Here is a 57,671-nt window from a genome sequence, read left to right on the forward strand (position 1 = left end):
TCCTCCCGGATCTGGCGGATGAATTGCCGGAACTGCTCCAGATCCCGCTTCATCAGCCACTCCAGGGAATGGGCCGGGGTCACCACGGAAGCAATGATCGGGTGCTCTCCTTCCAGGCTGAACGATAGCGAAGGACCGACCGTCTGATAGATTTCCCGCATCCAGTTCTTCACCGTGGCCTTCAGTTCCTCGAAATCCTCCGGCGTATAGGACCCGGTAATCTCTTGCTTTTGAAACCTTGCCAGCATCACGAACCCCCCGTTTGAAGCGGGGAAGAGAGTGCGGATTTCCTGAAGCTCCTTCTCACTTGCAGCAGAACGCATCCACCGGCTGAGCAGGTGCTGCTCATAGACCGGAGCTGCCGAGTGGAGCCTCTGCTGAAGAACTGCCCCCGTCTGAAGACTCAGCCGTTCCTTCTCCAGTGCCGTGTCGAGCTTGTCAAGGATCTCGGAGAGTTCTCCCAGTGCCAGCGGCTTCAGCAGGTAATCGAAGGCGCCAAGCTTCACCGCCTGTCTTGCATACTCGAAATTTCCGTACACGCTGAGAATTACAATTTTGACCCGTTCTCTGCGGCTCTCCATATGTTCAATCAGAGTCAGTCCATCCATATTGGGCATCCTAATATCTGTGAGGATAATATCGACCCGGTTCTCCTCGATAATCCGCAGAGCCTCCAGTCCATCCTTCACCATGAAAATCCGGTATTCCGGACGGAGCTGCTTAACCATATCAGATACGCCGCGGCGGTGACGCGGTTCATCGTCGGCGACAAGCACGTTATACATTGCCCTCTCTCCTCTCGCAGAATAGCCTATTTAGAAAAAGGCTGCCGAAAAGTTCTCGACAGCCCGTACCTTCTCTATCCTTCACGCATTCTTCCTTGTCTTGCTCAGCTGGTATGCCTTGCCATCAGTTCAATGGGGAACATTCTGTCGACAGGCTCGGCAGGCTCCCCTTTGGATTCAACGGATTGAATCATAAGCTCTGAGGCATTCATGGCCAGCTCGTTAATCGGATGCCGGATGGTGGAGAGACTTAGCAGTTCCGATACGGTCGGCATGTCATCCACACCGAGTACCGCGAGATCCTCCGGCACGGATAATTTCAGATCCTTGCAAGCCTTCAGCACACCAATGGCTGAAATGTCGTTCAGGCAGAATAACGCCTGCGGCAGCTGTCCATTCCCGGCCAACTGCGCGACGGTCTCGTAGCCGAAGCTCTCCGTCATATCTCCCGTAATGACCGTTGTAAGATTCCCCTTCTCCTGCAAAGACTGGGAGGCACCATTCAACCGGTCGTCAAATCCGGGGACCTGTCCGTGCGGATAGGTCAGAATAATGATTTTGTGATGCCCCCGCGACATTAAATGGTCTACGCCTGTCTGGCCGCATTGATAGTCGTTCACCCGTACGATATGAGCACCATACGGTAAATTATGCCGCCCGATGGTGATGACCGGAACATTGAGATCCATGAGCCTCGGCATGAACTTCTCTGTCTCCAGGGTCGCCTTTACAATAATCCCATCTACCATCTGGATATTCATGAAGATTTCATCGAAGTCCAGGAGAATCAGCTTGTACCCCATGGTCTTCAGATGCTGCTTCAGCACCTTGGCGAAGTGCAGGAAATATAAATCTTCGAAATAACCGTCATAAGTGCTGTTTGACAGAACGAGTCCGATGGTATGCATTTTGCCGGTAATCAGGCTTTTGGCTACAGGGTTCACCTGGTACCCTAGTCTGGTGATCGAGTCGCTTATTTTCTCCCGGGTCTCGGAGCCCATCCGGTGAAAGTTACCGTTCATGAAATGGGAGACCGTTGCCGGCGACACGCCTGCATCCTTGGCGACCTGTACTAGTGTAACTCTTTGTTTTGCCATTTGCTGCACCTCTGCGGATTTACTTGCACAACTATACGTCCATGCTTAACGGGGACGTCTTTCCATTACGTCCGGAAATTCCGGGAACGCCTGATGCGGCTCTGTCTGATACCAGTAACTGATCGAGCTGATATCGTCACTGCGTTCAAATAAGGCTTGGCCGTCATGCCCTATTTGCTGCACAGTCACCTTCAGTTCCTCTTCGAACAGAATCGGATCGAGGATGTGCCAGCGGTAGAAGCCCCGCATCGGACAAGCCGCCCCGTCATAAATATGGGAGCGGGTGTCATCCTTCGTCGCAAAATAAGGGAAACCCATGAACGGGGTGGAGTAAGTCTGCTCCTGTACCGGGTTACCGTTATCATATTTCACAAATCCCCAGGCGCCTCCGAAATAATCCTCTGCTCCGGTGCCGCAGATTGTCGGCCAATCCCGGTCACCGTCGATATAGAATTTCACTTCTCCTTCACCATACCAATAACGGGATAGGGAAGTCCAGGACATATATGTGCCGATGAATTTGCCTCTCCCTTTAATTCCATCAATTAAAGTGTAATCCTGCCTCAGCACAGTAGGATTCTCTCTGCGGTACTGGGCATGAAAATACTCTGTATCCTCATCCAGCTCATCAACCAGCCTGTAGTCGAATTGATAGAAGAATGCCTCAATGTCCTGCGGATGCTCATTCGTAATGGTTATTCTGGCAGCTTGGCGGAACGGCATGGCGAAGTAGCTGTTCATGCCGCCGACCGGATTCACCACTACCGGCAGTGAATTGACAATGGCCCGTGCACCGAAGCCGTTGCAGAAGAAATCCCCTAGCGGAACTTCAACGGAAGGCTGTTCTTCATGATCCCAATACATGCGGAGTACCAGATCACGTAGGACAAACCAGCCGGATTCGGTCTTATCCGTTACGGTTATCCAAATATGCTGAATGATCCCGGGACCTTCAATATCAACAAGCGTTGCGGTTTCTCCCTGAGCGAGTGAGATGAACGCCTTGCCTTTGCGGGCAATGCCCAGAGGCCCTTCCGCCTGGCCCCCTTGTCCCTTAAGGCCCTGCGGATTCTCTGCTGTAATCGCTCTGCTCCTGCCCTTCATTCTGCCAAATAGCTGGTCCATGGATTGCATCGTTTATCGTCTCCTTATCCTTTATCCTTTGACTGCGCCGTCTGACGCCCCGGCCATCACATATTTGTTCAGGAACAAGTACGTAATAATAATGGGAATAATGCTGATACTGATTGCTGCAAAAGTCTGGCCCCAATCCGTTGCCCCAAAAGCTCCGATAAATTCCTGAAGCCCGACCGCAATCGTCTTGTATGCCTTGTCATTCGTGAACGTATTGGAGAATACGAAATCATTCCAGATGAAAATAAAGTTAATAGATGCCACTGTAATGGTTGTATTGACCGTAAGCGGTGAAATAATGCGGATAAACACCTGATAGATGTTACAGCCGTCGATCACTGCAGCCTCGATAAGCTCATTGGGAACATACCTGTAGAAGCTGGTAAAGATCAGAATGGACAGAGGCAGAGCGAAACCGACCTGCGGCAGGATTAGTGCCGGATACGAATTCAGCAGCCCGTAATCCTTGTACATAATAAACAGAGGAATCAGTGTAACCTGAATCGGAATCATGATGCCGACTGTAAAGAACAGCAGCAGCTTCGAATTCAGCCGGTTAATCATTTTGACAAGGGCAAATCCTGCCGTCGCGCTGAGTACAATAATTAGAGCCAGACAGGTAAAGGTTACAATGGCGGTATTCTTGATATACAGGAGCAGACTGCTCTCCCGGAATACACTGGCATAGTTCTCGAACGACCAGGACGACGGCATGGCAAACGGCCGTGTCGTCAGCTCGATGCTCGACTTGAAGCTGGACAGCATCAGCCACACTACCGGGTAGATTTGAATCAAAAGAATCACAATCACCAGAAGATACAAAAGTGAAGAGGAGAGCTTTTTTCTCGCAGGCATATCAGGCATCTCCTTTCTTCGAATTAAAAATAGCCCGGATGATCAATACTGCAAGCAGACTTTCGATAACGATGAACACGGCAATTGAGCTTCCATATCCATACTGGATGGTGGAGAATGCCTGCTTGTACATATAGGTGGTGACAAGCTCGGTAGCAGATCCGGGCACACCAATAATGTAAGGTATATCGAAACCACGCAGCGCCCCGGTTGTACACATAATCAAAGCCAGGCTCAGCACATGCATGATACTCGGAAGCTTAATATAACGAATCAGTTGCCAGCCGTTTACACCGTCAATTCTGGCTGCTTCTTCGATTTCTTTGGGGATCGCAATCAGAGCGGCATAGAAGATCACCATATACATCCCGATAAACCGCCATCCCTCGGGAATGGACACAGCAATTAACGCCGTATGGGGATTGGAGAGCCAGGCCGATTGCAGATGCCCCATTCCCACCCAGTCCAGGAACATATTCATGAGACCCAGGGGTTGAAGCGAGTAGAAATTACGGAACATCTGCGCAATAGCCACAGTTACAACAACCGCCGGCAAATAATACAGGGTTCTGAAGATCCCTGCACCTTTCGTGACATAGGACAGGAGCAGGGCAAAGAACAAGCCGATGAACACCTGCATAAATACCACAATCACTACGTACACCAGATTGTTTTGCACTGAATTCCAGAAGTAAGAATCGCTAAACATCGCAATATAATTATCAAAGCCGGTGTAGCGCGGCTCCTGAATGCCATTCCATTGCTGAAAGCTGTAGTTCAGTGACTGGATAATGGGAACAAAGACCGTACCCAGATAAAATATCAAAGCAGGCAAGATGAAGACCAGCCATGCTTTTTTGTCCTTAAGTACATTCATTTAGGGTCACCCCGTTTGTGGAATTCCATCATTTTTGATAAAAGGCTCCACCCGGTTCTGCAAGCCCGGGCGGAAAAATATCAAGGTTACTTATTTACTGCCTGTATTCTTGGCAATGGCTTCATCAATCTGTTTGGCAAAATCCTCAGGTGTCATAAAGCCCATAGTCATTTTGGTAATCAGATCACTCATCACCGAGTTGGTATTCGGATCAAGCAGAGTATCCCAAGGTTTGGCGAACTCTGAGCCATAGTTGTCCATATCCTTTTTGATCCGCAGGAACAGTTCGGAGAATTTGGACTCGTCGTCAATCGTGAATTTCAGCGGTGACATTTGTTGTTTGGCAACATAGACATCACTATAGTTTTTCAGCACATAGCTCAGGAATTCCTTCGGCAGCCCATCGAATGTTTTGGCAGAAGCGCCTAGTCCGATACCGCTGTTGCCGAAGAATTCATTCTCCGGTGTAACCGCATTGCTGGTGGTTGGCAGATAGAAATAATCGACATTGCCTTTAAGTCCTTCCGGCAGGCTTTCTTCCACGAAGGATGGGATTTCCCAAGTGCCCATGTTGTACATGGCAGCTTCTCCGTTCAGGAACATGTTTTTGGCTGTCGTATAATCCGTGGTTGCGAATCCCTCCTGAAAGTATTTACCGATTTGAGCAGCGAAGGTGGCCGCCTGCATGCCTGCCTTATCGGACATTTTGGCTTTGCCCTGGCTCAAATCACGGATGAACTGATTACCTGTGGTCCGGAAAGGATACATGGCCGCATAACGCAATACCGGCCATACATCAACGCCGTCCACTGCGATTGGCGTAATTCCCTTGTCTTTGAGCGCTTGGCTGACTGTAAGCAGGTCGTCAAGGGTTTTGGGCACCGTAAGGTTGTTGTCTGCAAATATTTTTTTGTTATACCAGGTCATTTCCATGTGATATTCCATCGGCAGAAGATACAGGCTTCCATCCGGCAGCTCCTGGTATTTCAGCGCGGGTTCATAGAATTTATCGTACAGCCCCTCGTCCTTCAGGAATTTCCCCATATCCACCAGTAAGTCTGCATTTACAAGCTCCTGGGCAAAAGGGTCGGCATCGCTGTCAATGAAATCAGGCATCTGTCCTGAAGCAACCAGTGTTCTGAGCTTAGTCAGATATGAGGGTCTGTCCGCTGTCACCTGAAGGTCCAGCTTAAAGCCCGGGTGGTCGGCGGCGAAGCGGTCGGCAAGCTCACGGATCGTCTGGACAATCGCTCCATTCTCCGGTCTGGCGGAGAGCCAGGTTACCGTCTGCTCCTTAGGTGCGTCCTTTGAACCAGCGGTGTTTGTATTTTTGTTGTCCGCAGAGCTGCCGCAGCCCGCCAGAGCTGTTGCTGCCAAGGATAAAATGGCAAGTCCGGCGAACATTTTAGAAGTTGTTTTTGTCATTGTAATAACCCCTCCAATAGATTAATCGGTATAAGTTCTATGAAGCTCATCCTTGCCAGTTAACGGTCAGTGGCCGTCTTCATGCGGATGTCCTCCACATTCACAGCACCCTCATTGGCAAAAAAACCCAAATGTCCATCTTTGAAATTATAAATTCGTGTGGTCATGGCGACTTCATCGTTGACATACAGACAGAGGATATCTTCTTCCAGAATCAGCTGAATACGAATTCGGCTGTAAGCGGCGAAATTAAGTGGACGCTCCAGCTCAATCATCTGCGGTTTGTCCCCGGCAATTTGCCATTGGAAAAATCCCGGTTCCCTTCTCGGCCACATATCAAAGGTGATCCGGTTGTGAAAAGGATCAAACTTGATGAAATAACCATTGTCCAGCTTCTGGTCCGTGCGAACTGCGATCCCAAAGTCCTTAACATGCTGCCAATCCGTAAAGGAAGCCTCAAGCATGACCTGAGAAGGCAAGGGGTTAAGCACGCTATACGCCAGCCCATCCGGCGAAGACAGCTGCAGCCTGTCCCCCTGCTTCAGGCAATTGTCCGCCTCTTGGAGAATAATCGGTTCGTTCCTATTAAAATGTCCATAGATGGAAGAAGGCATTCTCACCAGTAGCTCTCCCCGTTCGTTCTGGTACACTTCATGGACAACCAGCGTGCCTGCCCACTCCCAATCTCCATAATCATTGCTGCCCTTCTTCGAAGGGACCCAGCCGAAGGCGTACCGCTTCTCGCCGTCTGAGGCTGTCTTGGCTGCGTAGAATCCTCTGCCGTCAAAGGTGTCCAATACCGGTGAGGTATATAAGCCGTCAATCGTTTTGCTCTTTTTATAATGGGTGACAAACTTCTCACTGAACGTGGAGTAGACGAGGTAATGCCATTCTCCCATCTGGAAATAATCGGGACATTCCATCGTAATGTATTTGTCCGGGCTGTAGAAGGGCTCGCGGAATTCCCAGCTCAGCAGGTCGTCCGATGTCAGAAGTGCGATGCACCCGCCTCTTTTCTCAGAGGAGTTCATTTCCCTGGTAGTGACCAGCATCCAGTACTCCTGCTTCTCTTGGTTGAAGAATACAAAAGGGTCCCGCCAATCAAATGCCTCATAGATCACTTCATCCCCGTAAAGCTGGAATTCACGATCCTTCGTCCAATGAATACCGTCGGTGCCAGTGGCGCGCAGTACAACTTGTAAGGGCTTACCATCCTTGCAGAACGCAGAGTTGGGATTATGTCCCGTGTAGAATAGATGATACAGGCCTTCCTTGTCCCGGATCACAGATCCGGTATACGCGTTCCGGTCTGACTCTGTCTCACTGCCATTCGGCACAACCTCTCCGTAATCCTCAAAATCAAGCCCGTTTCCAGTGGCCACCAAATTCCATGAGGTATGGTTGCCATACTCCCCCCCCACTCTCTCATCGTGAAGATAATACAGCTTGTACTCCCCCTGATCATAAAACGGAATTACGTCTCCTACCCAGCCATTCGCAGGTTTGTAGAATACTTTTTTCATTGTCATCATCTCCATTGGTAAAACGTTTTACAAACATATATTATCATATTATTTTTTGTTGTCAACGGTTACATTAGCTTATATAGTGAGTTTATTAGGAATTGATAAGGTTGGTTAATTATTATTATGTAAAACGTTTACTGGTATATGTTCACATGAAATGTTCATTGGGGAAAATAAAAAGAAAAACGCTGCCAGCCTATTGCCAGCAACGTTTCTCTTTTTGGTTATAGTGGTCATATACGGCAAAGCCCCCTTTTCAGGAAACTTCACGGTCATGACTGAACTGGTCAGCGAGCTGACTCCAAACTGTCTTCTTCGCGACTGATATCATCTTCCCAAGAACGGTAGTAATCAATTTTATTCCGCAGAATGTCCAAAGTTTGATGAATCGTTTGAACCTGCTCGATTAATTTCCGCTCATGCTCTTCCAGAAGTTTTCTGCGCTGCGGAATGCCCTCATTGCCAAGTCGCATCATATCAGCGAACTGTTGCATAAGTGCGATCGGCATTCCTGTAGTCTTAAGTTTTGCGAGTAATATGATCCATTCAAAATCATGCTCCCGGTATACCCGATGACCATTCTCGGCACGAGGTATGGGGTCCATCAGACCGATCCTTTCGTAATAACGAAGGGTATGAACGCTTAACCCCGTCATCTCAGCAGCCTGCTGAATGGTCAGTTCTTTACCGATCATAACGAGTACGCTCCTTTTACATCAGTTTATAATCTGTTTCAATTGATCAAGCTGTTCTGAGCTAATCTGGAGCTTAAGCGCCCCCAAATTTTCTTCCAATTGCGTTAGACCACTTGCAGCAACAATGGGAAGAGCTCTCGGATGATTGTGCAGCATCCAAGCAAGGATAAGCTGATTCGGTGTCGCTCCCAGCTCTCCAGAAACCTTCCTTAGAGTATGCAATCGGGTCATCTGCTCCTCTCTCCGATATGCATCGGGTAAGACAGCATCCTCTCTGTTGTATAGGCCTCCAAGAAGGGGGGAATAAGCCATGAGCGTAAAATCATCGTGTTGACTGCAGTAAGCAAGTAAATCCTCATCCGCACTGACCTGCACTCCGAAATTCGCATCCACTCTAGGCTGCAAATACGTATATCGCTGCTGGATGCAGCAATAGGATTCCCATCCTTTTGACTGACTGACCGCCTTGGCCTCAAGGAGCCTGGAAAGCCGATAATTACTGCAGCCAATAGCCCTGACTTTACCGGCTTTGACCAAGGAATCAAAAGTCTCCAGGGTTTCCTCGAGTTCAGTTTCGTTGTCGTCTACATGAGCATAATATAAATCTACATAATCTGTTCCAAGCCTTAGCAGACTTTCGTCAATTCCCTTCTCAATCGCTTGGCGGCTTAAGCCTTCCCATTTTTCAGTTTTCGGCAATGCCGGTTTCGCTCCCACTTTGGTGGCCAAAATGATCTGATGTCTGTTTTTTCTTTCTTTCATCCATTCGCCAAGCAAAGACTCGCTTTCTCCGCCAACACAGCCTTCGTTCCAAATCGCATAATTATTGGCCGTATCCAGAAAGTTTCCCCCTGCTTCAAAAAAATGATCAAGCAACTGGAATGAGGTTTTTTTGTCGGTTCGCGATCCAAAATTCAGACAGCCTAAAGAATAAGCACTTACTAGCAATCCGGTATTCCCCAACGGAAAATGCTTCACACTATTTCCTCCCTTTAACTGCTGAATTAACTTCCGCTTACTTGCAACGTACGTGACCAGTATACGAGTTTAAGCGCACTCTAAGTCAATACTACTAATCTAATATCCATCTCTATTTTTAACAATGCAAAAACACCTTTATTTATTCGGAAAATCAGCTAAACAAAAGCGCCGCAACCCTATCATTCGGATTGCAGCGCTTTTGTTTACATTGAATCACTCTACTACTAATCTTTGGCAAGCCGCGCTTCCAACTTGGAAATGAGCTGCTGCACATGTGCCCGCCATTCGTCCCAGCTTGACGATTCCCGCCACAGTTCCGCTAAATCGCCCTCGCACTCCCCCTCAATGTCAGTCCAAATCACGTTCAAATGCTCGAGCAAAGCCTTCAGCGCGGAATGATCGGCCGTGAACGCCCGTACTTGCGTCAAGGCGCGTTCTTCCTCCTCATGATCGTAATCCAAACTGCCATTCTCTTGAAACTCGATATACAGCTCCGCGAGGGCGAGCACTGTTCCGTCATAAAGGAAGTCATCCTCACCAAACTTCGCCATCAACTCACCCAAATCCAATGTGTCACGAGGAAGCAAGTCCTCGATCGCTGCCACCAGATCCAGCCCTTCATCACTTTCCAATGCTTTGATTCCCCATGCTCCCATTCGATGCCCCCCTGTCACTCTCGTCTCTTCATTATATGGAGCGTTTCCAATGCACGTCAAATAGTAGTTCATTGCGGCATTATCTCAATGATGGACAATGGGGCCGGTTGAGCCGGCAACATCAGACTGCTCTGGTCAAAGTGATCATCCGCCAGAACACATACCGCCCTGCGATAGGTGCCGCCTGCCATCAGCCATTCCAGCAGTGAAAGCGCATGAGGAAACGCAAGGCTTCCGGAATGACCGAGTGCCAGAGGCAGCACGTCCATTAGATTAAGCTCTCTTCTTATTTTTGCACAAACATGCTCAGCATGGGAGGTATTCACATGATGGCAAAGGACCAGCACATCCATGTCCATGAGCCAATGCCTGTTCGCTTCCATTTGAGCTATGGCTATGTCTGCCAATGATTGATTTTGATCCTCCGTCCTACTGCCCGAATAAAGAATTTTAACCTTTAGTTCTGTCTTTATCGTGCTCACCGCCTTACCCGTGTTACTCGTATTTGTGCAAGGAACAGCCGTAGTAGCCCCCGAAGCCTATGGTTACCGCCAAATAGAAGTCTCCCCTATTCAAAGAGCCGGTCCTGACCGCCTCATTTACGTTAAGCAGAATGTCCGTATTATGGAGATGCCCCGCATCTTCAAGCGTAGAGGCGTAAAATTTGTCTAATGGGCAGCCGAGCGCCCGGGCAAGAGTACTCCAGGTGTGCAGCCCCAGATTGGAGCAGAAAATAAGGCTTATCTCGTTCATAACCATTCCCGATTCGCGTAAAACCTGATTCACAACCTGCCGGACAGCTAAATAAAAGGTTGAAAAGTACATTTTGACTCGTTCAGGACTACGATCGTAAACGAACCCATCCACTTTAAGCCTGGCAATTAGAGTCTGCTGCCCTCGGGCTGCAGGTTTACGATATAGAGCAGCACTTGCCGCATCCCCGTAAAGCATATAGGAATCGCTGCGGTGATGCGAAATGTTCGCTTGATCTGCCGCAACAAACAATACCGCATCGTCGCTTTGGCCTTCACCGGCGAAATAAGCCTTCGTTAAATAAAGCGACAAGTGAATGGTGGAGCAGCCGTATTCCTCCAGCTGAATAACCGGCGTTGTACCATAGTCAAACTCGCGGAGCAGCCTGGAGAACAAGCTCTGTGCTTGCACTCCGGCGCTCGTGACAGATGAGAAGAGAATAGCCGAGAGCTGTATGCCATCTCGTCTTATCCGGCTTAGAATCGGGGCGCATACCTCATATATCATTTGCTCCAGACTTTCACTCCGCTCGATGGGGACATACCCAAAGCCGCTGTCTCTGTACTCCGCTGCGCTTAAGCGGAAAGAAACGCCATCGTCATTTATTTCCTGGATGACCTGATCGACTGGAACCCGGAACGAAGGAATATACACACTAGAATCAGTAATGGTCAAAAAGGGAGCCGTCATTGCTTCACACCTTCTTTTTCAGGTGAAGAATTTTGTATCTTCGCTTTCCCGAGTGCATATCATCGTAAATCGGAGTTCCGGGAACGCCCATGGTCTCCCATACGGCGTCCTCCTTCCCGAGAGCATCGCCCAGCGCTGCCAGACGGCTGCCTCTGGCCAAATCGCTTGCCAGCAAAGCATGCTCGGAAATATCGCGTACCAGCGACATCTCAAAGCCCAGCTCAAGTAAATACCGCTCACCTGTCTCGAACTTGAGCGCATCCAGATCATCCGCATATACGAACAAGCCTCCAGCCTTCAGCACCCGGAATACCTCATCATAAAAACGGGTGATCCGGGGATAGAGATCCGAGGATTCGATATTCAGCACGATATCGCAGCATTCATCCGGAAGCGGAAGCTCCTCCGCATCCCCGACGCAGAATGTAGCCTGTTCATACCGGTTGCCTGCCAGACAGAAGGCGATATTCGCTTCCGTCAAATCGAGGCCAGCGACGGTGCGCGGCCCGTAGCTTTTGCAGAGAGCCCGTACGTTGCCGCCTCTGCCGCAGGCGATTTCCAGTACGTCTTTTCCCTGCACATCGACTCCGTGCATGATTTCCTGGAGAAGCCGAAGCGATTGATGGTTGACCCCTCTCGGCAGGCTGCCTGCAGTCTCCTTCTCATCTTCCGCCTCTGAATAGCCCCAATTGATAAACGTGGAGAAGCGTGAGACGCCATTTTGCTCCAAAGCCCGGTTAAACGACGTAAACATCTCTTTAACCGCCTCCTTCTGCGCCTTATGCTCCATTGTTTCCAGCGCATCACTTTCCACAAGCAGGCATGGAATCGAGCCAGCGGCCATAGGGTAGCTTTCGTTGCATGACGTACAGTCTAATGAGAACTCCATCTTCTCAAGCGTTTGCTTGCACCTCGGACATACCCAGCTAAGATCTGTTAATGGCCACGCTTTACTCGCAGCTTCCTTTCCTTCAATCATGGCTAGGCTCCCCTTTGGTGCCGGAGGCATCTTTCACCAGATGAACAATTGTGAATACTCTTCTGCCTGTGACCATATCCGTATGATTCTGCGTGCCGGGCGCCTCCAGCCATTCCCATACCCGGTCTTCCCCTTCAAAGGAGCCCTCAAGCGCATGCAGGCGGCTACCCAGCGCATCGTCTCCCGATTGCAATACATTGCCGGTAATGTCCCGGATCAATGCAGTGCGAAACCCTAGTCTTTGCCACTGATCCTCATAGCGCGGCACGTCGGAAGCACTCATAATATCCGCATACAAAAATAACCCGCCCGGCTTTAATACACGGTAGGTCTCCGCAAAAAACAGCTCGATATGCGGGTACAAATGCGAGGACTCGATGTTCAGCACAATGTCGCAGCTTTCCGTTTGAACAGGCAGCTGCTCTGCATCGCCAATACAATAGTAAGCTTGCTCATACCGGTTGTTTCTTTGGCAAAATTGAATATTGGACGGTGTCAGATCAATGCCGACCACGCTGCGGGTCCCATAGCTTTTACATAGCTCGCTCACGTTGCCTCCCCGTCCACAGCCGATTTCCAGAATATCCTTGCCTGAAACATCCAGGCCGCCAATGATTTCGCGAAGCAGCCGGATACTGCTTTGGTTAAAACCTTGAAGACTGCCGGGTTGTTCGTTCTTTGGGGCATAGCCCCAGTTAATAAAGGTGGAAAATCTGGACAGTCTTTTCTCTTCAAGCGACCGGTTAATAGAGTCAAACATGCCGATGACCGCTTCCTTTTGCGCTGAGCCTTCGGCAAGCTTCTCCGCTACAGGGCGGTTGATTAACATGCTCGCGAGCCCCTCTTCCCGGGCGTATCCGAGGCCGCAGGTCTCGCAGATCAAACCGTCGTCCGTCTCATAAAGACCACTCTTGCATTCGGTGCATACCAGAGTAATTCCTGACAGAGGCCAAGTCGTGTTCATAGTTACATCTCCCTACGTTTCAGCCGCTTGCGCTGCTATAATTTTTGAAAAGTTGGATTTACCGGCCGTAGTGATATAGCAGTCCGCAGCGGGAACAGACCGGCATCAATCCGCAGGATAACCGCTCGCGGTGCTTGCCGTAATTTTCCCCGTGCCAAATCTCTTTAACGGGAGCTTCGCTTATGTTACCGACAGCAAACTCCGGAAAGAATTTGCACGGCGTCACATTCCCGCCGGGCAGCACATCCATCCGGGTGGAGATGGCGAGGCATTTCTTCCGCTTCATCCCTGTCATCTGAGCCCCATTCACGAAATCGACGATTTCATCAAGCTCCAAGGCCGGCATAAACCGTATCCGATTCCTCCACGTATGCTCCGTTATCCGGCGGACCTCTTCCTTCAGCGGCTCCACGTTCTCTGGTGAAATGCGGTAGGTAAAGGAGTGCCAGCTACAGCTTCCGGGCTCTACCGGATTCAGCCAGCTGAACTCCTTCATGTACACATCATCCATCTCCGCTGCGGATGTGGAGGAGATATACCAGGGATAGACGAAATAGACAGAATCGACGCCCATATCCTCGAAATACTTCATGAAGGAAAACAGCTTTGGAATCATGGCATCGTTCATCGTCAGGCTGATCGAGACCTTGCCCTTAAAGATGCCCTTTCTCTGAAGCTCCAGCAACAGCTGGACCGCCTGTAAGACCTTCCTATAGGTGCCTTTGCCCCTTATTGCATCATTCTCCGCTTCGAATCCTTCCAGGCTGGCAAGGACGACCAGCCCTTCACCCATCTTGAGCAGTGACTCCAGCTGCTGCTCCAGCAAAATAGCGTTCGTGCAAATCGTAACCGTGCGCTGATCCTGTTCGAGCAGGTCGGCCAGCAGTGAAAATTGACTGTAATAGAGCGGTTCGCCGCCCCATAGGTAGAGCTTGGATTTCTTCTCCCGGGTAAACGCCAGCAGCTTCTCTACAAGAGCAATATCAATTTCCTTCTTCTGGTCCTCCCTGGCCATATCCCGGTGAAAGCCGTCTTCGTTCCATTCGTAGCAATGCTTGCAGCGCAAATTACAGCCGTTGTTCAGCTTAATCCCGATATCCTCCGGAACGTCCATCGCATATCGGCTGTCCGCCTCCCGCATGCGGCTTGCGCGCGACATGTTCATAATCGTGCGTTTAAGATCGTTAAACACCTGCTCATCGAATTTCTGGGTTGTTTTGGGCTGCATCAAGGACACCTCCATAATTAATCGAATGATTTCTTGCCAGCATTAGGTTCTCATGTATGCGAATTAGCGAATCCATGGAATAGCCTTCGGCCTTCCAATCCTCATACCATATCCCGAAGCCCTGCTTAATCCAGTAGGCCGCGTTGCTCGCCTCATGCCTTCCAAACGGCTCAAGAAAGACGAAAGGAGTGGCGGCCGCCAAGGATTCCATCAAGGAATAACCTCCCGGCTTGCTGATAATCGCAGCAGAATGCCGAATGACATTGAATAGCGGCGGATAAGTCTGCTGATTCCGGTATTCTGGCGCTTGCCCGTACTCGATCCTAGCGAGCGGGGGGAACTGGAAGGAGCCGTCTTCGTTTTTTACCCAGGGGCTCCATTCGGGATCATTCATAAAATAATGAATTTGCTCGTGGGGCTTGATATCCTCACGGTAATAGGCAAGTACACTGAGCCGTTTACCCGCCTGAAGCAGCTCCTGTACGGCTGACGGATAGGTCCCGATTCCCCATCCCCCTCCGTGCGCAATATACCGTTCTTCCCTCATATGCAGCGGTACCGGAGCCTCATCGGTGATGGCAATCCGATAGGACATGCCCTTGCCCGCCGGGTCATAGAACCATATATGGTTGTACGAATCACTTATGTCCTCGTATACCAAATAAGAAGGAGAGTGAATGGCGTCGAAATGGAGACAATCCACCTCAAGGCGGAGACCGCCGGTGAAAAGCTGATACTGCTGTATAATCGGAAGCCAGAAGCCGGTGGCGGTAACAAATCGGGTTTTGCCTTCCCGCTCCCAGCCTTCAAAGAGCTGCCGAAGCTTGATAGAATCCAGACAATCGGAAATATCACGGGCCAGCTCGGCCCCTTTTTTCGCTACGGTGAAGCTTTGATGAAAAGCTTTTTTGTAGGCTGGCACTCTTTGTTTAATGTGATCCAGGTACAGATCCTCCAGCACGCACACTTCTGTGGGTATGCCCCGACTGTTCAGTTGGCGGCTCAGCTGCATGACCGGTACATAAACGCCTAACGAGTTGCCGGAGCCAAGCAGGGTGATCTGTCTAAAAGCTGCGCTAGCTATACCATTTCCCTCCTTTCGACTCAAAGCAGAGCCTCATCTGCTCCAAATAACGTTCCCTTTCCAGCATGTGATCAGCGATAATGGTCATATAGAGTCTGCCTTTGAACAAATTGCCGCTTGCGGAAGAGGACTTCCCGGGTCCGGGTACTCCTGCAAATAACGTAGCGGAAGACAGCGGGAAAATTCCGTTTCCTTTCCGGTTCGGGTATAAAATGTCATGCTTCTTTAGCTCGTCAAGCCACCATTCATAATCGAACCGCTCTCTGAAGCCGACCGATCCGAAGGTGAAGAAGCCTTTTTTTCCGTTAGTCTGGAGCGTCTCATCCAAACGCTGATTAATGAATCCCATAGATTTTCGTGCATTAATCTCAACAATCGGTACCAGCGTTCCGTCTTTCAATACCATGGAATCGATGCATACCGGTCCAAAATATCCGTCCTTAAAGAGATCGTTGGCAACTTGTATCATCACATCGAAGTAGCCTGCTCTTTCGAGCACCATGCGCTCCTCTTCCTCCATAGATTCGGAACCCAAATAGGCAAACTGCTTGTTCAGCATTTTCTGTAAGCCGAGAAGGTGAAACGAACCGTTCCTCATGATGTTGAACTGGCAGGAGAAATCGCACTCCACTTCCATAAAAGGCTCAATTACAAAAGCGGTTTCTTTTCCTTCGCCTTCCTGCTTGCGGATATATGACGCCACTCGTTCCAGGCTGGGCTGAGACTTAAGCAGCATGTTGCCTTTTCCGGAAACTCCGAACGGATCTTTAATAAGGAAAGGTCCATGCTCCGCCAGCAGGCTATGCCCAAGAATCAATAACTTCTCTGCCGAGTAGACCGGCTGTCCAAAGCTTTTGCCAAGCAGTTTACAGGTTAACAGGGTAGAGTATATTTTCGAGTTGACTCGCTTTACCTTGTCTATCGCCGGCAGTTCGGTCTCATACTCATATTTGGCGATGACCTCGTGGGTATAAGGCACGACGGAGAAAGGGGACAAAACGTCAAAGGCCCCGTACTGCTCATCACGCTGAGGATCGGATGCCATAGCCTCAAAAAGATTAGGCACAGCTTCCGGCTCTTTCCAGACCAAATGCTCAAAGGAGAAACCAAGGCTTGTTAGATATGCCTTATGAGCATCCTCCATCGCAAAACGGGTTAACAGAGCGTCTCCGCTGCCGCAGAACGGAAACATAAGCTCATCCATCGCCATGACGATGCGTTCTCTTTCTTTATCGCGAACAGCGGGCAACAGCGCCAGATTCTCATCTCTCCAGTGGGACTCCGCGTCAAAGATTCCGGCAACCAGTGCTCTAGCCAATTTTTTTCTCCATGCCGTTCAGAAAATTGATGAAACGTTCAACGGACAGCAGGTAGCTGTAATCCAAATCCTCGTACACAATCTCTACGCCGAAATGGTCCTCAACCTCCAGAATGAAATTGATCATCTGCAGTGAATCCAGGCCGACCTCATTAATCAAATCGCTTTTTGGTGTAAGAGAGCTCCGGAAGCTTTCATCCTCTTTGACTTTTATAACAATTTCTGTAATAGTTTCAAACATATCTTCTCTTCCTTTCTATCTGGAATATAATTGTAATCAAAAACCCGGGAGGTACCCATGACACAACATTATTTATTTATTTCTGCCCATTTGGATGATGCTATCCTATCCTGCGGCGATTATATCCATGCGCTCATACAAAATAATTACCAGGTTACGATTGCTACAGTCTTTACAGGGATGGGGACGGATTTGTCCATGCTAGCCAGAATTCTGCACAAAAAATTCGGGCTGGGAATGGATACGATGGATGTGCGCAGGCAAGAGGATATTCATGCTGCTGAAGCACTCGGTGCAGCTGTGATTCACCTGAACCTGCTGGAATGCATTTACCGGAAAAATAAAGACGGCAGCCCTGTCTACAGCAAGCTGCAGAATCTGTTCGTGGCGGAAGTGGGGTCTGAACATGAGGTGATAGAAGAGATCGTCTCCGTACTCTCAGAGCAAATCATATTTGAAAATTTTGCGGGCGTTTTTGTACCGCTTGGAATCGGAAGACATATTGATCACTGTCTCGTCCGGGAGTCCACCGAGCGGTACAGGCTTAGAGCCGGTACAGATGGGCAAATCCGTCTGATGTACTACGAAGACCTGCCATACCTATGCTTTAATCAAGATATAACCTGGAGAACAGAGCTTGCCGCAGGACTGCATGAACAAAGGATCAAGCTGCAGTACTGGGACTTGAAAGCTAAAATAAACGCAGTCTTGAAGTACGGCTCGCAATTAAGCCTGCTTTGGCCATCCAGAACCAGCATGCTGAAGCAAATGGAAAAACATGCAAGAGGCGTTGCTCCACAATCTAAGCTCCACCCTCCTGAGGGCAGCGATTATTTCTTTAAGGTTTACACGGCGGATGTCAATGAGCCGATACCGGTGAGCGAGATCCGGACATAAGCCGCTACCCCTCTTCACCTTCGATGATGGCGGCCAGATCAGATACTTTCATTGAGCTTCTGTCAATCTGGCCCAGGAGTTCATCCGGCAGCGCAAGCTCGTAGGAAGTCTCCAGCTCCACGACAAATTCAACGACTTGAATGGATTCCAGCCTGAGCCACACATCGCGAAGCAGTGTATCTGCCGTAATGGTAACATCCGTAAAGGAAGATCCAGAGGAAGACGATATTTTTTGCTCGATGATTTGAATAATCTGCTGGGTTACACCTTGTTTAATCATGCTTCACCACTCCCTCCTTTCATAAATTACTAACTAGCTTATCACCAGATTCGATAATAAGATTTCAATTTGCTCTGCTTCTTGATTTCTATATTTTCTCATTGTTGTAATTATTTTGTCGATAATTGACGATTCGTTTGTCTTCATGTATTTGATAAGCAAGTTTCTGCACATCAGTGCATCATTTTCTATACTCTGGTAACCTTCCAGAAGATTGGTGCCCGGCTTCAAATATCCGTTCTGCTCCATGAAGGGAATTCGGCGGAGCATCAGCGCTTTATGATCGCAAAGCACGTGAAACGGCCGGTAATCCGCCTCCGCCTCCTTTTCTTGAATCTTTAAAAGATTCTCGATTAGCTTCGAATAGATTTCCAGTCCATATACGCAAGGATTCGTCCGGTAAGTCATTTCCCTGCTCTTCTCAAAGTGGTTATGCCCTGTTAAAAACCCCTCCAGCTGCGCTGCCACATTCGATATATTAAAATCATAGCCCAGTGAGTCATTGAAGCTGATTAGCGATACGCCGCCTTTACCGGAGAATAGCCAATCCTCGTCCCCTTCAATCGCATGGTACGCCTTCTTGAGCTGCTCGAATGAAACCTCCGCGAACGAATATTTCCCCGTAAACGTAAAATCAGCCGCATGGAACACTTGACGCTCCTGATCATACCCATAGATAAACAAATCATGCGGCAGCCGATCCTGCCCCTGCAAAAAATAAGCATGATCGAATACGGCGTAAATGTAATTGTTCAGATTGATGCAGTCTACGAAGAAGGAGCAAATGTCCTCATTGAAATAACGAACCGTTTCCCGCTTCAAATGCTGATGAAATAGCCAGGGGCAGAATTCGAATGTAGGCGTCCGGTAAAAATCCACATAGCTGCTCCAGTCTGGATTAGAGGTGAGCTGAAGCTGAATAAAGTGATTCATCATCCAAGGTTCTGTTTCCGGATAATTGCCTAATACGGCGAACGAATTCGCCTGCCATTGCCATGAAGTAATGATCGGGTGTTGCATCGGTAAAATTTTTAAGTTGCTCATCTTATGTCCTCTTTTCATTCATAATTTTTACTCTCCATTTAATTAATTTGCAGATAAATACTATTTATTACATCATATAGTAATTCAAGAATGTGGATTTAATATACAACTTTCATATAATAGTTTCCAGTGGATTTTATTTAACTATGGATAAACTGGTTGCCAAGATGCTTGTAAATAACTGCCGGGTTTAACGGGTTTGAGGCAGCCAACTAAAACGAGGACCTTCCTCTAACTGGGAAGGCCCTCGTTTTTTTTGCGTCTGAAAAATGAATGGAAGCTTGAAATCCTATTTAGTAATCACAGCCATATGACTCATAATCATTTCGGCGGCCCGCTTATAACCGCCTGACTGCCTTAAAGATTCACCGATGAGGCAAGCCTGCTGTTTATATAATGGATTGCTTAGGACTTCTAACAATGCCTCTCTCATATCCGTTGCACTGAGGTTAAGTTTATTTAAAGTGATACCCGCCCCCAACTCCTGTACCCGATTGGCTACAAGAGGCTGATCCGACGTTAAGGGAATCATTACCAACGGAACGTTGTAATATAGCGCCTCACTCGTACTATTCATTCCGGCATGTGTAATAAAAACATCCGTATGCTGTAGCATATGGAGCTGTGCAACGTATGGCATGACGATAAAATTAGGAGGAATTTGATCAGCCAGCGGCTCCATATCCGTATATCTTCCTGAAGATAGAACCACATTCACCGGCATATCCCCAAATGCTTCAAAGCAAAGCCGATAGAAATCCAAGTTTTTATTTAAAATAGTACCCATAGCAATGTATACGGTATGGGGGTAACGTTCACGAAGCAGCTCGAACGGGAAGGTCTCAGCATCTTGACGCGGTATGATCGAAGGACCTGTAAAAATAAAACGATCGTCCAGTTTTTCTGCATGCGGCTGAAAATAACGGCTTGTATACACAAGCTTTAACCGGCCTGTATGTGCCGGAATCTCTTCCATGGCGGGAAGTCTCACTTGATACTCTTGCGCTAACTCCCGTGTTATCTTCATCGTAGCCTCATACAGCTCCATCGTATTCGTATCCATCTCCTGCTCATTCATGCCTCCGCCAGTCCCCAGCGGATCAACGAAAGCAAAGGAAGCAATCGAACATACCGCGGGAATTCCGAGCTTTTCTGCAAGAATAGTCCCTCCCCAGCCAATCAGTGAATCAAAGATCAAATAATCGAACTTTTGATTGCCGATCACTCGAAACACCTCGGGTATAATCCTCTGAATGATACCGCCTACCATCATATAAATGAACTGATAAGGATGATTGTACTCCTGCGGTTTCAACACGGGATCATGAGAAAAGGCATCTTGCGGAAATGGATAGGTTATGAGCAAGGCTCCGGTTTGTTCAATTCGGGAGCGATACTCCTCCACGCATACATAGACAACTTCCTCTCCACTGTCAATCAACTGGGTAACTAATCCTAACGACGGATTTACATGGCCTTCAGCCGGAGTAATGACCACTAATACACGTGCCATTCTATCTACCTCCCAATGCAATTTTTCCTCCGTTCTTCGTGATGTATTTAGCTACGCGATGGTCATCCGTTACATGGGAAGGTTCTCTTTCGACTGGCTGATCGGATGATGGTCTTGATGAACGAGTTCGGTGATTCGTAAAGATGCGAAGAAACTTAATAAGACCCATAGTAATTGGAGGGTTAGCACTATCACCACTCCTGTCGATATGCCCCACTGTAAAGTTTCGGACAAGGCGATTAGAGCACCGCCCACTCCTATGCTTACGCCCATATAGAAGGAATCCACAAATTGCAGATTCGAAGATATTTCTCCCTCTTTCCCGGGCTCCGCATGTTGTAGAGCAATGGCTGCGGTCGTAGGGTTAGCCAATCCAACACCGAAGCCGGTAATCATTTGCGAGAGCAGGATGAGTATGATTCCACCTTCCGACAGCATAAGGGCCAGGATCACAAGTACAGTCCCGGCGATCATAATCCCGATACCTGCCATAACTCTGTGCTTTCGGCCACGGCCTTGATCCCTTACATCAAGCTTCGCCTGCAACCACGCTGCGGCGGACCAGCTCAGAGAACCTGCTGCTACAATGAGGCCGGCAAGATCTGCTGATACCCCCTTTACTTCGGTTAGTGCCAAAATCACAAAACTCTCTGTTGTAAAATAACAAGCTACATACAGCCCCCTGGAAACTAATGTAGCAGGCAATCCTTTTTTTACCGCAAAAGTGCCCTTAGGCAGAAGTATCCGCATGGGTGGGATCATGACGATTAAACCACCCAGAGTCAGTACAATTCCTGTCCAATCGGTTATCATACCGAGTCCTGTGAGTAGTAGCCCCGTTCCAATGGCAAGCAGAATCGCATGAAGAGTTTTTGAGTCTGCTTTTGGGGCTGGACCCGTCAGTACCTGCCGAAGTTGCAGTTCACGGAAAGAGCGGAAGGTGAGACTCAATGCCAATCCAATCAGGGGTACAACCATCCAGAAAACAAATCTCCATGACATATAGGAGGCAATAAGGCCTGCCAGGTAAGGTCCTATTAAGGAAGGCAGGACAAATGCCATGGAGAATGCCGCTAAAATCTGAGTGCGCAGAGCATCCGAATAATGCAACGTTACACAGGTATAAATGCATGTGATCAGAGCTCCCGACCCAAAACCTTGAAGGGCTCTTCCTGCAATAAGCATGTGCATATCCAAAGAAACAGCCGCAACCACAGTTCCCAGCACAAAAATACTAAACGACACGAGCAAGGAGGTAAAAACGCCGCGCTTGTCAACCATTTGACCGATAACCAAGGTTCCAATCAGCTGAGATAATAAAAATGCGCTGAAAATCCAACCGTATAAATGAATACCCTGCAAGCTTTGTGCCATTGTCGCCGCAATTGTTGTAATAGCCAGCCCCTCGAAAGCCACGGTGGTTAGAACCAGCATAATACCAATCGTCAACGCCCTGTGCTGCCTGTCAAAAATTCCAATCTGATTGTTGTTTGTCTCCTACACCTCCATAATAGATTATTTTATGGAAAATTTAGCCTTATTTATGATCTAAATATATATTAGCTAGTTCACTTTGTAAAGTCTAATGTTTAAAAAGTCCTCCTTTGATCCTTCTGACTCCAGCAGCAGAAGATTGTTCTTTTTGAATACTGAACCTTCCTAAGGTTGTGGTATCTGCTACATGAGGTCCTCCGCATACTTCCCGGCTCCATACTTTTCCTTCGTGATCTTGGATGGTATACACCTTAACGATATCCGGATATTTATCCCAAAAGTTCCCTTCCACATTACTTTCTTTCGCTTCAAGTTTAGGCAGCTCTGAAATATAAGTAACTGCTTTTGATGAAATCGCATCATTGACATACTTCTCCACCTTAGCTATTTGCTCGGGCGTAAGTTTTTCATCATGGTTGAAGTCAAACCGTAATCGTTCGGAAGTAATATTACTTCCTTGTTGGTGAACATGATCACCTAGAACTTCCCTTAAACCAGCAAGTAATAAATGAGATACCGTGTGCAGCGCGGTTGTTTCTGCTGAATGTTCAGCTAATCCACCTTTAAATTTACCCGCAGAAGCAGTTCTGCTCATTTCAGCATGTTTCTTTGCCGCCTCTATATAAGACGCCTTGTCCTCCATGCTATATCCACTTTCTAAAAGAAACTCTTCCGTCAACTCCAAGGGAAACCCATAGGTTTCGTAAAAATAAAAGGCATCTGCACCTGTAACTTTACCCTTATTCTTAAGGTGTTTTTGGATTTCAACTTCTCCTTGCTGTAACGTTCTATAGAAAAGATTTTCTTCCTTATTTACGATTTCGATAACTTTCTCTTTATTGCCGATTAAATCTTCATAAGCGGTTGCTTCATCAATATAAACTTCAGACAACAGACCCACAAAGCTTCCTTGTATCCCTATTTTTTTACCTGCACGAATCGCCCTTCTTAATAGCCTTCTTGTTATATACCCTGCATCACTATTTGCTGGCGCTGCACCGTCATTAATGAGAAAAGTAGCCGCTCTTACATGATCCAGTATGATTCTAAACGACTTTAAATCGTCAGTATAGGATTGACCGCTTAACTCCATCAACTTGTTCTTGGGATTAAGGAAGAAAGCCGTATTATAGATATCCTTATCACCATTAAGGGCTGTTGCAACCCTTTCTAATCCGCCTCCATAATCAAGATTGGGATTTTGCATTTTTACGAATCCTGTGTCTTCTTTGGTGTAACACATAAATACGTTATTCCCAATTTCTAAAAACCTCTCACTTACAGAAGCAGGATGATCCAGTGGATCACCATCTGGGTCAAGATCATAAAACATTTCACTATCGGGTCCACCAGGTTCACCAACAGGCATATGGAGTGGACTTCCGGCCCGGCTCCACCAGTTTTCTTTTTCATCGTATAAGAATATTTTCCCGCCTCTAGATGCCCCATATTGCCAGGGATCATCTTCAATGATGGGGTCTATCCCAACGGATTTGAATTTTGCTGACCAGAGTTGAATCGCTTCCGCATCTTTCGGTATATTTAATTCGTCACTTCCTGCGAAAGCACTGATATACAGCCTGCCCGGATCCATCCCTAATTCGATGATATGCCAATGCCAAATGGCATCGATTTGCTTTTGCTTATAGTTATGTTCATTGGCTTTGAACTCCCACCGGCCGATCATTTCAAAAAATGTCAGATGCGACGTATCCCCTACTTCATCGATATCCACTGTCCTCAAGCACTTCTGAATATTAGCGATCTCATTGCCTGCCGGATGCTTTTCCCCCAATAAATAGGGAACCATTGGCTGCATTCCGCTTCCTGTAAACAACGTCGAGGGATCATTTTCCGGTAACAAGCTAGAAGAAGGCACTTGGCTCGCCCCTATTCCTTTCATAAAATCAATATATGATCTCCTTAACTCATCGGGTGTCATTCTCACCATGCTGGGTCCCTCCATCAAATATTATTTATGCTAAATAAAACAAAAAAGCCCTAAGCTGACATGTTTCTTGTCAACTTAGGGCGAACGATTATGTCCGTGTTACCACCTAACTTCAGATTGCTCTGCGCTCTATCAATACGGGATTTCTCCGATACTGTTTCCTGAATAACGGTGGAACTCCGTTGAAGCCTACTAAGATTCCTCTGTTCGGTCCACAGCTCCGAGACTGCTTCACTATTAGATCAATGAAGATTCGCACCAACCATCTTCTCTCTGTGAGATCCTTAATAGTTACTATTTCTCATCATAGCCTTTTCGTTTTAAGTTAAAGCAATGCTAGCACAATCTGCTTGCTTCGTCAATTGGTCAGTCCCTGAAAAGAATTCCCGCGTGTCAGGCTCTGACTCTGATCGGCCCAGCGGATCTGAATCGAACGGGACGTGAATAGATCGGGTCCGTCCGATACTTGAAAATGCAAGTGCGCTTCACTGGAGTTCCCTGAATTACCAAGATGTCCGATGAGATCTCCCTGCTGGACGTTATCCCCTTTTTTGACGGCTACACTGCCTTTCTTGAGATGTGCTGTAATGCTGTGCTCCCCGTTTCCATGATCAATGACCACAACATTCCCTGCTGGTTCTTCAGCGTTCATCACGCCCGGAGTGTTATCCGGGATGTCATTTTTGACTTCAACCACCCTTCCATCTGCTGCTGCATAGAGCGGCTCACCAAAAGCATAATAGTTCTCATTGTCCGTTCCCTCACCTTGATAACTTGCATCATCCTGTGTGCGGACAATGTCCAAGGCGTAACGCTGTGTTTCATGAGCATAATGATAGTTGGACAAGACATCGTTTCCTCCCCAGAACACATACCATTCGCCCTTCAACGGAAACTGGAATTCTGTCTTGGTCAATGCCTTGTCCGTTGCTTCATGCGTCTCAAGCGGCTGAATAAGCAGCCCCTCAATCTGGTGATCTTCGGCAAAAGAGGCTTGAAGCCCCTTAGTCCCCATCTGATCCTTCCACGAACGATCAACCAGATGGTTCAGCTTAACTTCCGTAACCTTGTTCCATGAAGTAACGCCTTCCATAAAGCTATCGACAGACGTCTTGAATTCGTCCAGCGATATGATTCCCTGTAGTTCCGGACTTATCTGCTTGTAGATGTCTTCCTTCGATCCCTTCATTAAGGTATCGATGAAATTGTCAGGTGTAATCATTGCGTCCTCCTTGGCTGTTTGTTCTACTGGTAATTGCTCTTGTGGTTCAGATGCTTCCGAGGTGCCGCAGGCAGACAACATCACACACATGCCAATCGCTGCGGCAAGCAGCTTCCAGCTTTTCGAATATACTCTAGTCATTTCCCTGTACTCCTTTGTTAGAACGATATCTTTCCAGTCCAGTGTACGACATCAATCTTATCTACCGTCTAACTTACTCTTACGTCTATCATAACTTTTAGGCGAGCTACTTCTCCAAAATTAAGCATCCGTTAAGGTTACCGGTACGCAACACAGCGTTTCAGAATGGTATGATACTTATATAAAAAGCTGGGAGGCTCTATTTCGTCATGGATGAAGTTTCAATTTTGCTTGTTGATGATGAACAGGCGATTCTGCATATGCTCCGAACGGTATTGCTCAAAGAGCAATTCCTGGATATTGATACGGTCACTACCGGTGAAGACGCGATTGCTGCATGTAAAAAGAAAACCTATCACTGCATCGTGCTGGACGTGATGCTTCCAGGCCGAAGCGGGCTGGAAATCTGCCCGTTTCTGCGTCAAATTACAGATGCCCCTATTCTCTTTCTGACTGCGAAAACCACCGATTATGACAAGCTGACCGGCTTCGCGGTTGGAGGAGACGATTATGTCGTTAAACCCTTTAACCCGCTGGAAGTAGTCGCACGGATCAAGTCTCTGCTGAGACGATATTTGCCCAGACAGACGGAAGCAGAAAAACTGCCGCAGGAAGGTATCTATGATTATGGACGCTTTCAGGTCATGGAGCCAGCCGGTGAACTCAGAGTAGAAGGTCAACTCGTGAACTGCCCTGCGCTGGTATACCAGTTGCTGCTATTCTTTTGCAAACATCCCAATCGTATCTTCACCAAGTCTGAATTGTATGAACGGGTCTGGGGATCGGAGGCTCTTCGGGATGACAACACCGTCATGGTTCATATTCACCGGATTCGTGAGCGTATTGAGGCTGATCCCTCCAACCCTGAACTATTGGTGAACGTTCGCGGATTGGGTTATAAGCTCATTCAGTCCGACCTGGGGCATGGGCGATGAGTGTACGACGCAGATTGATGACGCGATTCATTGGCCTGCTTGCGGGTATGGTGATTCTGATCCTGCTCATCGGCGGAAGTATAGCTTTCTGGGTCATTCAGCAGCTGAATGAGGCCAGCCTTGTTGAAGATTTTGCCACTGTCGGGCTCGACCAGCTAATCAGTACAGCCGAGATATTGCCGGACGGCAGTGTTAAGTATGATCCCGGGCTGCTGAAGCGAATCGAGGAGAACAAAGGCTGGCTTCAGATTCTCGATGAGCAAGGCCGTGTGCTGGATGCTTTTCATACCCCTCCCGATGTGCCGAATCACTATAAACCTGGAGAGCTCATATCCTATTGGCAAGGACAAAAGCCCTTTCCCTACCAGTTATATCTGCTTATCCGGGAACGTAAAGGGATCAATTTCACCCTGCTGTATGGAGAGAATAACCAGGCTGTAAGCATGCTGGAGCAAGCATATAACGGAGGGCATTATGCCGATAACAAGCTTGAACTGGCACCCGGGCAGCAGGACATTATTCGCACGGCGGATGCCTATCTTCAAATTTTGGATGAACAGGGACGCGTGATTACTTCTTTCAACAAGCCCGCAACAGGTATCCCGGACAGCTACAGCATCCAGGATCTCATTCTCCGTACACGTTATCCTGCCCGGTATGGAGTGACTACAGTGACCAGCTATGATGAGCAGAATCATTCTACCTGGATGCTGAGTGTTCCTCTTGGAAGTAATCCGGCGGGTAGCAATGAGAATCCCTTCGGGTTTATTTTGGGTCCTGCCCTGATTGCACTTCTGGTATGTATTATCAGCTTGCTTATCCTGCTTGCTGTCTGGTATGCCAACCTGTTCGGTTATCCCATGCTTCATATGCTCCAATGGCTGCAGCGGCTTGAACGCGGACAATATGAGGAGCCAGCCGGCCCCCGCGGCAGGCCGCTTAGCCAGAAGAAGAACGGGAAATGGCGGCGAAACTATCGGGTATATACGGAAGTGTTACATTCCATCCAGACGTTATCCGATACTTTGAGACAGGATAAAGAACTCCGCAGACAGACCGACTCTTTGCGTGAGGAATGGATTGCTGGAATCACCCATGATCTAAAGACACCTTTGTCCTCCATCCAGGGCTATGCACACATGCTGGAAGCAGAGAAATACCAGTGGACTTCAGAAGAAGTCCGCGAATTCGCGGGCATTATGCTGGACAAGTCCATGTACATGGACAGGCTGGTAAACGACCTGGCCATGACATACCGTCTGCGTAGTGGCGGATACAAGCCCCCTATTGAGCTAACGGATATCAATGCTCTGCTTCAGGATTTGGTACATCGCGCTGAACGTAACCCGGCTTATGGCGAGGGCCGTATTACTTTCCAGCCTGCCCAGATTGAGGTACAAGGGCATGTACACATTCCATCCTTTGAACGGATCGTTGATAATCTGACAGCTAACGCCCTGCTGCATAATCCGCCGGACACGAAGCTGATTGTCAGTGTGCAGTCAGGTGAAGAGGCAGGCGATTTCATCGTTCAATTTACCGATAATGGGCGCGGGATGGATCAGGAGACGGTGTGGAAGCTGTTTGAACGATACTACCGTGGCACAGATACAGCGGCACCCGATGTCGGCTCAGGCCTTGGCATGGCGGTAACCAAAGGGCTGATCGAGGCCATGCAAGGGCGAATAGAGGTCTGTTCTAATCCCAAAGAGGGAACACAAATACGTTTGATATGGGATGTTCATTCGAGGGCTGGAACAAAATAATCCAGAGTTCATGTACACATTGGGGCTTCAAAAGAAAGACGCCGGGCATCTTCCCAGGCGTCTTCTTTGATCATTAGTTGTGCTCTGTATAGGCTTTAAAGTTGTCCATGATCGCTTGCCAGCCTGCTTGCTGGAGCTCGACGGGATTGGAGCTTTCCGCATCGAACGTTTCAATGATCTTCGTCTCATTCCCTTGACGGGCGAACGTAATATCCACTCTTCTTCCGTCTTCTATGGTGTAGCTGATCACCTCATGCTGATTCACGACATCGTATACGCCGCCAAAATCAAAGCCCATGCTGCCATCCTTCGCTTCCATCCGTGTCAGAAAGGTGCCGCCAGCCCGCAGATTGTTCTCGGCTCTCGGCGCATGCCAGTCCTCGGACGCCTGATTCCACTTCGTGATGTGCCCCGGCTCGGTCCAGTAGCGCCATACCTTCTCGATAGGGGCTTGAATCACGGCTTGTACGGTTACTTTCGTCGGTTGATTTGCTTCCATTTCGATGGACACCTCTCTCATGATCTTCGTCGCTTGGTTACTTGCCATTGTCTCCTAACTGTTTGTGAAATATCCCCTGGAGTATCACTTCAATGGCCCAGAAGAACCTCTCCTTGGAGGCGGTATCCCCCGAGAATAAATCAGTCTTCAGGCTGTTCATCAACGGAAAACGTACCGGATCTGCTTCGTTATAGTAACTTTGGGCAGTTGCCATCAGTTCGTTTGCTCTCTTAGCCTTCTCCAAAGCAATGGAAGACACGTACAGGAGCAATAGGTCCGTTCCCCAAGCAGCGGCCGTAGAGGTGATTCCGCCCTTCTGGAGGACGGTAAGTAAATACTCATTCAGACGAAAGGCATTATTCCCAATAGGTATCGTCTGTAGGGATAGCTCCGCTAATCCAGGTTGCTCAATTAGCAGCTCCGCATAAGCATGCAGTGCATGAAATAACTGCTCCTTCCAGTTCTCGTCCGTCAGCTCCGGCAGATTCAACTCCCCGAGACCATGGTCAAGCACATAAGAACTCAATTCCTGCAAATTTTTGACGTATACATATAGGGAGGAAGGTCCCGTGTCCAGTTGCTTGGCTACCTTCCTCATGCTCATACCAGAGGTTCCTTCCTGCTTCAGCAGCTCATACGCGGTCTTGACAATTAATTCATGACTGAGGGGTTCTTTGGCTGGCCGATTACGGCGGCTCACAATTTCACGTTTAGGTTTCATCATACTTTCCTTATAACATGCCGGAAGCCAATAGTAAATACATCGCGGAAGATAACATCAGCCTTGCTGCTCATACAGGTCTTGATAAGATTGCATGAGTTCAGCAAACTTTGGAGCCGCGTTCTCTGAGAAGCTGAGGATGAGATTTTCGTTAGATACATCTGCTTTCTCTGAAGCATACTGGAACATTTTCTCCTCATATTCTTCAATGGCCACAGGTGTCTTCTTGTTTCTTACTATGGCAAGAGCCAGCTCCAGCGCATCCAGCATCGCGAGATTCACCCCTTCTCCGGCAAAAGGAGACATGACATGAGCGGCATCTCCGATCAACGTGACACCAGAGTTCCGTTCCCAGCGAAAACCGACGGGCAGCATGTAAATCCGTCTTGGTAGAACAGCATCTTCCGCATACCGGATATAGTTCTTGAGCGGTTCACTCCAATCGTGAAATAGCTCAAGCAGCGTTGTTTTCATCTCTTGCGGGTTATCGTTGCGGATCTCGTCTAACCAGTCCCGGCTGGCCTTGAAACTCGCATATACTTTGATCCGTCCGTTGCCGTTCAGCTGGCCCAGAATCCCTTTGTGATCATCCAGGGCAAACATCTTGCCACGTGCGTTGAATGCGGCCAGATCCGGGTGATCGGCTGCAATAACGTTAAGCTCCAGCATAGACAGACCTGAATATTCCACATCTGTATCCGTAAGAAGGGGGCGAACGCGGGAAAAGGCGCCATCCGCACCAATTACAAGATCGGCCACAGTGAGATGTCCATTCTCAAAATGAAGCTCCGTCTTCCCCTCGCCCAGAGACACAACCTTCTCCAGTTTATAGCCATATTGTAGGGTAGACGGATCTAATTTATTTAAAAGCAAGTTACAAAGCACACCGCGGTCAATCTCCGGGCGTCTCTGCCCTTCCCAGCTCTCTTCATTAGCCACTTCATCCAGGTATAGGGTTCCCGTCTTATCCATGAGCCGGAAGTCTTCGCCCTCAAACCGTGCTGCCTGCAGAAAAGCTTCATATAACCTGGCTTCCTTCAAAGCGAGCTGCCCGGACTCTTCATGGATATCTAAGGAGCCTCCACGTTCATGGCTAAGGTCCTCATGTTCACGTTCGTAAATCGTCGAGGAAATACCATGCTGTTGCAGAATCAGTGCCAGCGTTAACCCCCCAGGTCCACCTCCAATAATGGCGATCCGGCGTTGTTCTGTAGAATTATTTGTTGTCATGTATAGACATCTCCTTCGTTTGAAAGTTAAAAAACAAAGATAAAACCAATGCACCTATTGCAAAGCTCAAAGTAATCCAGAATGTTGAGCCGAAGGCATGACCTAATTGATCGGGTGAATGCTGTGCTGGAAGTCCCCTGATTTGTTTGGCCAGAAAAGCCATCGTGATGGTAACACCGAAGGAGGACATGATTTGCTGTGCTGAAGTGGTTATGGGAGTAACACGGCTTATTAATTCCTTCGGAGCTGATCTGAGGACATGTGTATTAATCTGCATCATCGTTAATCCTTGACCAAGCCCTGCAAAAGCGAAGCTGCAAATGATATATAGAGAACTCGTCTGGGCATCAATCTGCGTCAGTGCAAGTAAGGACCCGCAGAGCGACAGTATACCCATGATTGCGACTGGACGAACACCGAAACGGTCAAATAACCGGCCGCCTACGTTAATCCCGACAGTAGATAACAGGGCTTGCGGGATCACATATAATCCAGCCTCAAGAGGAGTTAGCCCCCTTACTTGCTGTAAATACAGCGGGAATAACAGAATACTCCCGAATAAAGCAATCTGATTCAGCCAGGCGACAGAAATGCCATGTACAAAGGTAGGCGAACGGAATACTCTTAGCTCCAGCAGCGGGTGCTTTTGCCGCAGTTCATTCCAGATAAAGACGGCCAATATAACCAGACCCCCTGCCAGTGGAGCTAACGTCCATAGATTGGACCACCCCTTCTCACCTGCTTGATGGACGGCAAACACAATTGAGGTAAAGGCAACCGGAGCCAAAAGTACGCCGGTCACATCCAGCTTGTTGCTCAATTTTGCACCCGATGCAGGTAAGTACCTCCAGGCCATCAGTAAAGCTAAAACGCCAACCGGTACGTTGATGAAAAAAATCCAGTGCCAGTTGATGTACTCGATTAGCCAGCCCGACAATAACGGGCCTAGAATGGGAGCAAGCAGCATCGGGATCCCGAGGATGCCCATGACAGATCCTCTTTTGTCCGGAGGAGCGACCATGAATACAGTAGCAATTCCGATGGGAGCAACCATGCCTCCGCCCAAACCTTGAACAATACGGAAAAAGATAAGCTGCTCCGGAGTGGTGGCCATTGCACACAGCACAGAAGCGAGAACAAATAATACAATGCTGGTCATAAACATTCGTTTGGGCGAGAAACGGTCAGAGAACCAGCCAGCGAGCGGAATGACTGCAGATAAAGACAAGGTATACGCCGTAATGACCCACTGAATCGTACTAAGATTGGTATCGAAGGCACTTACCAATTTCGGAACAGCTACATTCATGATGGTGCTGTCTAATATCACCAGGAACATCCCTGAAGCAACAGCGAGAAGTATGGGCAAAATCTGTTTTAAGGAAAAGTCTGCTTGCATACTGCGGCTATTATTTGTCTCTGGCATAAACGCTCTACTCCTTTCCTTAAATAAGCGTATGAAATAGTTAAGTTGATACATTTATAACATAACGAACACTGTTCGTCAAGAAAGGTGTTCGTTATTGGTTGAGAATAGGCAAAGAGACGTTTATTGGCAGCCATTCTCCATTCCGGACAAGGCTGCCAATAAACGTCATAGGCATACAACACACGACTAAGGTGAGTAATTCAGTTACGAATAGCCTGGAGGAATTTGAAATCCCTCTGTCAATGACTCGCATATTTCAGCAAAGTCAATGGTGATATGATCCTTGAAATGCCCACTGATGATCTGGATTCCACAAGGTAATTCATCGTTAGAGCGGTTGAGCGGCAAAATTGTGGCTGGCAGCCCAAAGACAGTCGCAAGGATATTCCAGATTAAATGCTCATTATAACCGGTTGCTCGTCCATTCACTTCCAGAATCCTTCTAGTTACCGCCTGTTGCATGTGGGGAATTGCCAGTACCGGACTGATGGGCAGCAGCAGAACATCATATTCCTGAAGTAAGGAAGTGATTATACGGTTATATTCCTGACGCAGGCGGTCCGTCTCCTCTTGTTCTGCCTCACTCTGATTCATTGCCCGGTAGTAGTCCTCCAGCCCTTCGGGAAAAGCCTTCGTCACCAACCGGGAAGCCCGCAGGCCAAGGGAGGCCAGACTTGCAGTCAGTCGCTGCCTTGAATTGAACGAGGTGCCGACAAGCCGTCCAGACAGCTTCATCGCCAGGTCGAACAACTTGTTCATCTGGATCTCAGGCGGCATTCCATGGTGAACCTCCACCCCCTCCATCCTAGCTAAACCAGCGGTGAAATCAGCATATCTGCGTTTAATAGGTTCATCTATTTCATGCTCCGGAGCTTCAAACCAGGTCAGGACTTTAATCCTCGCTTGCTCCTTTAATGTATTAGTGCGGAAATCAGGAGGGGCAGGCACCTCCACCCAAGGATCATACAGTACATCCATCATCAGCCGCAGATCCTTGGCGCTTCGGGCCAGCGGGCCAGCCGCCGACAAATCAGGTTCGCTTGGATCACCGGGAGGGTTGCCGGGAACATGTCCTCTAAGCGACAGCATTCCAAGACTGCAGCGATGGGCATATACACCGGTATAATGCGCTGGAATCCGCAAGCAGCCGATCAGATCGCTGCCGAATTCCACAGGCGTGCAATCAGACGCCAAAGCGGCCGCACTGCCGCCAGATGAACCTCCGGGTGTCAAGCTTGTATTCCAAGGGTTGTTGGTCGTGCCGTATAGATCATTATAGGTCTGCCAGTCTGCTGTCATCACCGGCACGTTGGTTTTCCCCATAATGATCGCTCCGGCCTGAATCAATCGTTGCACTGTGGCCGCATGTTCTGTAGCAATGTTATGTTGTAAATGCGGGGCTCCAGAGGTTGTAAGCATCCCGCTGACATTAAAAGACTCCTTGACCGTAAGCGGCAGGCCATGCAAAGGCCCGTAACTCCGGCCCTCCTTCCTGTCCCGGTCGGCCTGATCAGCCTGGGCATAGGCCATTTCCCGCTGCTGCTGCACTACGGCATTGAGCCGTTCATTCACCAGGTCCATCCGGCCATAATAGTAATCCAGCAGTTGCCTGGAATTCACTTCACCCCGTTCAAGCAGCCCGATCACTTCGGAAGCCGTAAGATAAGTTAAATTCAAGTTTCTTCCTCCCTGTATCCTTGCTATTTGGAGCTGTCGAGCAGCTTCGCAAACTTGGCCGGACTCATAATCTCGTGAGTGATGAACGTACCATCCAGAAACAGACTGAAGGTCGTCCAGACCGAAGGGGCAGCCTGAGCTTCTTCCCGGGTAGTCAGGAGATGAGCCTTAAACGGGATCCCCCTCTCCACCGCCACTGAGCGCAAATCCTCCAAAACGCCAACGGCAAACGGACATTGCTGGGTGTAATAAATACAAATCCCGTCGCCCGGGGCTGACGCAGACTTCACGGAATGTGCAAAAGACGGGGTCTTTCCCTCTTCGTTCCATTGGAGCACCGCTAACTCGAAATAAGGAGCTGCTTCATCGGTGATTTGAAATCCCATATGCTCAAAAAAACGTTTATCGCTCAAATAGGGCATTTTCTTCTTGCTGACAATATGCACAATGCCATCCATGCCCAAGGCTTGGGCATCTGCCTTACACTTATCCAGAAGCTGTTTGGAATGACCTTTATCCTTGTGTCTTCCGGATACCCACAGGCAGTTAATGTACATATAGTTAGGGGCATTAAGCGGAATCCAAGCCTTCTCGGCAGGCAGATATTCAATAAAAACCTTCGCCCGGTCATTCAGCCGGTAAAAAACCAGCCCTTCCTCCATCCGTTCGCTCAGCCATTGCTTTTTGTCCCGAACACCCTGCTCATATTGCTTCGCACCCAGGGCGCAACAGATATGTTCTTGGTCGATGTTTTCTTTTGTAATTTGCAAGTAGGTCATTATGTCACTACCTCACTATTCTTTTTTGAGATATCCGGGATAGCCAACAGTTGTTTATGGCTATCCTGGAAGAATTATACCTAGAACCCGTGCTGGATCGAAAAGAAAGCTCCCTTCGGATCTTGCAAAGTGGCAAACGTCCCGCCACCCGGCACTGGCGTTGGGGGGATAATCACAACAGCTCCCAAGGCTATCGCTTGCTGAGTGACCTTCTCGCATCCGGGAACCTTGAAATATAATCCCCAGCCACTGCTCATGTTCGCCATGTCTTGGGGAATTTCCTTCATGCCGGCTACGTAGTCTGCTCCAACTTTGAACTGGAGATAACTGCCTGACGGAGTAGGCACTTCTTCCATGGACCACCCCAGTAGTTCCGTATAAAAATGAGCGGCGACGTTCAAATCAGTTGTATACAGCTCATACCAGTCGATAGAGTATGCTTCGTGCTGAACGCCTGATCCCATATGCTCTGCCGCTTCCCATAAGGCGACCATCGCTCCGGCAGGATCACGGAAGGCACACATTACGCCCTTGTCCGCTATACGTCTTGGAGCAATGAGGATTTGCGCTCCAAGTGATTGTGCCCGTTCAGCTGATAGCTCCACATCCTGAACAGCAATGTAGCAGCCCCAGAAAGCGGCCAGCTTGGGATCACCTAAGGAATACATGGCAGCCACATCTTGTTCGTCCGATTGGAATACTGTGTAGCTTCGCCCATCTTCCATGGTTGTCGTTTGCGTGCTCCAAGGAAATAATGCGGTATAGAATGCAGCGGATGCTGCCGGATCGCCACTGCCTAGCTCAGCCCAGCAAAACGTACCTTCGTGATAAGGCTTCATAGGTCTTTGAACCGGAGCTGAATTTCGGTAACCTGCTTACGGTAATCCTTCAGATCCTCATGGACATATACTTCCCGTGACGGTGATGTGAGCTGGACTCCTGTATTTTTAGCATATAAATCGATTTGCGCCCAGACGTCACCCAGCGTATCCGGCGTTCCCTGATGAACCACCGACAGGAAATAACCGCCTTCCAGCGTCTTCGTAACTATCGGAATCTTCTGGCCCTTGTACTCTATAGACTCGCCCTCCACTGCCTTGCTGACCGGAATGCAAATCTCTGTGTCATGTCCAAGTTCATAATTCTGCTCATAATACAGACTCATGCCTTTACCATTGATGACATTCTTGACCTTGCTGTCAAGCAGGGTAAAGACCTTGGTGATTTCCTCATATTGGCCGCGGTAACGGATACTTGCAACCTGAATGGGGAAAACGTACTTTTTGACAACGGTGAATTCCGGCTTCAGATCCACTGCGGTTTTCGCCGGATTCCAGGCGGTTACAAGCCCAAGCGCCTCCAGGGCCTCCAGTGGAACGAGGATGGCGGACTGGTACTGTCTAGGGGCGGTATGAAGAGTAAGGGTCTGCTCGTTGACCTTCATTTGCTTGCTGCCGACAACCAGGATGGCCGTTCGGGCAAAAGTTGACAGGGTAAGCTTCTTTTCGTTGGCAGCCCATTGCAAATCTGCACCCAGTTCTTCGGAGACAGGCCGGATCGGTATGAGCCAGGTCTTGCCCTCCTGGACCGGTTTGGCCCCTGTAAAGGTAATGGGTGTTCCATTCCACGTGATCTTGACCGCCGGAGCGGCCGCCGATAAGGCAGTGCCACTCGAACAGGCCAGCAGCGCAATAAATAATAGCAGCAACAATTTCTTCATATTCTATTCCCTCCTGAATTTAGATTGCTTATCGGCCTTGCCGCTGTTTACCGGCTAACTGGGCTAGGGAGCTGCGGCGTGAATCAGCCCGTTCACGCTCCAGGGGCAAGCCATCCTGCGTTGGTGAATCTGCGGCATCTTCCAGCAGAAATTCACAGAGATCTGTAATCGTCGGATATCTGAACAGCTCGACCATGGTCAGTCGGCTTCCATAGTCCGCTTGCAATTCGCGGAAGAGCGCAACCATACTGATCGAATCGCCGCCAAGATCGAAGAAGTTATCATGCAGGCCAATCTCCTGACGGTTCAACACTTTGCGCCAGGCATCTGCAATCTGCTGTAACAACGAAGCTGATCCAGAGGGGAGTTCGCCGGTCGTCATCCCAGACGCTTCTTCGCTTTGCGGGAGCTGCGGTTCCAGAAGAGCAAGCGCTTTGCGGTCCACTTTGCCATTGGCGGTCAGCGGGTAATTCTCCAGCTCCTGTATGGCGGAAGGCACCATGTAGGAAGGCAATTTCTCTTTTAGATAACCGGTTAGGGCCTTGCTAATGTCCGGTTTGCTCTCCTTGGCAGTGTTTTTATTGGACGAATAGAGGTTCATCTCTTCCACCTGTCCGGACAGAGTCATCTGCTCAGGCGTAATTCCGCCACCAAGCAGGCAATGCAGATATATATCGTTACTGCGCAGACGGAACAGCGGGCGAATGTGATCGAAGCCCAGAGTCCCCATTTGTATTAAGCCAATGCCGTGTTCAGGCCCTTTATCTTCCAGGAGCTGCGAGATGATCCCGGCTTCCATCAGCGAATAGCCCAGGCCATCCTTCTGTCCATACATAGGGACGATTGCATCCATACAGCCGATCAGGAAAATCTGGAAGGCCGAGGCTTCAAAAACTTCACGGTTCCCTGGTGCATGAATGGCAGCCTCCATCCTTGGATGTTCTTCGAGCAGTAAAAGCTGATGCTCCTTGCGGTTGTAATAATACAGCCCGCCAGGCAGATCCTCTACCGCTCCAGGCTTCAGATGAAAGTAGACCTGGACTGGATACAGCCCGCCTGCAGAACCATATTGGAATTTGGGAAAAGGAAGACCGTCGAACGTCCTTTGTGACAAAGCGGACGTAAATGCCCCGAATTGCTGCCGCGAAATCGGCTCCTGCACAAAGCTGCGGTAGCTTCGCCGCTGGAGGAATGGAACGTTGCCGTCCACTGCATCGGCTAGACTGAAGCTTTTACCAGATAGATTCTTACGAAGTGCGGGTTCATTCAGCTTGAACAACATCCGGTCCACAGCCCCCGTAATCAATTCCTGCCCGGCCATCCCCGCGACACCGTAAGCCTGTTCACGGTCTACGGTAACATAAGCGGATAACCGCTTGCGTTCGCCCTCCCCTTGGCTGATTACGGTAGCCTCCTTGACATAGGGATGGGATTTCAGGGCAGCTTCGATCTCGCCTAGCTCAATGCGATGCCCGCGTACCTTAATCTGCAAATCCTCCCGGCCCAGGAATTCTATATTTCCGTCCTCCGCATATCTCCCGAGATCGCCGGTGCGGTAGAGCCGCTGACCGGTCAGAGGATGACGGATGAATCGTTCTATGGTTCGCTGCTCATCCTGCCAGTACCCTATAGCGAGGCCGTTTCCCCCAATGAACAATTCCCCGCATACGCCAACAGGACACTCCTCCATCCGTTCGTTCAGCACGTATACCCGTTGATTGGCGAGTGAACGTCCGTAAGGAATACTCGTCCAGCCCGGCATAACCTCCTGAATCGGGTAAGCAATCGACCAGATGGCTGCTTCAGTGGCACCGCCTAATGAGACTACCTCAAGCCCTGGCTTCAACCGGCTGGTGGCTTGAGGCAAGCCCAGCGGTATCCAATCACCGCTAAGCAGAGCCAGACGCAGTGAGCCGCAGACAGGCGATGGCGTATCTTTGACCAGTTCCGTAAGCATGCTGAGGAGTGCAGGAACTGTATTCCAGAGGGTCACGCCTGTCCGGTTCATCAGCTCCAGCCAATGTGCAGGGTCCCGGAGATGATCCTTGTCCGGCAGAACAAGTGTGCCCCCAGCAGAGAGCATACCGAAGATATCAAACACGGATAGGTCAAAGTTCAGCGCAGACAAGCCAAACATGACGTCCTTCGGTCCAACGTTATAAGTGTGAAGAATAGCTTCTGTGGTATTGAGGACAGAGCGGTGATTGACCATGACACCTTTGGGAACGCCTGTGCTTCCAGAGGTGAACATAATATAGGCCAAGCGGTCCGCCGCCTCCGGGTCCTCAGCTCCGTAGGTGCCGTCTGGCTTACACTGTCCGTTCAGAACAACGTGCATAAGCTGCGGCCAACCGGTATGATCCAAATCGGGCTGAATGACAGCAGCAGCAACTTGTCCAAGCCGCAGAAGCTCAGCGATCCGGGCTTGGGGAAGCGAAGCATCCACGGGAAGATATGCGCAGCCAGCCTTGAGAATCCCAAGCACGGCAGCAATCTGCTCCCAGCCTTTGTGCATTACAACGGCTACCGGGTTGCCCGGCCGGGCTCCATTCAGGATAAGCTGACCGGCAACGTAATCGGCGTAGTCATTCAATTCAGAATAACTAAGCTGCCTGCCAGAGGCGATAAGTGCCACTGCGGATGGTCGTTGCCGTACGTTGTTGTGGTAACGCTCCAGCAGTGATCCAGGGGACGGATTCGGCGGCAGTACCCGGGTATGGAAGTCTGTAACCTCCTGAAGACGCTCACGGTGGGGCATCCTGTGCGAAAGCTCCGTACTTAGCGGCAGTGGTTCTTCCCATATTTGGGGTTCCTGGGCCAGCATGTCCAGCAGCCCGCAATACGCAGCGAACATCTCGTCCAGCATGCCGTCCGGGAACAGTTCATCCACAGAATCCCAATTGAAATGCAGTTCCCCATCCCGTTCCAGCACTTGGTGATCCAGCCACACCTGAGGGGTCTGCGAGACACTGTAGCGATCCTCCTGCAAGGTCTGGGCGGGCTGGCCTTCCGCCGCAGCTTGTTCCGTCTGATTCAGAATGCTTGTGAAGATTACGGGTACAATCGCCTTTGATGGCTCTTTGTATTTGGCCAGCAGCTCCCTTGTCACCCGCACACCGCTGAAATACCGGTGATCCATATCCTCAAGCAGCCTGCGCTGATGGCGCTGGGCCCGGCTGATGAAGGCACCCGGTTCACGGTTGTCAATTTCCAGCAGAGTCAGGGAGGTGAAGTCCCCAATGACTTCGCCCACTTCGGGATGGATCGGCAAACGGTTGAATAAGGTCAGGTTCAGGGCGAAATGCGCCTTGCGGCTCCATAACGTCAGCACCTCCGAAAAAGCAGACAGCAAAGCCACCGTTGAGGTAATGCCATAACGTTCCGCTCTCTTTTTGAGCTGCTTCCAGTCCGGGGCGGAGATGACATGCTGCCGCCGTCTGAATTCCGGCTTCAGCACTTGAGACGGTTCCTTCACAAGTTCAAACTGCGGTCCCATAGGCAGGGAGTCCAGCCGTCCCTTCCAGTACGTCTCGGAGCGGCGGAATAATTCGCTTTTTTCAATCTCTGCCGTGGCAAGCACATAATCGCGGAAGGACAAAGTCAGCGGCTCGAAGACATGGGCTGGATTCAGATAAAGTACAGAGAGCTCGCGCAGCAGCAGCTCCAGGCTCCAGGCATCGGCGATTAGCAGATCGACACTGATATGCAGCCGGACCTTGCCTTCAGGCAGCCGCGTCGCGCGGACATCAAACAACGGCCACTGGCAGCAATCCAGCACCTGGTGCGACATCTCTTCACGGATAGACTGCACATGGGCGCTTCGCTCCTCTTCCCCGGAAGTGGTGCTGTCATAGGAACGGATGATATAGCTGGGAACTTGAGGCAAGATCTGCTGCTGCCCATCCGGAAGAATGACTGAGCGAAGCATGTCATGCCGGTCAATCAGCGCTTGGAACGCCAGCTGGAACGTGCTCAGATTAAGGTCAGCGAGATCATTTTCAAAATACATATGGGTCGATACATTTCCAAGCTCTAAACCTTCCGAACGGCCGATCCAGTAGGCCTTCTGCACATCGGTCAGAGGAAAGGGATCATACCGCTCCGCCAAGGCAACCTGCACCTCGGGAAGATCCGTATACGCACTGATGCCTTGCCCGGCTTGCTCCGCTGCCAATGCAGCCAGATCGTCCACCGTAGGATGATCGAAAAATTGCTGGAGCGTAATTTCTGTACGGAAGGTCTTGTTCATCACGAACAAAATTTGGGTCGCCAGCAGGGAATGGCCGCCCAGCTCGAAGAAGGTCTCCTGTCCGTCCGCGATTTTAAGCCCCAAGCTCTGCTCCCAGATTTCTTTGACTTTCTGCTGATAATAGCTGTTGTCTGCCGTTCTGTTCTCTTGGCGGCTGTCACGATCAACCTCTGCTGCGTCACGCCCGCTGGAAGGGCCAATCCAGAATACACCTCGTTCAAAAGGATAGGTGGGGAGCTCCACCTTACGTCTGCGTTCTCCTTCGTAATACAGCGCCCAATCCAGTTCAGTCCCTGCCAGCCATAACCGGGCGATTTCGCTGTGCAGCCAATATAGTCCGGGCGCTTGGCCTGCCGCTGCAATCTGGCCGCCGGAGGCGCCGGGCTTGCCCAGGTTCAGGACATAGACCTGCTCCACCTGTTCAGAGGCATGAGGGGAAGTATGATCCTTGTCCTCGCTGGATAGGTGATGTACAGCATCCTCCAAGACGCATTCGCCCATCAACACCTGTCTGACCCAGTCACCTACTCCGCTGCCAACGATGGAAGAGGCTTGAATACCCCAGCCAAGGAATAGGCGGCCAAGCGCCAGTTGCAGTGCAAACGACAGCATTCTCCCGGTAGCGGAAGAGGGATCAGGTGCAAGGGCGGACCGAACATAATGTCTCAGGTCGAGTGGATAGGAGCGGCGGATTTGGTCGGACAGCTCACTGATCAACTGGCGGAATGACGGATTCGATTCGTATAAATCGCGGGCCTCTTCTGCAGCGAGCACACAGCTTGGGGAGAAGCTTACGCAAACGGCCTGCTTGCCCTCCGGTGCAGCTCCCTGATGTGTAATACCCGTTACACACGCAGCCCTTAGCTGCTCCAGAAGATCGGTGCGTCCGCGAAAGACAATCGCTTTTGAAGCAGCAAATACCGCCCGTCCTGTCTTAAGGGTATAGGCTACGTCGCTTAGATTAAGCTGCGGATGTATTTCTATATGGGCTGCCATATTGGCGCACATCCGTTCCAGCGCACTTGCTGACTTGGCCGACAGGACGAGAAGCTCGCAGCGGTTCTCCTCCTCCTCCCCTTCCGCCTGAAGCGGTGCTTCTGTCATCACCAGATGGGCATTGATTCCACCAAGTCCAAAGGAGCTGACTCCGGCGTACCGCCCATGTTCCCCGGCATCCCAATCCGCAAGCATATCATTCACGTAGAAAGGGCTGTTATGCTCCTCAAGCTTGGGATTCGGTGTCTCAAAATGAAGGCTGGCCGGAATTTTCCGGTGCTTGAGCGCCAAGGCGGTTTTGATCAGACCGGCTGCCCCGGAAGCCATCTCGACATGGCCGATATTGGTTTTGGCTGAACCAATTGCACAAAAATGGTTGGAGCGCGCTGCTGCAAACGCTCTGCTTAGCGCTTCAAGCTCAATATCATCTCCGAGCGGCGTGCCGCTGCCGTGAGCTTCCACGTAGCTGATTGCATCCGGCTGGACTTGGGCGATGCTCATGGCTTCCGCAATGACCGCCGCCTGGCCATCTACACCGGGGGCGGCATAGCCGATCCGGTTAGCACCGTCGCTGTTAATAGCCGAACCTTTGATTACAGCCTGGATCATATCTCCGTCCCGCAGTGCATCTTCAAGCCTTCTTAAGACGACGATTCCCAGGCCATTGCTGTATACAGTCCCAGTAGCCTCAGCGTCAAAAGCGTGAATCATCCCATCTGCTGCGCTCAGCCCTCCTTGGTGATACAGATAGCCCGGAACTTGCGGGAATTTGAACGTCACGCCCCCTGCCAGTGCAAGGTCGCATTGTCCGCTGAGCAGACTTTCACAGGCCAGATGTGTGGCTACGAGCGAAGTCGAACAAGCCGTTTGTACAGCAACGACGGGCCCGCAAATATTTAGGCGATAGGCAATTTGGGCGGTCATATGGTCCTTGTCATTGGCGATCATAAGCTGCAAATCACTGACGGATTCGTTTCCGTCCCTGTCCGCAAGCAAGTGGTTAATCAGGTAAGTACTGGTGCTGACTCCTGCGAACAAACCGATCAGTCCGGGATAATTCAGCGGGTTATACCCTGCCTTCTCCAGCACCTCCCAGGCGCTCTCCATAAAAAGCCGATGCTGCGGATCGGTGATTTCGGCTTCCCTGCCGGTCAGCTTGAAAAAGGCTGCATCAAATTTCTCGACATCCTTGAGTGCGGTATTCACCGGAATCAGGCCTTCCCTCCCCAAGCGGTTCAAGGGTTCTACGCCGGGTCCTGCCGGTGCGGGGCTTAGCTGAAGCGCATCCGTGCCACTGGCGAGAAGCTCCCAATACTGCTCCACGGAATCTACCCCGGGGAACCGGCACACCATGCTGACGATGGCGATATCATTGCTTATGTCCTGCTCCGACTGTTGCTTGCTCAATGTGTTTCCTCCCTTATGTTCATAATCATCTGCGGCGTGTCTGCCGGGCTTGAAACCGTCTGTCTGCGCGGTCCACCGCTTTTTGCTCCATCCCTGCCAGGGACTTGTCCACTGAAGCACTTCCGAAAAATTCAACCATCGCTGCGACAGAGCTATGCCTGAACAGCTCGATAATAGGAATCTCGCGGTTAAGCATACTCTGCAGCTTCAATTGCATCTGAACCAGCTTGAGCGAATTGCCGCCAAGGTCGAAAAAATGCTCATCCCTGCTGATATGCGGACGGTTCAGGAGCTCCTTCCATATGGAGATAATTCCTTCTTCCAATGAGGATTGTGCCGGTACCGCTGCAAGTTCAATCGTCTCAGGCAGAATGGCCAGCAGTGCTTTGCGGTCCGTTTTGCCGTTGGGAGTCAAAGGGAATTGTTCGAGAATGCTGATGCTGTAAGGAACCATGTAGCCCGGAAGCCGGGAACGCAGATGGGAACGCAGTGTTGCCAAGTCCGGCAAGGACAGGCTTTCCGAACCGAGAATTACAAAAGCGCGCAGACGTCTCGCGTCCTCCTCACCTTCAGCAAGCACAACAGCCTCTTGAACGCCGGGACAGGCTTTCAGGGTACTTTCGATTTCGCTTAATTCAATACGGTAGCCGCTGATTTTGACCTGGAGGTCGTCGCGTCCAAGGAATTCAATGACTCCGTCTGAGCCATAGCGGCCCCAATCCCCCGTCCGGTAGAGGCGTTCTCCGGTGATAGGCGACAGGATAAAACGTTCTGCAGAGCGGAGCTCATCCCGCCAGTAGCCGCTGGCAACGCCCAGACCGCCAATATATAACTCTCCCGGCACCGATACTGGACATTCTTCCATCCGTGCATTCAGCACATATACTCGCTGGCCGGACATGGATAGACCATAGGGAATGTTGGTCCAAGCCGGATCGACAGTGTGAACCGGGAATTGAATCGACCAGACCGCAGCTTCGGTTGCCCCGCCAAGCGCAATGACCTCAGCCTGAGCACTCAGGCGTTGAATAGCTCCCGGAAGAGTAGAAGGAATCCAGTCTCCGCTTAGCAGGCACAGTCTGAGAGAATCCAGCCGTACTTCAGATGCGGCATACATCAATAGCATATTCATGAAGGCGGGAACGCTGTTCCAGACCGTAACCCGGTGCTTCTGCGTCAGCTCCAGCCAGTGTGCCGGATCACGCAGCCGCTGCGGGTCCGGCAGCACCAGTGTGCCTCCTGCCGCCAGGCAGCCGAAGATGTCGAATACGGACAGATCGAAGCTTAGCGAAGAAAGGCCCAGCACGACATCCTGCGGGTTCAGCCTATAGCTGCGGTTAATGTCAGACAACGTATTAACTGCGGCTATATGACTGATCATCACCCCTTTGGGCGTTCCTGTACTGCCGGAAGTGAATATAACGTAGGCCAGTTGCTCGCCTATTCCGTCCGCATTGCCTCCATATTCTAGTGTCTCTTCGTTTCCAGTATTTCCGTTCACCTCTATGGTGTGAATAGAGGTAGCCGCCCAATCCCATACAGGGACAGAGGACTGGACCAGTACCACTTGAACCTGTCCGAGCTCCAGCAGCTCCCCAATGCGGAAGGCGGGCAGACCTGCATCTACCGGCAGGTAGGCAGCTCCTGCCTTTAAGATCCCTAGGACCGCGGCCACCTGCTCCCAGCCTTTTTCCATCACTACGGCAACCAATGTCTCCGGCTGTATGCCATACGCCACCAGCTGATGCGCTATAGCATTGGCTCTGCGGTTCAACTCTCCGTAAGAGAAAGTAGATCCGCCCGCGATCAGGGCCGGAGCATTGGGCTGAGTGCGGGCCATCCGCTGAAAGCCATGATGCAGGGCAATGTCCTGCGTCTCCTGTAGGTGTCGGTGCCGTGTATCAATATCCGCCAGTCTAAGACGGTGTGCGAATCCGGCTGACCCCGAATCGGCCAGCGGCAGGGGCAGCTCCCAAGCCCCTTCTTCTTCTGCCAAACGGCGCAGCAAGCTGCCATAGATGTCAAACATCTCATCCAGCACTCCCGGCGGGAACTTGCTCAGGGCCGCGTCCCAATTGTAGTGAAGCTCGCCGTCCCGCTCAGCTACCTGGTGATCCAGCCATACCTGAGGTGTCTCGGACAGACTGCGTGCTTCTGTATCCGGTTCATTCCTCCGCTGGAAGATCTGATCGAACCCGGCAGTCGTCTGCTCCTTGTCAGACAAGTCCAGCAGGCTTGTGAACACCACCGGAACCGGCTCACTCAGAATGCTGTGGGCCATAAGCTGTTCTGTCACACGGATGCCACTGTAAAGGCGGTGATCGAGATCGGTCCACAGACGCTCCTGGAGCTGTTCAGCCCTGCTGCCAAAAGGAAGAGGGTCACGGTAATCGACCTCCAGCAGACTGATGGTGGTGAAATCGCCAACCAGTTGCTCCAGCTGCGGATGCAGCGGAAGACGGTTAAACAGCGTTAAGTTCAGCAAGAAATGCGGCTGCTTGGCATACAGCGCAAGTACTTCCGCATAACAGGCGAGCAGCAAGGCGGAGGAAGTTAACCCCCGTCTGCGTGCCGCCGCTGACAGCCCCGACCAGAGACTGGCCGGCAGAACGGCCTTCCAGCGCTTGAATGCCTGCCGCTTGAGGCCTTGAGAAGCCGCAACAGGCAACTGCGGACCGGCCGGGAGGCGGGGGAGCCGCTCTTGCCAATAGCTCTGCGCTATTCTATAACGGTCTGCGGAGGTTACGGACTGCAAGGACAGCACATAATCACGGAAAGTTGCTTCCAGGGGCGGCAATGGGTCTGTTCCGGCATACAGCGCAGCCAGTTCATCCAGGATAATCCGAAAACTCAGCGCATCCGCGATCATAAGGTCAAAGCTGATATGCAGCCGGGTCAGTCCTTCGGGCAGCCGGGTTGCTTCAATAGTGAACATGGGCCAACTGCCGGTATGAATCGTCTGTGACATCACTTGACGAATGTCGTCCAGCCGTGAGACGCGCTCCGATTCGGAGCATCCGCTTACGTCTGTCATTCTCACCGGATAAGGCGGAACCTCTTCCAGAATCTGCTGCATGCCATCCGGCATAACCCTTGCCCGCAGCATAGGATGCCGCTTAATAAGTGTCTGGAAGCACTGTTCGAAACGTTCAATATCAAGCCCTGCAAACTCCATCTCCTGATAGACATGAGTAGCGGCGCTGTCTGTCCGTCTTCCGCTCCAGTAGGCCATCTGCACCTCGGTCAAAGGAAAAGGCTCAAAGGCTTCTTCCGGAGATACTATAAATTCGGGTAAGCCCACTCTGGCTGAGCTTCCCGTCTCTGACAAAGGTGATGCCGCAGCGTCATCCAGTTCTGTTGCCATGTTGGCAACGGTGGAGGCGATAAGCAGCTCCCGGAGCGTCAGCTCCACCTGCATCCTGGAGCGGATTTCAGTCAGCAGCTTGACAGCCAACAGTGAATTACCACCCAAATCAAAAAAATGATCATGTATTCCGATGCCGGTCCGGTTCAGCACCTCACCCCATATCTCGGCGAGCCGGATCTCAGTTGTGCTTCGCGGCGCTGTGTAGCTGCGGGTTAACATCGTCTTATCCAGTGGCAGGCGCGAAAGGAATTGCCGGTCTACCTTGCGGTTCGGTGTTAAAGGCAGCTCAGCAAGCTTAACAAAACGTGCCGGGATCATATAACTGGGAAGCACCTTACGCAGAATCTCCTTCCAGTCTGCTTCATCAGCAATGGCTTCGTTGCCGGCGGCTGAAGCGGACGGCACCCAATACGCTGCCAGCAGGGGTTCTCCCTGTCCGTCGTCGCAAGCGACCACGGCGCTTGCCGCAATCTCCGGCTGAAGGTTCAACTGCTGTTCAATCTCAGAAGGCTCGATGCGGAAGCCCCGCAGCTTGAGCTGCTGGTCATTACGGCCGAGATAGACCATTGCTCCTCCAGGCAGCAGCCGGACCCGGTCCCCTGTGTTAAATAACCGCCCTCCCGCCTTATCCAGCGGGTTCGTGATGAACTTCTGCGCGGTCAGCTCCGGCTGACGGTGATAGCCGTCCGTTACGCCGTCACCTCCGATGTACAGTGTGCCCTCGGCTCCGAACGGCACAAGTGCCAGCGCTTCATCCAGGACCCGGCAGGTTGTACGTCCGATCGGTCTGCCAATCGGGACTTTGTGCAGGAGGTCGTCCGGCGTAAGCTTGTGGGCCAGAGACCATACCGCCGTTTCGGTGGGACCATACAGATTCCATACCGCTTTACCCCGGTGCAACAATTGTGCAGCAAGCTCCGGCTTCAGTTCCTCACCACCGCAGAGTACGGTCATATGCGGTGAACCCTGCCAGCCCTCCGCCAGCAGCAGCCGCCACAATACCGGTGTTGCCTGCATAATGGTCGGCTTATAACGATTCATATTCTCCATAAGCTGTCCCGGATCGCTGCTGCTTCCCTCCTGTGGAAAGATCACCGTGGCCCCTGCGGATAATGGCAAGAACAGCTCAAGCAAGAAAATATCAAATGAGCATGTCGTGACAGACAACAAAGAATCCTCTGAATTCAGCTGCAGCAGGTCCTGCATGGCATATAGGAAATGGACTGCATTCCGGTGAGTCACGGCTACCCCTTTGGGCTGGCCTGTACTCCCGGAGGTATAAATCATATAAGCGAGCTGCGGTCGTTCAGTTGCCTTGGAGTCAGGCAGAGCATGATTAGTCTGCCAACACGGGCTGCCTGGGCTGATGTCACAGCAACGATGGTTGCCGAACCGCACGGCTTCCGCAGGATGATCTACCAGAATGCAGTCCAGCCCGGCGTGGCCCGCAATGTATTGCAGCCGCTGCTCTGGAAAAGCCGGGTCGAGCGGAATATAAGCACTGCCGCTGATCAGAATGCCCAGGATGCCAGCTGCCAGCTCGAACGAAGAACGGGCACAGATCCCAATGCGGTGGCCCGGCCCTGCACCGATGGAGTGCTGCAAATAGGCTGCTAACCGCTCTGCTGCGCCATACAATTCGGCATAAGTATAGGAACGGGGGCCGCATACCATAGCAATGGCGGACGGACTGGCAGCGGCTTGCCGCTCTACCAGTGAATACAGTGTCGCTTGCTCCGGATAAACAACCCCCGGGCCGGTGCCTGCCTTATGCAGCTCCGCAGCTTCAACCGGGGAAATCAAAGGAAGCTGCGGGAGCGTCTGCTGCGCTTTCGCCGGCAAATGACCAAGCATCCAGACATAGTTGGCGAGCAGTCCTTCGGCTATTCTTTTGTCATAGAGATCAGTGTTGTATTCCAGCATGACATCCAAATGGTGGGGATGCTCGATAACTTCCAGTGTGATATCGAATTTGGCAGACGGCTGAGTCCACTTCTGCGGCGTGCAGACAGCACCGTCCAGTTGATCTAATGCCTTGCCGCCTTGCTGGAAGATAAAAAAGAGCTGGAATAAAGGCGAATAAGCCATGTCCCGGGGCGGATTCAATGCATCCAGTACATGCTCGAACGGGATGTCCTGAGCTTTCAGGGCTCCAAGCACGGTCTGCATGGTCAGTTTCAGAACCTCTGTGAAGCTGCCTGCTTCGCGGATATCCGTTCTTAACACCACATTGTTCACGAAGCAGCCCAGCATCTCTTCGGTTTCTTCACGGCATCTTCCCGCTGTCGGAGTGCCGACCACAACGTCACCCCTGCCGGTATATCGGTACAGCAGCACGTTAAAGGCAGCCAGCACAGTCATGAAGAGCGAGGCGCCAGCCGATCTTGCGAGAACTCTGAGCGCTTCAAGCTCCTCCGCTTCGATCCGCAGCATGCAGCTATCTCCGCCCGAGGTCAGCAAGCGCGGGCGCGGGCAGGATGAAGGAATTGTATAGAAAGGATCTGCGCCCTCCAGCTGCTCTTTCCAGTAATGCAGACCTTCTGTCAGCATCTCTGCCTGCATCCATTCTCTCTGCCAGCAGGCATAATCGGCATAGTCGTATGCACGATGATTATGCGGTGGGTTCAGGCCTTTGCATAATACGTTATAGAGCTGCACCCATTCTTCTGTAAGCAATCTAAGCGACCAGCCATCGGCAACAATATGATGAATGACGAACACCAGCATATGGTCGTCTTCTGCCAGCTCGTATAATCCGGCGCGCAGCAAGGGCGGCCTGCCGAGATCAAACGGCTGCGTAAGCAGCGGCTGGGCCGCTTGTTCGACCTGGTGCAGCCGCTCCGCTTCCGTTGCCCCTGTAACCTTGTCCTGCAGCAGCGGAATGGCGCTGTCGGCGGCGATGTGCTGCTGCGGCTTCCCTTCTGAAGCGGTGAATGAGGTCCGGAAGCTCTCGTGCGAAGCCGCCAGCAAGCGCAGGCTGGCTTCCAAATGATCCTTCTTCACCGCACCGGTAATTCGGATGGCCTGATGCAGATGATAACTGGAGGCGGTGCCGCCGAGCTGTTCCATCAGCCATAAACGCTCCTGGCTGTAGGACAACGGTAATCCATTGCCGTCGCGTGGTTGTTTGTCCAAAGGAATCTGCAGCACGGGAATACCCCGTTCCCGCATTTGCCGCCGGAACCATTGTTTGTGCTCAGGCGACAATGAGGAGAAGGTTACTTGTTCGGCCATTACCCCTTCCCTCCGCCCAGTTTGAGTTTGTCCTCTGCAAGACTGCTGGCGATTTCGCGACTGCTCATGGCAGCCACTTCCTGGAACAAACCGGCAATGGATTGCTCCTTGCGGGTCTCCCCGGACGTATTCTCCAGCAATTGGGCCATTCCACTAACGGTCGGACGAAGGAATATGCTCTCGATGGACAGCTGTACGCCCAAAGCTTGCCGAATCCGGTCCAGTACCTGGGTAGCCAGCAGCGAATGACCTCCCAGCTCGAAAAAGTTATCATCCGCACCCACCGGATGAATATGAAGCTCCCGCTCCAAAATCTCCACGAGCTGCTGCTCGATGCTCCCCTCCGCTGCACGGTACGCTGCCGTTACCTTGGGGCGGGCATGGCGTGATCCGGTTTGACGTTGCTCGGGAATGGAACTGAACGGTACGGATATCCCGGATGCTTGTGTCCCTGACGTAACCGTAACCGAGGCATTTGAGCCGGACGGGGCAGCTTCGGGATATACCCAGTAGCTCTGCCGGGAGAACGCATACGTTGGCAGCGGAACCCGCCGGCGCGTCTCATTTCCGAAATAAAGCCCCCAATTCACCTCTGCACCGCATACCCATAGGTTGGCTATAGCCTGTGCCAGCACCCGCGTGTCCTCATCTTGTCCGTGGACAGAGCGCAAGGCGGGCACCCACAGACTGTCTTCCGTGGCTGCCGGGTTCTGCCGCCCGAGCCCACATAATGTGGAGCCGGGTCCAACTTCGACAAACAACCGGTTTCCTTCGCGCAGCAAAGCCCCAAGTCCATCCATAAAGACAACCGGCTCAAGGATATGCCGGGTCCAGTACCCGGGGTCGATAGCCTCCTCAGCCTTCAGCCAGCTCCCGGTAAGACAGGACATGATTGGAACAGAGGGTTCCTTTAATTCCACCTGCATCAACAGCTCATGGTAAGCGGCGGCCATCGGCTGCATCAGCGGCGAATGGAAGGCGTGAGAGGTGGATAGTTTTTTATTGAAAATACCTTCTTCTGTCAGCCGCTGTTCCAGTTTGGCAATGGCGGCCTCTTCTCCCGACAACACGCATAGACCGGGGCTGTTGACCGCTGCCAGCGTAATTCTCTCTTGCAGATATCCGTTTACTGCTTCACGGCTGAGCCCAACTGCCAGCATCGCTCCGCTTTCGGTCCGGGACATCCACTCTGCCCTGCGGCAGACCAGCAAAACGGCATCTTCGAGCTGGAACACACCTGCGATTGCGGCTGCAGCGTACTCTCCCAGACTATGACCGATCATGGCCTGTGGACGAAGTCCCCGGCTGATCAGGAGCTGGGCCATAGCGTACTCAACAGCAAACAACAGCGGCTGGGTAAGCGCGGTCTCGTTCACGTCCAGTGCTTGTGGAAGATTCTTCACGGATTGCATTAATGGCTTAATATCCATCCCCGTCAGGCTATGGATCTGCACTGCGCAGCGGTCGTAATACTCACGAAATACCGGCTCAGCAGCGTATAGGCCTGCCGCCATGCCGCTATATTGCGAGCCTTGCCCAGTGAACATAAACACTAGAGGACGGTTCCTGGAAGGACTTTCTCCTTGGTATAGCCCTTGCGGGTCCGATGCTTCCATGGCCAGGACAGCTTCTTCCTGCGTGGAGCAGACCACAGCCGCCCTGATCCCGAACGCCTGCCGTCCAACCGACAGTGTATATGCCACATCCGCTAGTTTCGTCTGCGTCTCTTCGCTTAAATAGTGCTGCAGACGGGACAGATTACCCACACGGGAGGTCTCGGATTTCGCCGAAATTGGAAGGATGTGCCACCTGGGCGCAGCTGGTGCACTGTCCATACGCGGACCCTCTTCAAGGACCACGTGGGCATTGGTGCCGCCCATACCGAGCGAGTTCACTCCGGCGCGGCGCGGGTAGGCTTGTTCCTTCCAATCTATAAGCCCTGTGTTTACGTAAAAAGGACTGCCTTCAAAGTCAATCGCCGGATTAGGGCGCTCATAATTGAGCGTCGGCGGAATTTGCTTGTGGTGCAGCATAAGCGTCGCTTTGATGAATCCGGCAATGCCGGCGGCAGAATCGAGATGCCCTATGTTCGTCTTGACCGAACCGATCGGGCAATACCCGCGCTGATTCGTACCAAGGCGGAACGCTTGGGTCAACGCCTCTATTTCAATGGGATCGCCCATCCGGGTGCCGGTTCCATGCGCTTCAACGTAACCGATCGTCTCCGGGTGAACCTCTGCCAGCGCCTGGGCCGAAGCGATGACTTCGGATTGGGCGCCTACGCTTGGCGCGGTATAGCTGATTTTATCCGCTCCGTCATTGTTGACGGCAAATCCCTTGATGACAGACCAGATATGGTCCTTGTCGCGGATCGCTTCATCCAGCCGTTTCAGCACGACAAGACCGTAACCGTTGCCGGGAACAAATCCGCTGCTATTCTCGTCAAAAGCGCGGCAGTGCCCGTCCGCGGACATAATTCCTCCAGGCTCAAACAGGTAGCCGGCACGTTCAGGCGGGCCAACCGTGATGCCGCCAGCCAGTGCCGTGTCACATTGATAGGTCAACAGGCTCTGGGCTGCCATGCAGACGGAGACCAGAGAGGTGGATGACGAGGACTGCACCGCCATAGACGGGCCTTTGAGGTTCAGGCGATAGGAGATCGTTGTAGCCATACTGTCCTTGTCATTGCCGATGGCAGCCTGCAAATTGCCGGTGGCCAGCATTTTTTGAATATGAGGAAAGAGGTTCAGGAACAGATAGGAGCTCATGCTTTTTCCTACAAAAACACCCATGGAGCTTCCACAATCCGCGGATTGGTAGCCAGCATGCTCCAGCGCTTCCCAAGCACATTCGAGCATCATCCGGTGTTGGGGGTCCATAAGCTCCGCATCCTTGGGATTGATCCCGAAAAAAGCGGCATCGAACGCATCAAGCTGGCCGATCTCCCCTTTGGCCCGGACATAATTCGGCTGACTCAGAATTCCCGGATCAATGCCTGCCTCCTCCAGCTCCCGGCTGGAGTAATGGGAAATACACTCTTTTCCCCCGGTCAGATTCTGCCAGAAGGCCTCCAGGTTCTCGGACTGCGGGAATCTCCCTGCCATGCCGATGACCGCAATTTCATTTCCGTTATAAGGATACTCAGGATGACTCATAGCATCTATTCCTCCTTCTCTATGGTGCTGCGAACCGCTACGGAAGAAGCTGTTTTCCGGTAACGGAGAAATGCATTTTTTTGCTTCGCGGCCGTCTCGTAAATGTCTGTCCCCAGAGTATTGCGCGAGCCTTCGCTGAGATATCCGGCAAGTGAACGGACCGTAGGGTATTTGAACAAATCCACCAGCGTCAGCGGAACAGGAAATTCCCGGCTGAGCCGGTCATGCACTTTGGCGAGCAGGAGCGAATGTCCGCCCAGATCAAAAAAGTTGTCTTCCACGCCAAAGTGCCGGAGCTGTAGAATCTCCTCCCAGACCTTTGCAATCGTTATCTCTGCGCTGGTCTGGGGCTGTTCATAGGCGGCCCCGCTACGGGCAAGGCTATCGCCAGGCTGCGGAAGGGAAGAAACCTCCAGCTTGCCATTGGCATTGTAAGGAATACGCTCAAGCTGAATATAAGCCGCTGGCTTCATGTACGAAGGTATCCGCGATTCCAGCCAATGCGCCAATTGCTGGCCGATAATGCTCGCTTGGCTGCGGACCGTATAGTATGCGATCAGCCGCAGGTTCCCTTCAAAATCGGACTGAGGATGCACGGCTGCCTCTTCGACTTCCGGGTATGTGCACAAATGCCGCTCTACTTCACTTAGTTCAATCCGGTACCCGCGGATCTGGACCTGCCGGTCGCTGCGGCCGATAAAGGCAAGCTCGCCGCCGGGGAGCCAATATCCGGTATCCCCTGTCAGCAGCAGACGCTCGCCTTGGCGGAACGGATGGGGAACAAATGCCGCTTCGCTCAAGTCACTACGATTCAAATATCCGCGGGCCAATCCGTGTCCAGAGATACAGATTTGTCCCTTGACCCCAATCGGAACCGGCCGTAAATGAGCGTCCAGCACATAGACCTGCTGATTGGCTACCGGCCGGCCTAGTGAGGCGGACACGGCTTGCCCCCCATCCTGGCCAGGCTTCAGTAACTTATACGTACTGCACACGCCGGATTCTGATAGTCCATAACCGTTGGCAATATCCATTCCGCGCAGCTTGTCCACATGCGTGGGCAGCAGAGTCTCTCCCCCACTCAGAATGAGGCGAAGCCGGGAAGAGGTTCCGCCGTTGCTATTCAAGCGCCGAACCATAGAGGGTACGGTGCTGAGGATCGTGATGTGATGTTGCTCCATGTAGGCCCTCAGCTTGCCCGGGTGCAGCACTGTTTCGGTATCCGGCAGGACGAATGTCCCTCCGGCAGCCAGAATCGGCAGCGACTCTCCGATGAAGCTGGCTGAAGCAACCGATGTAATGGGCAGCAGACAATCCGCGTCCGTCACCTGATACGATGATAGAAAGGAGTGGACCAGGTTATCGATGCTGCGCCGCTCCAGAAGCACTCCTTTCGGAACCCCTGTCGAACCGGAAGTGAAGATGATAAAAGCTAGCGCCTGCGGCGGTAATCGATGCTCCGGTCCCCGCTCATTCTGCTCATCGAACACCGGGAGCTGTTCGTCCAGTAGGATTACACGCTCTGGCGGGAGCGGCAGCAGCAAGGAATGGACGGCATCACTCAGTGCATACACGTCGCCAAGCTCCTCTACCATCTGCCGGATACGTTCCTTGGGCATCGCAGGATCAACGGGTACCACGGCTCCTCCTGCTTTGGATATGGCAAGTGCAGCGGCCACAAAACGTCCCGAGGAGGGAAGGCAGACGATCACCGGCATCTCCGCGTAGAAGTGTTTGTCCATAAGTTGTGCCGCAAGATGGTTCGCCCACTGATTCAGGGTATGGTAACTAAGGGCATGTTCTCCCTCAAGCACCGCGCATTTCTCTGGAGTTAGGCCAGCTCTGCGCTCAATCCAGCTTACAAATCCATGTTCCGGTATGGGCTGCTCCGTTTCGTTCCATGTCCGTACAATCAGCTTCTCTTCTGAGGCCTCCAGCAGATTGAGCCGTCCAAGCGTCTCCTGCGGATCGTTCAGAGCGGCCATCGTCAGCCGGATAAAATGCCCGATCATTCGTCTCACTGTTGCTCTTGTGAAGAGATCGGAGCTGAATTCAAAAGTCCCCCGTAGTCCTCCGTCCTCCTCCCAGCAGGATACGGACAGATCATTCTGGGCAATTCCGATGTCCAGCGGGACGGCTGACATGCGGAGGCCTTGCGCTTCCATAACAGGCAGCTCCAGATTATCAAGCTGGAACATGGTCTGAAAGACAGGCTGTACGCTTCGCTCGCGGTCCGGGTTCAGTCTCTCGACAAGCAGATCGAACGGCAGGTCCTGATGGTCAAAAGCCAGCAAAGCCTCTTGCTGAACACTCCTTGCATAGTCTATAAAAGACAGGCCGTCCTGCGGCTGCGTACGGACTACCACGGTATTCACGAACATCCCGATCAGCGGCTCCAGCTCGGTTCTTGTCCGTCCGGCTACCGGCGTACCGACAAGTAAATCCTCTTCTGCACAGTACCGGAAGAGCAGCGTCTTGAAGACGGTCAGCAGGAAGTGAAACACGGATAAGCGTTCCTTCCGGCAAAAGCTGCTAATGCGCTCGAATACTTCAGTCTCTACCCGAAACGGCTCCATCCCGCCCAAACCCGACATGGTGCTTGGCCGTTTGAAATCGGCGGGTATGTCCAGCATAGGAGGCGCGCCTTCCAGCTTATCCAACCAGAATGTAAGATCCCGTGCATACGCCGTCGCTTCGCTCCGGCTCTCAAGCCACCTTACATAGTCCTGGTACTGGATCGCCAGCGGCTGCAGGTCTGGAGCTCTCCGGTGTAGCTCCGCTTCATACAGCTGTGTGAAATCACGAAGGAGGACTCCCTTGGACCAGCCATCCGCAATAATATGGTGCATGTGGATGATCCAGATATGCTCCTGTTCACTCCTCTGCAGCAGTGTAAAAGAAATTAGCGGATCATGCTCCAGGTCTATCGGACTGCCTGCAATGCGTCTGATTTCGGCATGCAGCCCTCCAGAAGAAATGGCTGCGCCACCGCCCTCCATGCCCTCTACTCCCACGACTTCAAAAGCTAAAGCTCCTGCGCGAGGGCAGGCGTACGGTTCGCCCTGGTGTTGTCTGTAATTTACGTTCAGCAGTTCGTGGCGCTCCAGCAGGGAGCGCAGTGCTGCCCGCATGCAGTCTAAGTCGAGGTTCCCTTCGATCTTCAGCACTGCGCTGTTATTGAAGGCTGCGCTGCCCGGGTGTAACTGCTGAAGGAACCAGATTCCGCGCTGTACGGGGGACAAACCGAAGGAATCAGATTCTCCTGTACGGGGAATCGCGGTATGCCTATGGCCCGGAACTGAAATGCCTTTGTTATGCAATAATCGGTCATACAGCTCATTGTTCATCATCATTATTCCGCCCCCTTAGCTTCGTGCGGCCTTACCTCCGTGACTGGCAAGCAGGAGGCTCCGGTCTGCCTTACCGTTTGGTTTCAGTGGAATCTCATCCACCCAGAGGATCTCTGTCGGAATCGCATATGCAGGCAAATACATAGCAAGCTCGGCGCGCAGCGCCCGCAGCTTGTCCTGCTCCGGCAGGGGCTCCGCGCCCGCAGCCGCAACCACAAAGGCGGTTAGGAATTGTTCCCCGTCATCGCCTATACGTACCCCGGCAACGGCGGCTTGTACATGGGCTGCACGGAGCAGACAGCTCTCCACTTCGCCCAGCTCAATACGGAGTCCGCGCAGCTTGATCTGATCGTCCTCCCGTCCGGCGTACATGACCTCCCCTTCCAATGTCCAAGAGGCGAGATCGCCTGTACGGTACATGCGCTGTCCGGGTTCATAGGGATTGGGCACGAATCTCTCCAGCGTTAGCTGTGGCTGGTTCAGATATCCGCGTGCCAGCCCCGCTCCTGAGATATACAGCTGTCCTGTCTCTCCAATGGACGCAAGCGTCGAATCATTCCTCAGAACATACAAGCGGATGTTGTCAATCGGGCGTCCGATGGGAACGGGCCGGTCCTGAGTCTCCCGCTCGCAGACATGATAGGTGACATCAATCGCCGCTTCTGTAGGACCATAGAGATTGATCAGCTTCACGCCTTGTCCGGGCGGGAAGCTATGATAGAACTGCCTGACCAGCGGGACGGTCAACGCTTCTCCGCTGCAAAAGACATACCGCAGGCTGCGCAAGCGTTCCAGTGCAAAACCGCTGCTGATATATTCAAGGAACAAACGCAAGACGGAGGGAACAAAATGAATGACAGTAATCCCTGTTTTCTCGATCAGTCTGACGAACACGCGCGGATCATTTTCCTTGCGCGGCTGCAGAAGACAGACCGCAGCGCCTGCGGTTGACCACCAGACTAATTCCCAGACCGAGACATCAAAGGTATATACTGTTTTTTGTAACAGGATATCCTTGCGGGTAATGGGGAAGGTTTTTTGCATCCATTCGATCCGGTTGGTCAAGGCATCATGTTCTACAAGCACACCCTTGGGGTTACCGGTGGAACCGGAAGTATAAATTACATAAGCCAGGTCACCTGGCTCTGGTCCATCCGGCAGATTCGTCTCGGGCAGATCACGGTCTGCCAGACTATCCAGCGGGACCCATTCTGCTGTTGCAGGCAGCACAGACGGACGGGAAACGCCGCCCTCCGTAATGACCCAGCCCGGGGCGCTGTCAGACAGCATGGTCTGCAGCCTCATAGGCGGACTCTCCAGATCCAGC

General features: G+C 51.2%; 40 protein-coding genes and 1 other annotated feature (2 of these 41 cut by a window edge). Of the genes, 3 read left to right on the forward strand and 37 right to left on the reverse strand.

Annotation, left to right across the window (positions count from 1 at the left end; all coding sequences use genetic code 11):
* From ACFSX3_RS27490 to ACFSX3_RS27575, 18 genes are all read right to left on the reverse strand, one after another.
* Nucleotides 1-785 carry the beginning of a response regulator transcription factor gene (locus tag ACFSX3_RS27490; RefSeq protein ID WP_209993001.1) on the reverse strand. It extends 823 nt beyond the left edge of the window, so 785 of the gene's 1,608 nt are visible here — the first part of the coding sequence; the start codon lies at nt 783-785; the stop codon falls past the left edge of the window.
* Between the two features lie 104 nt (nt 786-889).
* Nucleotides 890-1,882, reverse strand: coding sequence for a LacI family DNA-binding transcriptional regulator (locus tag ACFSX3_RS27495; RefSeq protein WP_209993002.1), 993 nt, complete (start codon nt 1,880-1,882; stop codon nt 890-892).
* 45 nt (nt 1,883-1,927) lie between these two features.
* The gene (locus ACFSX3_RS27500) at nt 1,928-3,016 is read right to left on the reverse strand and encodes a glycoside hydrolase family 172 protein (RefSeq protein WP_209993003.1); all 1,089 of its coding nucleotides are present in this window, start codon (nt 3,014-3,016) and stop codon (nt 1,928-1,930) included.
* Nucleotides 3,017-3,037: 21 nt separating this feature from the next.
* A complete protein-coding gene (locus ACFSX3_RS27505) occupies nt 3,038-3,871 on the reverse strand; it encodes a carbohydrate ABC transporter permease (RefSeq protein ID WP_209993004.1) in 834 nt (277 codons plus the stop codon).
* A 1-nt stretch (nt 3,872) separates the two neighbouring features.
* Nucleotides 3,873-4,748, reverse strand: coding sequence for a carbohydrate ABC transporter permease (locus ACFSX3_RS27510; RefSeq protein WP_039292042.1), 876 nt, complete (start codon nt 4,746-4,748; stop codon nt 3,873-3,875).
* 90 nt (nt 4,749-4,838) lie between these two features.
* The gene (locus ACFSX3_RS27515; RefSeq protein ID WP_209993005.1) at nt 4,839-6,173 is read right to left on the reverse strand and encodes an ABC transporter substrate-binding protein; all 1,335 of its coding nucleotides are present in this window, start codon (nt 6,171-6,173) and stop codon (nt 4,839-4,841) included.
* A gap of 59 nt (nt 6,174-6,232) precedes the next feature.
* On the reverse strand, nt 6,233-7,696 hold the full coding sequence (locus tag ACFSX3_RS27520; protein WP_209993006.1) for a GH32 C-terminal domain-containing protein: 1,464 nt from the start codon (nt 7,694-7,696) through the stop codon (nt 6,233-6,235).
* 290 nt (nt 7,697-7,986) lie between these two features.
* A complete protein-coding gene (locus ACFSX3_RS27525) occupies nt 7,987-8,394 on the reverse strand; it encodes a MerR family transcriptional regulator (RefSeq protein WP_209993007.1) in 408 nt (135 codons plus the stop codon).
* Between the two features lie 21 nt (nt 8,395-8,415).
* Complete coding sequence (locus ACFSX3_RS27530; protein WP_209993008.1) at nt 8,416-9,372, reverse strand: aldo/keto reductase; 957 nt, start codon at nt 9,370-9,372, stop codon at nt 8,416-8,418.
* A gap of 227 nt (nt 9,373-9,599) precedes the next feature.
* Nucleotides 9,600-10,031, reverse strand: a complete 432-nt coding sequence (locus ACFSX3_RS27535; RefSeq protein WP_209993009.1) for a DUF4259 domain-containing protein — start codon at nt 10,029-10,031, stop codon at nt 9,600-9,602.
* Between the two features lie 68 nt (nt 10,032-10,099).
* Nucleotides 10,100-10,390 carry a hypothetical protein gene (locus tag ACFSX3_RS27540; RefSeq protein WP_209993010.1) on the reverse strand — a complete coding sequence of 97 codons (291 nt, stop codon included), beginning with the start codon at nt 10,388-10,390 and terminating at the stop codon, nt 10,100-10,102.
* 136 nt (nt 10,391-10,526) lie between these two features.
* Nucleotides 10,527-11,474 carry a 3-oxoacyl-[acyl-carrier-protein] synthase III C-terminal domain-containing protein gene (locus ACFSX3_RS27545; RefSeq protein ID WP_209993011.1) on the reverse strand — a complete coding sequence of 316 codons (948 nt, stop codon included), beginning with the start codon at nt 11,472-11,474 and terminating at the stop codon, nt 10,527-10,529.
* Nucleotides 11,475-11,478: 4 nt separating this feature from the next.
* Entirely contained in the window at nt 11,479-12,228 is a 750-nt protein-coding gene (locus ACFSX3_RS27550) for a class I SAM-dependent methyltransferase (RefSeq protein ID WP_379256519.1), read from the reverse strand.
* A 217-nt stretch (nt 12,229-12,445) separates the two neighbouring features.
* Complete coding sequence (locus ACFSX3_RS27555; protein WP_209993013.1) at nt 12,446-13,417, reverse strand: methyltransferase domain-containing protein; 972 nt, start codon at nt 13,415-13,417, stop codon at nt 12,446-12,448.
* 58 nt (nt 13,418-13,475) lie between these two features.
* Entirely contained in the window at nt 13,476-14,645 is a 1,170-nt protein-coding gene (locus ACFSX3_RS27560) for a radical SAM protein (RefSeq protein ID WP_209993014.1), read from the reverse strand.
* Nucleotides 14,614-15,753 carry a hypothetical protein gene (locus ACFSX3_RS27565; RefSeq protein ID WP_209993015.1) on the reverse strand — a complete coding sequence of 380 codons (1,140 nt, stop codon included), beginning with the start codon at nt 15,751-15,753 and terminating at the stop codon, nt 14,614-14,616. The genes ACFSX3_RS27560 and ACFSX3_RS27565 overlap by 32 nt, the downstream gene beginning before the upstream one ends.
* Complete coding sequence (locus tag ACFSX3_RS27570) at nt 15,722-17,047, reverse strand: hypothetical protein (protein ID WP_209993016.1); 1,326 nt, start codon at nt 17,045-17,047, stop codon at nt 15,722-15,724. The genes ACFSX3_RS27565 and ACFSX3_RS27570 overlap by 32 nt, the downstream gene beginning before the upstream one ends.
* Nucleotides 17,040-17,288, reverse strand: coding sequence for an acyl carrier protein (locus ACFSX3_RS27575; protein ID WP_209993017.1), 249 nt, complete (start codon nt 17,286-17,288; stop codon nt 17,040-17,042). Before ACFSX3_RS27575 ends, ACFSX3_RS27570 begins: the two co-directional genes overlap by 8 nt.
* Nucleotides 17,289-17,345: 57 nt before the next feature.
* Here ACFSX3_RS27575 and ACFSX3_RS27580 point away from each other — a divergent pair, with 57 nt between their 5' ends.
* Nucleotides 17,346-18,185 (forward strand): PIG-L deacetylase family protein, encoded by an 840-nt coding sequence (locus tag ACFSX3_RS27580; protein ID WP_209993018.1) that lies wholly within the window; start codon nt 17,346-17,348, stop codon nt 18,183-18,185.
* A 4-nt stretch (nt 18,186-18,189) separates the two neighbouring features.
* On the opposite strand, the gene ACFSX3_RS27585 is transcribed toward ACFSX3_RS27580, so the two are convergent.
* From ACFSX3_RS27585 to ACFSX3_RS27610, 6 genes are all read right to left on the reverse strand, one after another.
* Complete coding sequence (locus ACFSX3_RS27585) at nt 18,190-18,465, reverse strand: hypothetical protein (RefSeq protein ID WP_209993019.1); 276 nt, start codon at nt 18,463-18,465, stop codon at nt 18,190-18,192.
* Between the two features lie 33 nt (nt 18,466-18,498).
* Entirely contained in the window at nt 18,499-19,509 is a 1,011-nt protein-coding gene (locus tag ACFSX3_RS27590) for a hypothetical protein (RefSeq protein ID WP_209993020.1), read from the reverse strand.
* A 289-nt stretch (nt 19,510-19,798) separates the two neighbouring features.
* Nucleotides 19,799-21,022, reverse strand: a complete 1,224-nt coding sequence (locus ACFSX3_RS27595) for a macrolide family glycosyltransferase (RefSeq protein WP_209993021.1) — start codon at nt 21,020-21,022, stop codon at nt 19,799-19,801.
* 69 nt (nt 21,023-21,091) lie between these two features.
* Entirely contained in the window at nt 21,092-22,456 is a 1,365-nt protein-coding gene (locus tag ACFSX3_RS27600; RefSeq protein ID WP_209993053.1) for an MFS transporter, read from the reverse strand.
* A gap of 148 nt (nt 22,457-22,604) precedes the next feature.
* The gene (locus ACFSX3_RS27605) at nt 22,605-24,467 is read right to left on the reverse strand and encodes an alanine--tRNA ligase (protein ID WP_209993022.1); all 1,863 of its coding nucleotides are present in this window, start codon (nt 24,465-24,467) and stop codon (nt 22,605-22,607) included.
* A gap of 73 nt (nt 24,468-24,540) precedes the next feature.
* Nucleotides 24,541-24,784, reverse strand: a binding site (T-box leader).
* Nucleotides 24,785-24,825: 41 nt separating this feature from the next.
* Complete coding sequence (locus tag ACFSX3_RS27610; RefSeq protein WP_379313522.1) at nt 24,826-25,830, reverse strand: M23 family metallopeptidase; 1,005 nt, start codon at nt 25,828-25,830, stop codon at nt 24,826-24,828.
* A gap of 209 nt (nt 25,831-26,039) precedes the next feature.
* On the opposite strand from ACFSX3_RS27610, the gene ACFSX3_RS27615 reads away from it, so the two are divergent.
* Complete coding sequence (locus tag ACFSX3_RS27615; protein ID WP_209993023.1) at nt 26,040-26,765, forward strand: response regulator transcription factor; 726 nt, start codon at nt 26,040-26,042, stop codon at nt 26,763-26,765.
* Nucleotides 26,762-28,531 carry a sensor histidine kinase gene (locus ACFSX3_RS27620; RefSeq protein ID WP_209993024.1) on the forward strand — a complete coding sequence of 590 codons (1,770 nt, stop codon included), beginning with the start codon at nt 26,762-26,764 and terminating at the stop codon, nt 28,529-28,531. The genes ACFSX3_RS27615 and ACFSX3_RS27620 overlap by 4 nt, the downstream gene beginning before the upstream one ends.
* A gap of 73 nt (nt 28,532-28,604) precedes the next feature.
* On the opposite strand, the gene ACFSX3_RS27625 is transcribed toward ACFSX3_RS27620, so the two are convergent.
* From ACFSX3_RS27625 to ACFSX3_RS27685, 13 genes are all read right to left on the reverse strand, one after another.
* Nucleotides 28,605-29,030: an SRPBCC family protein gene (locus ACFSX3_RS27625; protein WP_209993055.1), complete on the reverse strand. Its 426-nt coding sequence runs from the start codon at nt 29,028-29,030 to the stop codon at nt 28,605-28,607.
* A 37-nt stretch (nt 29,031-29,067) separates the two neighbouring features.
* Nucleotides 29,068-29,754: a TetR/AcrR family transcriptional regulator gene (locus tag ACFSX3_RS27630; protein WP_209993025.1), complete on the reverse strand. Its 687-nt coding sequence runs from the start codon at nt 29,752-29,754 to the stop codon at nt 29,068-29,070.
* A gap of 54 nt (nt 29,755-29,808) precedes the next feature.
* Nucleotides 29,809-30,981 carry an FAD-dependent oxidoreductase gene (locus ACFSX3_RS27635; protein ID WP_209993026.1) on the reverse strand — a complete coding sequence of 391 codons (1,173 nt, stop codon included), beginning with the start codon at nt 30,979-30,981 and terminating at the stop codon, nt 29,809-29,811.
* Nucleotides 30,968-32,407: an MDR family MFS transporter gene (locus ACFSX3_RS27640; RefSeq protein WP_209993027.1), complete on the reverse strand. Its 1,440-nt coding sequence runs from the start codon at nt 32,405-32,407 to the stop codon at nt 30,968-30,970. Before ACFSX3_RS27640 ends, ACFSX3_RS27635 begins: the two co-directional genes overlap by 14 nt.
* 207 nt (nt 32,408-32,614) lie before the next feature.
* Nucleotides 32,615-34,087 (reverse strand): amidase family protein, encoded by a 1,473-nt coding sequence (locus tag ACFSX3_RS27645; RefSeq protein ID WP_379256530.1) that lies wholly within the window; start codon nt 34,085-34,087, stop codon nt 32,615-32,617.
* A 23-nt stretch (nt 34,088-34,110) separates the two neighbouring features.
* Complete coding sequence (locus tag ACFSX3_RS27650; RefSeq protein WP_209993028.1) at nt 34,111-34,866, reverse strand: GNAT family N-acetyltransferase; 756 nt, start codon at nt 34,864-34,866, stop codon at nt 34,111-34,113.
* An 80-nt stretch (nt 34,867-34,946) separates the two neighbouring features.
* A complete protein-coding gene (locus tag ACFSX3_RS27655) occupies nt 34,947-35,705 on the reverse strand; it encodes a VOC family protein (RefSeq protein WP_209993029.1) in 759 nt (252 codons plus the stop codon).
* Entirely contained in the window at nt 35,702-36,586 is an 885-nt protein-coding gene (locus ACFSX3_RS27660; protein WP_209993030.1) for a stalk domain-containing protein, read from the reverse strand. The genes ACFSX3_RS27655 and ACFSX3_RS27660 overlap by 4 nt, the downstream gene beginning before the upstream one ends.
* A gap of 28 nt (nt 36,587-36,614) precedes the next feature.
* Nucleotides 36,615-43,238, reverse strand: a complete 6,624-nt coding sequence (locus tag ACFSX3_RS27665) for a non-ribosomal peptide synthetase (protein ID WP_209993031.1) — start codon at nt 43,236-43,238, stop codon at nt 36,615-36,617.
* A 25-nt stretch (nt 43,239-43,263) separates the two neighbouring features.
* Entirely contained in the window at nt 43,264-49,839 is a 6,576-nt protein-coding gene (locus ACFSX3_RS27670) for a non-ribosomal peptide synthetase (protein ID WP_209993032.1), read from the reverse strand.
* A complete protein-coding gene (locus ACFSX3_RS27675) occupies nt 49,839-52,994 on the reverse strand; it encodes a type I polyketide synthase (RefSeq protein ID WP_209993033.1) in 3,156 nt (1,051 codons plus the stop codon). The genes ACFSX3_RS27670 and ACFSX3_RS27675 overlap by 1 nt, the downstream gene beginning before the upstream one ends.
* Nucleotides 52,995-52,999: 5 nt before the next feature.
* Complete coding sequence (locus ACFSX3_RS27680; RefSeq protein WP_209993034.1) at nt 53,000-56,347, reverse strand: non-ribosomal peptide synthetase; 3,348 nt, start codon at nt 56,345-56,347, stop codon at nt 53,000-53,002.
* Nucleotides 56,348-56,359: 12 nt separating this feature from the next.
* Nucleotides 56,360-57,671: the 3' portion of a non-ribosomal peptide synthetase gene (locus ACFSX3_RS27685; RefSeq protein ID WP_209993035.1), read on the reverse strand. 323 nt of this gene lie beyond the right edge of the window; 1,312 of the gene's 1,635 nt are visible here — the last part of the coding sequence; its start codon lies beyond the right edge, outside the window — the gene reads right to left on this strand; its stop codon occupies nt 56,360-56,362.

It is taken from the genome of Paenibacillus rhizoplanae, assembly GCF_042684125.1.
In the GTDB taxonomy this organism is placed as follows: Bacteria; Bacillota; Bacilli; order Paenibacillales; family Paenibacillaceae; genus Paenibacillus_AQ; species Paenibacillus_AQ rhizoplanae.

What these genes read in the sequence shown, in the direction of transcription:
- ACFSX3_RS27495 (WP_209993002.1), bottom strand. Translation starts at nt 1,882, where the DNA reads ATGGCAAAACAAAGAGTTACACTAGTACAGGTCGCCAAGGATGCAGGC.
- ACFSX3_RS27500 (WP_209993003.1), bottom strand. Translation starts at nt 3,016, where the DNA reads ATGCAATCCATGGACCAGCTATTTGGCAGAATGAAGGGCAGGAGCAGA.
- ACFSX3_RS27505 (WP_209993004.1), bottom strand. Translation starts at nt 3,871, where the DNA reads ATGCCTGCGAGAAAAAAGCTCTCCTCTTCACTTTTGTATCTTCTGGTG.
- ACFSX3_RS27510 (WP_039292042.1), bottom strand. Translation starts at nt 4,748, where the DNA reads ATGAATGTACTTAAGGACAAAAAAGCATGGCTGGTCTTCATCTTGCCT.
- ACFSX3_RS27515 (WP_209993005.1), bottom strand. Translation starts at nt 6,173, where the DNA reads ATGACAAAAACAACTTCTAAAATGTTCGCCGGACTTGCCATTTTATCC.
- ACFSX3_RS27520 (WP_209993006.1), bottom strand. Translation starts at nt 7,696, where the DNA reads ATGAAAAAAGTATTCTACAAACCTGCGAATGGCTGGGTAGGAGACGTA.
- ACFSX3_RS27525 (WP_209993007.1), bottom strand. Translation starts at nt 8,394, where the DNA reads ATGATCGGTAAAGAACTGACCATTCAGCAGGCTGCTGAGATGACGGGG.
- ACFSX3_RS27535 (WP_209993009.1), bottom strand. Translation starts at nt 10,031, where the DNA reads ATGGGAGCATGGGGAATCAAAGCATTGGAAAGTGATGAAGGGCTGGAT.
- ACFSX3_RS27540 (WP_209993010.1), bottom strand. Translation starts at nt 10,390, where the DNA reads ATGGACATGGATGTGCTGGTCCTTTGCCATCATGTGAATACCTCCCAT.
- ACFSX3_RS27545 (WP_209993011.1), bottom strand. Translation starts at nt 11,474, where the DNA reads ATGACGGCTCCCTTTTTGACCATTACTGATTCTAGTGTGTATATTCCT.
- ACFSX3_RS27550 (WP_379256519.1), bottom strand. Translation starts at nt 12,228, where the DNA reads ATGTTTACGTCGTTTAACCGGGCTTTGGAGCAAAATGGCGTCTCACGC.
- ACFSX3_RS27555 (WP_209993013.1), bottom strand. Translation starts at nt 13,417, where the DNA reads ATGAACACGACTTGGCCTCTGTCAGGAATTACTCTGGTATGCACCGAA.
- ACFSX3_RS27560 (WP_209993014.1), bottom strand. Translation starts at nt 14,645, where the DNA reads ATGCAGCCCAAAACAACCCAGAAATTCGATGAGCAGGTGTTTAACGAT.
- ACFSX3_RS27575 (WP_209993017.1), bottom strand. Translation starts at nt 17,288, where the DNA reads ATGTTTGAAACTATTACAGAAATTGTTATAAAAGTCAAAGAGGATGAA.
- ACFSX3_RS27580 (WP_209993018.1), top strand. Translation starts at nt 17,346, where the DNA reads ATGACACAACATTATTTATTTATTTCTGCCCATTTGGATGATGCTATC.
- ACFSX3_RS27585 (WP_209993019.1), bottom strand. Translation starts at nt 18,465, where the DNA reads ATGATTAAACAAGGTGTAACCCAGCAGATTATTCAAATCATCGAGCAA.
- ACFSX3_RS27590 (WP_209993020.1), bottom strand. Translation starts at nt 19,509, where the DNA reads ATGAGCAACTTAAAAATTTTACCGATGCAACACCCGATCATTACTTCA.
- ACFSX3_RS27595 (WP_209993021.1), bottom strand. Translation starts at nt 21,022, where the DNA reads ATGGCACGTGTATTAGTGGTCATTACTCCGGCTGAAGGCCATGTAAAT.
- ACFSX3_RS27600 (WP_209993053.1), bottom strand. Translation starts at nt 22,456, where the DNA reads ATGCTGGTTCTAACCACCGTGGCTTTCGAGGGGCTGGCTATTACAACA.
- ACFSX3_RS27605 (WP_209993022.1), bottom strand. Translation starts at nt 24,467, where the DNA reads ATGGTGAGAATGACACCCGATGAGTTAAGGAGATCATATATTGATTTT.
- ACFSX3_RS27610 (WP_379313522.1), bottom strand. Translation starts at nt 25,830, where the DNA reads ATGACTAGAGTATATTCGAAAAGCTGGAAGCTGCTTGCCGCAGCGATT.
- ACFSX3_RS27615 (WP_209993023.1), top strand. Translation starts at nt 26,040, where the DNA reads ATGGATGAAGTTTCAATTTTGCTTGTTGATGATGAACAGGCGATTCTG.
- ACFSX3_RS27620 (WP_209993024.1), top strand. Translation starts at nt 26,762, where the DNA reads ATGAGTGTACGACGCAGATTGATGACGCGATTCATTGGCCTGCTTGCG.
- ACFSX3_RS27625 (WP_209993055.1), bottom strand. Translation starts at nt 29,030, where the DNA reads ATGGAAGCAAATCAACCGACGAAAGTAACCGTACAAGCCGTGATTCAA.
- ACFSX3_RS27630 (WP_209993025.1), bottom strand. Translation starts at nt 29,754, where the DNA reads ATGATGAAACCTAAACGTGAAATTGTGAGCCGCCGTAATCGGCCAGCC.
- ACFSX3_RS27635 (WP_209993026.1), bottom strand. Translation starts at nt 30,981, where the DNA reads ATGACAACAAATAATTCTACAGAACAACGCCGGATCGCCATTATTGGA.
- ACFSX3_RS27640 (WP_209993027.1), bottom strand. Translation starts at nt 32,407, where the DNA reads ATGCCAGAGACAAATAATAGCCGCAGTATGCAAGCAGACTTTTCCTTA.
- ACFSX3_RS27650 (WP_209993028.1), bottom strand. Translation starts at nt 34,866, where the DNA reads ATGACCTACTTGCAAATTACAAAAGAAAACATCGACCAAGAACATATC.
- ACFSX3_RS27655 (WP_209993029.1), bottom strand. Translation starts at nt 35,705, where the DNA reads ATGAAGCCTTATCACGAAGGTACGTTTTGCTGGGCTGAGCTAGGCAGT.
- ACFSX3_RS27660 (WP_209993030.1), bottom strand. Translation starts at nt 36,586, where the DNA reads ATGAAGAAATTGTTGCTGCTATTATTTATTGCGCTGCTGGCCTGTTCG.
- ACFSX3_RS27670 (WP_209993032.1), bottom strand. Translation starts at nt 49,839, where the DNA reads ATGGCCGAACAAGTAACCTTCTCCTCATTGTCGCCTGAGCACAAACAA.
- ACFSX3_RS27675 (WP_209993033.1), bottom strand. Translation starts at nt 52,994, where the DNA reads ATGAGTCATCCTGAGTATCCTTATAACGGAAATGAAATTGCGGTCATC.
- ACFSX3_RS27680 (WP_209993034.1), bottom strand. Translation starts at nt 56,347, where the DNA reads ATGATGATGAACAATGAGCTGTATGACCGATTATTGCATAACAAAGGC.